General features: G+C 49.9%; 51 protein-coding genes and 1 tRNA gene (2 of these 52 cut by a window edge). 20 read left to right on the top strand and 32 right to left on the bottom strand.

The features are described from left to right. The 8 genes from ABD880_RS01690 to ABD880_RS01725 all read right to left on the bottom strand — a co-directional run. Window positions 1–958 carry the 5' portion of a glycosyltransferase family 2 protein gene (locus ABD880_RS01690; protein WP_345161677.1) on the bottom strand. 470 nt of this gene lie to the left of the window's left edge, so 958 of the gene's 1,428 nt are visible here — the first part of the coding sequence; the start codon lies at window positions 956–958; the stop codon falls past the left edge of the window. A gap of 1 nt (window position 959) precedes the next feature. Continuing rightward, window positions 960–2,429 (bottom strand): HEAT repeat domain-containing protein, encoded by a 1,470-nt coding sequence (locus ABD880_RS01695; protein WP_345161679.1) that lies wholly within the window; start codon window positions 2,427–2,429, stop codon window positions 960–962. Window positions 2,430–2,520: 91 nt separating this feature from the next. Then, on the bottom strand, window positions 2,521–2,892 hold the full coding sequence (locus ABD880_RS01700; protein WP_345161681.1) for a response regulator transcription factor: 372 nt from the start codon (window positions 2,890–2,892) through the stop codon (window positions 2,521–2,523). Continuing rightward, on the bottom strand, window positions 2,870–5,245 hold the full coding sequence (locus ABD880_RS01705) for a hybrid sensor histidine kinase/response regulator (RefSeq protein ID WP_345161683.1): 2,376 nt from the start codon (window positions 5,243–5,245) through the stop codon (window positions 2,870–2,872). Before ABD880_RS01705 ends, ABD880_RS01700 begins: the two co-directional genes overlap by 23 nt. A gap of 14 nt (window positions 5,246–5,259) precedes the next feature. Continuing rightward, window positions 5,260–5,688, bottom strand: coding sequence for a response regulator (locus ABD880_RS01710; protein ID WP_345161685.1), 429 nt, complete (start codon window positions 5,686–5,688; stop codon window positions 5,260–5,262). A 59-nt stretch (window positions 5,689–5,747) separates the two neighbouring features. Continuing rightward, window positions 5,748–6,161, bottom strand: a complete 414-nt coding sequence (locus tag ABD880_RS01715) for a response regulator (protein WP_345161687.1) — start codon at window positions 6,159–6,161, stop codon at window positions 5,748–5,750. Between the two features lie 32 nt (window positions 6,162–6,193). Then, the gene (locus ABD880_RS01720) at window positions 6,194–6,910 is read right to left on the bottom strand and encodes a sensor histidine kinase (protein WP_345161689.1); all 717 of its coding nucleotides are present in this window, start codon (window positions 6,908–6,910) and stop codon (window positions 6,194–6,196) included. Then, on the bottom strand, window positions 6,907–8,481 hold the full coding sequence (locus tag ABD880_RS01725; RefSeq protein ID WP_345161691.1) for a CHASE3 domain-containing protein: 1,575 nt from the start codon (window positions 8,479–8,481) through the stop codon (window positions 6,907–6,909). Before ABD880_RS01725 ends, ABD880_RS01720 begins: the two co-directional genes overlap by 4 nt. A gap of 492 nt (window positions 8,482–8,973) precedes the next feature. On the opposite strand from ABD880_RS01725, the gene ABD880_RS01730 reads away from it, so the two are divergent. Both ABD880_RS01730 and ABD880_RS01735 read left to right on the top strand, forming a co-directional pair. After that, window positions 8,974–9,699 (top strand): class I SAM-dependent methyltransferase, encoded by a 726-nt coding sequence (locus ABD880_RS01730; RefSeq protein ID WP_345161693.1) that lies wholly within the window; start codon window positions 8,974–8,976, stop codon window positions 9,697–9,699. A 101-nt stretch (window positions 9,700–9,800) separates the two neighbouring features. Continuing rightward, the gene (locus ABD880_RS01735; RefSeq protein WP_345161695.1) at window positions 9,801–11,630 is read left to right on the top strand and encodes a PAS domain-containing sensor histidine kinase; all 1,830 of its coding nucleotides are present in this window, start codon (window positions 9,801–9,803) and stop codon (window positions 11,628–11,630) included. A 4-nt stretch (window positions 11,631–11,634) separates the two neighbouring features. On the opposite strand, the gene ABD880_RS19095 is transcribed toward ABD880_RS01735, so the two are convergent. Further along, window positions 11,635–11,973, bottom strand: a complete 339-nt coding sequence (locus ABD880_RS19095) for an STAS domain-containing protein (protein ID WP_425575818.1) — start codon at window positions 11,971–11,973, stop codon at window positions 11,635–11,637. Window positions 11,974–12,336: 363 nt separating this feature from the next. Here ABD880_RS19095 and ABD880_RS01740 point away from each other — a divergent pair, with 363 nt between their 5' ends. Further along, window positions 12,337–13,011, top strand: a complete 675-nt coding sequence (locus ABD880_RS01740) for a response regulator (protein ID WP_345161697.1) — start codon at window positions 12,337–12,339, stop codon at window positions 13,009–13,011. Here ABD880_RS01740 and ABD880_RS01745 read toward each other — a convergent pair. The 3 genes from ABD880_RS01745 to ABD880_RS01755 all read right to left on the bottom strand — a co-directional run bounded on the left by ABD880_RS01745 (window position 13,008) and on the right by ABD880_RS01755 (window position 16,478). Beyond that, a complete protein-coding gene (locus ABD880_RS01745) occupies window positions 13,008–13,448 on the bottom strand; it encodes a hypothetical protein (RefSeq protein ID WP_345161699.1) in 441 nt (146 codons plus the stop codon). The two genes, ABD880_RS01740 and ABD880_RS01745, sit on opposite strands and share 4 nt — an antisense overlap. A gap of 109 nt (window positions 13,449–13,557) precedes the next feature. Then, on the bottom strand, window positions 13,558–14,541 hold the full coding sequence (locus tag ABD880_RS01750; RefSeq protein ID WP_345161701.1) for a pyruvate dehydrogenase complex E1 component subunit beta: 984 nt from the start codon (window positions 14,539–14,541) through the stop codon (window positions 13,558–13,560). A 146-nt stretch (window positions 14,542–14,687) separates the two neighbouring features. Next, a complete protein-coding gene (locus ABD880_RS01755; RefSeq protein ID WP_345161703.1) occupies window positions 14,688–16,478 on the bottom strand; it encodes a tetratricopeptide repeat protein in 1,791 nt (596 codons plus the stop codon). A gap of 132 nt (window positions 16,479–16,610) precedes the next feature. Here ABD880_RS01755 and ABD880_RS01760 point away from each other — a divergent pair, with 132 nt between their 5' ends. Then, complete coding sequence (locus ABD880_RS01760; RefSeq protein ID WP_345161705.1) at window positions 16,611–16,829, top strand: PspC domain-containing protein; 219 nt, start codon at window positions 16,611–16,613, stop codon at window positions 16,827–16,829. On the opposite strand, the gene ABD880_RS01765 is transcribed toward ABD880_RS01760, so the two are convergent. From ABD880_RS01765 to hisS, 5 genes are all read right to left on the bottom strand, one after another. Then, window positions 16,794–17,849 carry a glycosyltransferase family 2 protein gene (locus ABD880_RS01765; protein ID WP_345161707.1) on the bottom strand — a complete coding sequence of 352 codons (1,056 nt, stop codon included), beginning with the start codon at window positions 17,847–17,849 and terminating at the stop codon, window positions 16,794–16,796. The two genes, ABD880_RS01760 and ABD880_RS01765, sit on opposite strands and share 36 nt — an antisense overlap. Further along, window positions 17,839–18,174, bottom strand: coding sequence for a YbaB/EbfC family nucleoid-associated protein (locus tag ABD880_RS01770; protein WP_066510468.1), 336 nt, complete (start codon window positions 18,172–18,174; stop codon window positions 17,839–17,841). The genes ABD880_RS01765 and ABD880_RS01770 overlap by 11 nt, the downstream gene beginning before the upstream one ends. A 187-nt stretch (window positions 18,175–18,361) precedes the next feature. Further along, complete coding sequence (locus ABD880_RS01775) at window positions 18,362–19,996, bottom strand: T9SS type B sorting domain-containing protein (RefSeq protein ID WP_345161711.1); 1,635 nt, start codon at window positions 19,994–19,996, stop codon at window positions 18,362–18,364. Beyond that, window positions 19,993–21,498 carry a histidine ammonia-lyase gene (gene hutH, locus ABD880_RS01780; RefSeq protein WP_345161713.1) on the bottom strand — a complete coding sequence of 502 codons (1,506 nt, stop codon included), beginning with the start codon at window positions 21,496–21,498 and terminating at the stop codon, window positions 19,993–19,995. The genes ABD880_RS01775 and hutH overlap by 4 nt, the downstream gene beginning before the upstream one ends. Then, window positions 21,498–22,880 (bottom strand): histidine--tRNA ligase, encoded by a 1,383-nt coding sequence (hisS, locus tag ABD880_RS01785; RefSeq protein ID WP_345161715.1) that lies wholly within the window; start codon window positions 22,878–22,880, stop codon window positions 21,498–21,500. Before hisS ends, hutH begins: the two co-directional genes overlap by 1 nt. Before the next feature lie 208 nt (window positions 22,881–23,088). Between hisS and ABD880_RS01790 the strand changes: the two genes are divergently transcribed. Continuing rightward, window positions 23,089–23,865 (top strand): glycosyltransferase family 2 protein, encoded by a 777-nt coding sequence (locus ABD880_RS01790; protein ID WP_345161717.1) that lies wholly within the window; start codon window positions 23,089–23,091, stop codon window positions 23,863–23,865. A gap of 93 nt (window positions 23,866–23,958) precedes the next feature. Here the strand turns inward: ABD880_RS01790 and ABD880_RS01795 are convergent, their stop codons facing one another. From ABD880_RS01795 to ABD880_RS01845, 11 genes are all read right to left on the bottom strand, one after another. Continuing rightward, the gene (locus ABD880_RS01795; protein ID WP_066510479.1) at window positions 23,959–25,512 is read right to left on the bottom strand and encodes a bifunctional GNAT family N-acetyltransferase/carbon-nitrogen hydrolase family protein; all 1,554 of its coding nucleotides are present in this window, start codon (window positions 25,510–25,512) and stop codon (window positions 23,959–23,961) included. 164 nt (window positions 25,513–25,676) lie between these two features. Continuing rightward, a complete protein-coding gene (locus ABD880_RS01800; RefSeq protein WP_345161720.1) occupies window positions 25,677–26,330 on the bottom strand; it encodes a 3-oxoacid CoA-transferase subunit B in 654 nt (217 codons plus the stop codon). Between the two features lie 29 nt (window positions 26,331–26,359). Beyond that, window positions 26,360–26,716: a four helix bundle protein gene (locus tag ABD880_RS01805; RefSeq protein WP_345161722.1), complete on the bottom strand. Its 357-nt coding sequence runs from the start codon at window positions 26,714–26,716 to the stop codon at window positions 26,360–26,362. Between the two features lie 60 nt (window positions 26,717–26,776). Further along, a complete protein-coding gene (locus ABD880_RS01810) occupies window positions 26,777–27,469 on the bottom strand; it encodes a CoA transferase subunit A (RefSeq protein ID WP_345161724.1) in 693 nt (230 codons plus the stop codon). 95 nt (window positions 27,470–27,564) lie between these two features. Then, window positions 27,565–27,969 carry a YrzE family protein gene (locus tag ABD880_RS01815; RefSeq protein ID WP_345161726.1) on the bottom strand — a complete coding sequence of 135 codons (405 nt, stop codon included), beginning with the start codon at window positions 27,967–27,969 and terminating at the stop codon, window positions 27,565–27,567. 96 nt (window positions 27,970–28,065) lie between these two features. Then, window positions 28,066–28,995 carry a bifunctional riboflavin kinase/FAD synthetase gene (locus ABD880_RS01820; RefSeq protein ID WP_345161728.1) on the bottom strand — a complete coding sequence of 310 codons (930 nt, stop codon included), beginning with the start codon at window positions 28,993–28,995 and terminating at the stop codon, window positions 28,066–28,068. Further along, entirely contained in the window at window positions 28,992–29,684 is a 693-nt protein-coding gene (gene truB / locus ABD880_RS01825; RefSeq protein ID WP_345161730.1) for a tRNA pseudouridine(55) synthase TruB, read from the bottom strand. Before truB ends, ABD880_RS01820 begins: the two co-directional genes overlap by 4 nt. Beyond that, window positions 29,684–30,526: an undecaprenyl-diphosphate phosphatase gene (locus tag ABD880_RS01830; RefSeq protein WP_345161732.1), complete on the bottom strand. Its 843-nt coding sequence runs from the start codon at window positions 30,524–30,526 to the stop codon at window positions 29,684–29,686. Before ABD880_RS01830 ends, truB begins: the two co-directional genes overlap by 1 nt. After that, complete coding sequence (locus ABD880_RS01835; RefSeq protein ID WP_345161734.1) at window positions 30,527–30,754, bottom strand: DUF3098 domain-containing protein; 228 nt, start codon at window positions 30,752–30,754, stop codon at window positions 30,527–30,529. Window positions 30,755–30,767: 13 nt separating this feature from the next. After that, window positions 30,768–31,667, bottom strand: a complete 900-nt coding sequence (locus ABD880_RS01840; protein WP_345161736.1) for a cell division protein FtsX — start codon at window positions 31,665–31,667, stop codon at window positions 30,768–30,770. Between the two features lie 94 nt (window positions 31,668–31,761). After that, window positions 31,762–36,405, bottom strand: a complete 4,644-nt coding sequence (locus tag ABD880_RS01845) for a translocation/assembly module TamB domain-containing protein (RefSeq protein ID WP_345161738.1) — start codon at window positions 36,403–36,405, stop codon at window positions 31,762–31,764. A 6-nt stretch (window positions 36,406–36,411) separates the two neighbouring features. Here ABD880_RS01845 and tsaD point away from each other — a divergent pair, with 6 nt between their 5' ends. The 4 genes from tsaD to ABD880_RS01865 all read left to right on the top strand — a co-directional run bounded on the left by tsaD (window position 36,412) and on the right by ABD880_RS01865 (window position 41,328). Beyond that, window positions 36,412–37,422: a tRNA (adenosine(37)-N6)-threonylcarbamoyltransferase complex transferase subunit TsaD gene (gene tsaD, locus ABD880_RS01850; protein WP_345161740.1), complete on the top strand. Its 1,011-nt coding sequence runs from the start codon at window positions 36,412–36,414 to the stop codon at window positions 37,420–37,422. Between the two features lie 266 nt (window positions 37,423–37,688). Beyond that, window positions 37,689–39,095, top strand: a complete 1,407-nt coding sequence (locus tag ABD880_RS01855; protein ID WP_345161742.1) for a M14 family metallopeptidase — start codon at window positions 37,689–37,691, stop codon at window positions 39,093–39,095. A gap of 183 nt (window positions 39,096–39,278) precedes the next feature. Then, the gene (locus ABD880_RS01860; RefSeq protein WP_345161744.1) at window positions 39,279–40,511 is read left to right on the top strand and encodes a nucleoside recognition domain-containing protein; all 1,233 of its coding nucleotides are present in this window, start codon (window positions 39,279–39,281) and stop codon (window positions 40,509–40,511) included. A 112-nt stretch (window positions 40,512–40,623) separates the two neighbouring features. Then, a complete protein-coding gene (locus tag ABD880_RS01865) occupies window positions 40,624–41,328 on the top strand; it encodes a TlpA family protein disulfide reductase (protein ID WP_345161746.1) in 705 nt (234 codons plus the stop codon). Between the two features lie 75 nt (window positions 41,329–41,403). Here the strand turns inward: ABD880_RS01865 and ABD880_RS01870 are convergent, their stop codons facing one another. The 3 genes from ABD880_RS01870 to ABD880_RS01880 are packed head-to-tail and all read right to left on the bottom strand — an operon-like array spanning window position 41,404 to window position 46,408. Next, entirely contained in the window at window positions 41,404–41,883 is a 480-nt protein-coding gene (locus ABD880_RS01870; RefSeq protein ID WP_345161748.1) for a hypothetical protein, read from the bottom strand. A 21-nt stretch (window positions 41,884–41,904) separates the two neighbouring features. Beyond that, a complete protein-coding gene (locus ABD880_RS01875) occupies window positions 41,905–43,320 on the bottom strand; it encodes a SusD/RagB family nutrient-binding outer membrane lipoprotein (protein ID WP_345161750.1) in 1,416 nt (471 codons plus the stop codon). A gap of 49 nt (window positions 43,321–43,369) precedes the next feature. Continuing rightward, complete coding sequence (locus tag ABD880_RS01880; RefSeq protein WP_345161752.1) at window positions 43,370–46,408, bottom strand: SusC/RagA family TonB-linked outer membrane protein; 3,039 nt, start codon at window positions 46,406–46,408, stop codon at window positions 43,370–43,372. Between the two features lie 317 nt (window positions 46,409–46,725). Here ABD880_RS01880 and ABD880_RS01885 point away from each other — a divergent pair, with 317 nt between their 5' ends. The 11 genes from ABD880_RS01885 to cphA all read left to right on the top strand — a co-directional run bounded on the left by ABD880_RS01885 (window position 46,726) and on the right by cphA (window position 57,510). Further along, complete coding sequence (locus ABD880_RS01885) at window positions 46,726–47,727, top strand: MBL fold metallo-hydrolase (RefSeq protein ID WP_345161754.1); 1,002 nt, start codon at window positions 46,726–46,728, stop codon at window positions 47,725–47,727. Between the two features lie 171 nt (window positions 47,728–47,898). Further along, window positions 47,899–48,132 carry a hypothetical protein gene (locus tag ABD880_RS01890; RefSeq protein WP_345161756.1) on the top strand — a complete coding sequence of 78 codons (234 nt, stop codon included), beginning with the start codon at window positions 47,899–47,901 and terminating at the stop codon, window positions 48,130–48,132. A gap of 141 nt (window positions 48,133–48,273) precedes the next feature. Continuing rightward, complete coding sequence (locus tag ABD880_RS01895; RefSeq protein WP_345161758.1) at window positions 48,274–48,669, top strand: thioesterase family protein; 396 nt, start codon at window positions 48,274–48,276, stop codon at window positions 48,667–48,669. Then, window positions 48,670–49,143 (top strand): SsrA-binding protein SmpB, encoded by a 474-nt coding sequence (gene smpB / locus ABD880_RS01900; protein ID WP_345161760.1) that lies wholly within the window; start codon window positions 48,670–48,672, stop codon window positions 49,141–49,143. It begins immediately after the preceding gene. Window positions 49,144–49,269: 126 nt separating this feature from the next. After that, complete coding sequence (locus ABD880_RS01905; RefSeq protein WP_345161762.1) at window positions 49,270–50,046, top strand: C40 family peptidase; 777 nt, start codon at window positions 49,270–49,272, stop codon at window positions 50,044–50,046. Between the two features lie 261 nt (window positions 50,047–50,307). Next, window positions 50,308–50,817 carry an HNH endonuclease gene (locus ABD880_RS01910; RefSeq protein ID WP_345161764.1) on the top strand — a complete coding sequence of 170 codons (510 nt, stop codon included), beginning with the start codon at window positions 50,308–50,310 and terminating at the stop codon, window positions 50,815–50,817. An 84-nt stretch (window positions 50,818–50,901) separates the two neighbouring features. Beyond that, window positions 50,902–51,210: a hypothetical protein gene (locus ABD880_RS01915; protein WP_345161766.1), complete on the top strand. Its 309-nt coding sequence runs from the start codon at window positions 50,902–50,904 to the stop codon at window positions 51,208–51,210. 293 nt (window positions 51,211–51,503) lie between these two features. Beyond that, entirely contained in the window at window positions 51,504–53,402 is a 1,899-nt protein-coding gene (gene rpsA, locus ABD880_RS01920) for a 30S ribosomal protein S1 (protein ID WP_345161768.1), read from the top strand. Between the two features lie 131 nt (window positions 53,403–53,533). Then, window positions 53,534–53,604: transfer RNA gene (locus tag ABD880_RS01925), tRNA-Cys, on the top strand. Window positions 53,605–53,970: 366 nt separating this feature from the next. After that, window positions 53,971–54,843, top strand: a complete 873-nt coding sequence (locus tag ABD880_RS01930; RefSeq protein ID WP_345161770.1) for a cyanophycinase — start codon at window positions 53,971–53,973, stop codon at window positions 54,841–54,843. A 36-nt stretch (window positions 54,844–54,879) separates the two neighbouring features. Then, window positions 54,880–57,510: a cyanophycin synthetase gene (gene cphA / locus ABD880_RS01935; protein ID WP_345161772.1), complete on the top strand. Its 2,631-nt coding sequence runs from the start codon at window positions 54,880–54,882 to the stop codon at window positions 57,508–57,510. Between the two features lie 156 nt (window positions 57,511–57,666). Here the strand turns inward: cphA and ABD880_RS01940 are convergent, their stop codons facing one another. Beyond that, window positions 57,667–57,671 carry the end of a hypothetical protein gene (locus ABD880_RS01940; RefSeq protein WP_345161774.1) on the bottom strand. The gene runs 937 nt beyond the window's last position, so only the last 5 of its 942 coding nucleotides appear in the window; the start codon falls outside the window, past its right edge; it ends in the stop codon at window positions 57,667–57,669.

Below are 57,671 nucleotides of genomic sequence, written 5' to 3' on the forward strand. Positions count from 1 at the left end.
GGATCTTAAGCGAGGCCGGCGCCTCGGTCCAGCACAAAGGGTCAGGGATGAAGTGCACGTGGTATTTCAGCTTTCGCTCCTTCATGTAGCGGCGCATGCGCACTATGAGTTCCATGTCCTCGCCTACGGTGTTGTGGTTATAGCCACCGGCGGCAATGACCACTTCTTTGTCAAACAGCCCGAAGGCCCCAGAAATGAGCAACAGCCCATCTATGCGGCTCCAGCCCATGCGGCCCAGCAAAAAGGCTCTTGTGTATTCCAATACCTGAATTCTGGCCAAGAAACTTTCGGGGGCGTGTACTTTTACTAAACGGCCATCCTCAATCTCACAGCTGTTGGCTATTCTGATGACGCCGCCGGTGGCAATGGTAGGATGCTCCGTTTCAATGAAAGGCTTGACCATCTTAAGAATGGAGTTTTGGTCTAGCACGCAGTCCACGTCAATGCAGGTAATGAGCCTTTGGGCAGATACGTTGATGCCTACGTTGAGCGCGTCGGCTTTGCCGCCGTTCACCTTGTCTACCACCACCAGTTTGCTGTACGCGTTGTTAGTGGACTTGTAAACGCCTCTAATAGGCTTAGTGGCCAGGCGTTCATGCACGGCAAACTCCACCTTCTCCAGTTCATAGACGTCAATCATCTTTTGCAATGTGTCATCTTTGCTGCCGTCGTTGACAATGATGACCTCAAAGTTGGAATAGTGCAGAGACAGGAGGGAGCGCACGTTGTCTACAATGGTCAGGCCTTCATTGTAGGCCGGGGCAATCAGGCTCACAGACGGGGCCAGCGGTGACGTTAAAATGGCGCGGTATTCTGCAAAACTGTTCTTGCGCTTGTAATACACCATCTCCAGGCCAGAAACGGCTGCCAGAAAAAGGTAAGACCCCGCCAGGGTGATGGCATACACCAAGATGCCGTAGCTGAAGAAGTCAGAAAGGAGCTCTATCAAGAAATGCATGCTAGTTTCTGTGATCCAGGGCGTGTCTGATGATCTGCTGCAGCTGGGCGTCCATCACCTTGGCTTGCATCATTTGAAAAGCCTCTAGTTGTTGAGCATCATGCAGGGCTTTGGCGGCTACCACTCTTAGGGCATGGTCACCTGAGAGAAGCTGCTCTGTAAAGAACTCAACGGGTGCGCCGCCCAAACTGGCTATTGCCCGCAAGATGGCTACTTGGTTAACTTTGTTAGCCGCCGGAAAATACGCCATCAAGGCCGGTACCGCATGCGCGGCATCTAGCTGCTGTATGGTTTCAATGGTGGTAAGCCTTACGCGTTCCTCTGGGTGCTTAAGCAACTGCTCCACGGCTGGCAAGGCGTCCACCTGGTTGTAAATGCCAATCATTTTTAAGCTGAACTCCACCACTTGAACATTAGAAGATCCCAGATATTCACTGAAGTCTGGAATGTCTTCGCGGTCAAGTTTGGAAAGGGCGTGCTGCAGGTTCAACTGCTGCCATTGCGTGAAGGACCGGTGCAAATGCGGCAGAAAGGCCATACCCCTGCGTTTGTCCAGCTTCACCAGCGCAATGTGTGACTCCATTCGGACCAAGTCATTGGGATGGTTGATGAGCTTTTTAATATAGGGCGCCGCCTCATAGACCAGCATCTGCGCCAATTCACAAATGCCCTGGGCCTTTAGGTTCCACTGTGAGCTTTTCAATAGCGCAAACGAGTCTTTCTCAAGATTAAGGTACAGGAAGAGCAAGCGTAGGTTCTCGGCAAACTGCCCGGTGAAGTTTTTGTTCAGATCCAGAATCTCAGCAATGAGAATTTTTCGTTTAAAGGTGCTCTTGAGGTAGTTCTTTTTAAAGTGCTGGACTATTTTATCTTGGTCCCAATCTACGGTTGGCTTGGCATCCTCAAAGAACAGGACGTGCATCAAGAGTAGTTCAAAGCGTTTCTTTAATTTCTCTGTTCTGGCCTGCACTCCCAGTTTGTAAAACCGGCTGGATAAAACGGCCACCAGCATGGCTACCGTCAGCGCTGAGAAAACGGCTATAAAAAGGAGAAGGATTTTATGCCGTACCTGTACTTCTTCCCATTCTTGATAAGGCGTGAGCGGGTTTAAGCGGTTGAGCCCTTCCGTGATTTTATGTTTTCTTTCTGCCAGGGTAGGGTATTGGAAACGTGGCTTCTCAAGTGCCTTAGCTTCTGTTGCACCGTTTAGTCCAGATTCTAAGGAGGTAGTGCTAAGCTCAATAATTTGTGGGGTTGGCTGCGGAAAGACCACCCCCGGCACTGGTGATATAACAGCAGGCGTCATTGCCTCAGGCAGTAGAATCTCATTAGATTCCGGTACTACCTTAAAGGATGGCAGAGGTAAGGAGCTGGACTGTGAAGAAGGCGCAGGCTGGCCATTCACTGCCTGGATGACCAGCAGGAGGCAAGGCAGCAAACAAGCTTTCTTTAACAGTAACGTTTTAATCATTAGAAGAATAAAGGGGGATGTTAATGAAACATGGCATTCAATCGTTTTTGGCTTATTTACTGAGAAATAGCCTAAAAACGGTGGGGCTGATCTATGATTTAGTTCTGAGTAGAATCTTCTTTACCCTGACAGATAGTTCATTGGGGCTAAATGGTTTCGTGATAAAATCATCTGCACCCAGTTCAAAGGCTTCTAAGACCGTTTTCTCTAAGCCCACCGCAGACAAAATGATAATGGCAGTGGGCCGGTTTAAAATGTTCTTAGAATAATTGATAATCTCCAAGCCAGACGCGAAGGGTAACATGATATCCGTTAGGATAAGGTCTAACTGGTTAGACTCAATGGTAGTCATAGCCTCTTTGCCGTTAGAGGCAACCAGCACTTGGTGCCCATCTTTTTTCAGCCTGAACTCTAATGCTTTGAGCATCATTTGCTCATCTTCAATCACCAATATTTTTGCCATCTTTCATGCTTAGTTTCAGGCGTTGCGCTTCTACCTGCAACTGCTTGATTACACTATGGACCATTTGAGAAAAGGCTTGGATCAGGTCTTGCAAGCCCTGGGTGTCTACCCGGTGTAAGGACGCATATTCTATCTGCCCGTTAAGTTCTTGCAGTTGGTCTATCCCAATCAAAGCCAAGGAAGACTTCATTTTATGAGAAAGTGCGCTCACCGTCTTCCAGTCTGAGCGGGCACCGGCTTCTTGCATTTCTGCCAGTTGTGCCGGCGTCTGCTCTAAAAAGATGTGGATGATCTCAAGCATGAAACCCAGGTTGCCCTCGGCAAACTGATTCAAATAGGAGAGATCCAGGCCATCGCGCTCCGTCTCCATCGCAAGGTTTTTATGAGGCTCTGCTGGAATAGATGCGTCAGGGATTGGATTTGTCTTATGGCTTAAATAGGAGGCCATCTCTTTTAGCAGTATCTGCGCCTTAAAGGGTTTAGACACAAATGAATTTGCGCCGGCCATGATGCATTTGGTGGCTTCGCCTTGGGTGGCGTGAGCGGTGAGGGCAATGATGGGAATGGTGCTTTTAGCGCCCATCTCCTGCCTGATGTGTTGCATGGCCTCATAACCGTCCATTTCAGGCATCTGCATGTCCATGAGCACCAAGTCAAAGTCATGGGCTGTCAGCAAGTCCAAAGCTTCTCTGCCATTATTGGCCACTTGATAGGACATGTGGCGGTCTTCTAAAAGCCGCTTGACAAGCAATTGGTTAATGGGGTTGTCTTCGGCCAATAGTACGCGTGCTCCAGCCAGTTTCTCTAAATGGTTGTCTGCCTCTGGAAGAAGAGTTCCGTTTGAGGGGAGCGCCGCATCTGTTTTCAGGAAGGGGATGACTACCTTGAATGTGCTCCCTTGGCCCATCACGCTTTCTACGGCAATCTTTCCGCCTTGTACCTCTACCAATTCTTTGGCAATGGACAGTCCCAGGCCGGTGCCGCCAAACCGGCGCGTGGTATCATTACTGCCTTGCGTGAACTTGTCAAAGATGGTAGTAAGCTTTTCTTCTTGTATGCCAATGCCCGTGTCTGAGACGGTGAATTCAATAAATACCCGTTCGGCTTCCTGGGCCATCACCTCTATGCTAAGTTTGACACTACCGTTTTCAGTGAATTTTAAGGCGTTGCCAATGAGGTTGTTTAAGATTTGGCTTAACCGTACCGGGTCTCCCTGCACAATGTCTGGAATGTCACTGTCCAAGAAAAACTTGAGGGAGTTGTTTCTCTCCTTGGCTTTGATTTCTAGGATGGCCAGCAATTGCTTAATTAAGGGTCTCAAGTCAAAAGGAATGGACTCAAGAGTGATCTTGCCAGCCTCAATTTTAGAAAAATCCAGGAGGTCATTGATGATGACCATGAGGTTGTTGGCAGACGTGTTGATGGCCTGCAGGAATTCGCGCTGCCTGTCATCCAGCCGGGTATTCCAGAGTAGTTCGGTTAATCCAAGAATCCCGTTCATGGGCGTTCTAATCTCATGGCTCATGTTGGCCAGAAACTGTTCTTTGACGCGGGCTACTCCCAAGGCGGCATCCTTGGCGTTTTTTAATTCCTGCTCAATGGCAATGCGCTCCGTGATGTCATAACAAACGCCTATGACTCCCACCACCTGGTCCTGGTCTCTCATGGGCAGAAACAGGCAGTCAAACCAAACTTGCTGCATCTGGATGGTGCACTTGCAAGAGTGGCCACCTAAGGCCCGGCGCATGCAGGCCATGACGCTGGAGAATTCTTTGAACACTTCAAAGGCAGAAGCACCTACCAGTTCATCTTGTTGAAGGCCAATCAAGGAAAGCCCGTTGCCGCGGCACATGGAGTACGTGCCCGCCGTGTCTATGGCCCAAAGGATGATGGGGGCTCCAGAAATAACGGTTTCTAGCTGTTCCTGGGTGTGCCTTAGTTCTTGTTCGGTTCTTAGGCGGTCTTGTTCAATGCGGTGCAGCCTAATGGCGCTTCTGATGCTCTGGGAGATCCCCTCTGGGGTTAGCAGCGTTTTGGGCAGGTAGTCTGAGGCTCCGGTCTTCATGGCCTCTACGGCTATGCGTTCGTCGCCTTGTGAGGTCACAATCTGCACCGGGGTGGTAATGCCTCTTTCGCGAATGATCTGCAATAGCTCCAAGCCGTTCATGTCGGGCAACATGAAGTCAATGAAGATAAAATCAAACTGCTTTTGAGCCAGGGCTTGCAAGGCCTCTGCGCCTTTGGCGGCGTTATGTACCTCTGCGTCTACGTTGGCCGTACGCAAAGACCGCTTGATGATCATGCGGTCTACTTCATCATCATCTACAACTAATAGTCTGACTTGAGGCTCCATGGAGGCAAATACAATTAATTGGGCAGTTCTATCAGCTCCCAGAAGGAGTTGAGGGTAGCCACCGTCTCAGTGAACGACCCATACTGTAAGGGCTTGACAATGTATCCGGCCACATTGAGGTTATAAGCGTTCAGGACGTCCTTTTCATCTTGCGATGAGGTCATGACAAACACACTGCACGCCCGCAAAGACGCATCTTCCCTGATGGCTTTTAATACCTCCAGACCGCTCTTGCCGGGCAGGTTTAAATCTAGGATAATAATCTGCGGAACTGGAGATGGCGCGTCCAGAGAAGTGCCCATCAACATGTCCAGAGCAATGTCTCCGTTGCTAGCCACGTATATCTTGTTCTCCATACCAAGGCACTTGAACGCTCTTCGTATGTTTTCTACATCCAGTGGGTCATCTTCTACCAACAGAATGGCCGAGTTCTTACTATTCAAAATGCTGTGGTTAAAAGGCTTGGAGTTCTAAATAAGGGGCCAGTTTAAGTGAGCGGGCCTTACGGGCGCTCGCAAAGTTTCCAGTACCGGTCAAGGGTGGCCACCGCCGAGATGAACTTCTCAAAGGACAACGGCTTTAAGATATACCCCGCCACGTTCAAGTTGTAGGCGTTAATCTTGTCACTGTCCTCATTGGAGGTGGTCATCACAAAGACGCTTATTCTGTTGAGTTCAGGGTCCTGCCGCAGTTCCTGCAAGAATTCAATGCCATTCATCTTGGGCATGTTAATGTCCAGGATGATGATGGGCGGCATGGGAATGGAGCCAGAGCGTAGCAGGTCCAGGGCCTCAATGCCGTTGTGTGCTATGTGCAAGGGATTGTTGATGTTGTTCTTTTTGAAGGCGCGTTGCACATTCATGATATCTACCTCATCATCCTCCACCAATAATATATTCACTACTTTCTCTTCCATGATGTCTTACGTTACTAGGTATATCTAATGCTTTATACAATATGCTTGGGCCAGGTAAACTGAAACGTGGTGCCTTTGCCTGCGTTGGACTGAGCCTCAATGGTTCCTCCCACAAATTGCACTATTTTTCTGACAATGGTAAGGCCAGCGCCCAGGTTCTCTTCCTCGTCCTTGGGTTGTACGGTGTAAAATAGATTGAACACTTTATGCTTGGCGTCCTCGCTAATGCCAATGCCGTTGTCGGTTACCTTAAACGTGTAATAAGCGCCTTGGTCTGTGGCCGTGAGGTGGACTTCTGGCACTTCTGCGTCATTAAACGTAACGGCGTTCTGTAATAGCTTGGCCAGCACGGTCTCAAATTTCTTACCATACGTGGTAAGCGATGGCATATCCTCTAGGGTGAGCCGTAAACCATGGCTTTGCATGAACGGGGCGGCAACTTCTCGTGCTACGGCCCCTGTGTCAACGGGGCGTATGTCCAGTTCCATTCTGTTTACCCGTGAGAAGGAGAGGACGGCGTTGATCATCCTTTCCATACGCTCTGCGCGGTTCTGGAGAAGCTTGATGTTATGGGCTATGTCTGGGTCAATGTTTTGGTCAAGGTCTTCGCTAATCCAGCCAGACAGGTTGCAGATGGCGCGCAGGGGAGCCTTTAGGTCATGAGAGACTATGTAGGCAAACTCTTCATACTCCTGCTTTAAGCGGGCAAGCTGTTCTTGGCAAGAGGATTGTTCTAGCTCTTGGTTCATAATGCTTCTTGGTAATGCGCTTCCTCTTCTTCTTCTAAAGCCGCAAAGGCTTTTTCTTTAGGCCAGGTAAACTTAAAGATAGAGCCGTTTCCCTTCACAGATTCAATCCAAATCTCGCCGTCTTTTTCTTCAATGATTTTCTTGACGATGGCCAGCCCCACGCCAGTGCTTTCTTTTACGTCACGCGCCTCCATGGTCTGGAAAATGCCAAACACCTTCTTATGGTACTCCTGCGGGATGCCCGGCCCGTCATCCTCTATCTCAAACTGGTAAAAGTCTGACAGTTCCAGACACCGTACCTGTATGGTACCCTCTGTTTTATGGTGGTATTTAAAGGCATTACTCAGCAGGTTGGCGAGAACCTGGTAGAACAGCGTGCGCTCAGTGAATAGGTTGGGCAGGGGAGTGGTGGCCTTGATGGTAAATCCTGCAGGCGGTGACAGGTTTTCTACAGTCTCTTTTAACAGTTCTTCCACAGAGAAATGCGTGCTAGGAAGCTCTTTTCTGCCTACGCGGCTGTAGTCCAGAATACCGTTGATAAGGTTTTCCATGCGGTGTACGCGTCCACGCATCATGGATAGGTTTTGAAGAATGTCGGGGTCCTTCTCCGTGAGGTCCTCAGAGATCCACTCGGCTAAGTTGTTGATGGCGCGCAGCGGAGCCTTCAGGTCATGGGAGACCACGTAAGCAAACTGATCCAGCTCTTTGTTTACCTTGGTAAGGTGGGCAAAACTGTCTTGCAGCTTGGCGGCCATTTTATTCAAAGACCTGGTAAGACTACTAATCTCATCCTTGCGGTCATCCACCAAAGCCACTTTGTAGTTTCCGTTGGCAATGCTGTTGGCCAGGGCAGTCATTTTGACAAACCTGCGGCTGATGCTTTTGCCTATCATGAAAGAGATGAGCACGCCGGCTATGATGGCAATTAAGGTCAAGCCAATGGCAATGTAATTGGTCCTGGCAAAAGAGCCATTCAACTCTGCCACGCGCATCTGCTTGGCTACCTCTTCCTCCTGCTCAATGGTGGAGAATTTTTGGCGGATGCCGTCTATGATTTTCTTGCCCACCGCGCGTTGTGCCGTGGCATTGAAAAGAGAGTCATACCTGGCTTTGGCGGCAGGGCTGTTTTTAGCTTCGCCCCGGGCTATCCTGAGTGGTTCTGTAAACGTGGTAATCCAAACGCTTGCCTCTTTGCTGATGGTATGCACCAACTGGTTCTGGGTAGGATATGCCTTGGTGAGCGTGTCTAAAGTAGCCAATGAGACAAAAAAATCCTTTTGCCCTCTGGTATACGGTTCCAAAAAGCCTTCCTCACCGGTCAATAAATAGCCCCTAAAACCAGTCTCCATGTCTATTAGCTGCTTTTGGGCGCTTTCAGACTGCTTAATGATGTTAGAAGAATACAATACCTCATTGATGTCTGCGCGTACCTGCCTGGTCTGCTGCACATATCCCAGCGTCACTATGCAGAACATGAGCAGAATAAACCCTATGCCTAAATGGATGGTGGTGATAAGTTTCATGCGTGATATGCCAGAGCGCAGGAGTTGAGAGATGGTAGTAGTTTTCAATTAGCTATATTTCAATCCTGTACAACAGACGTATACCTTTTATCATTCACTGGCTCAGGGAAAATAAATCAATCAAAGTGCAGCCCCTGGCTATAGTTGCCGTATTGAAAGACCTAGTTTCTGGTTTGGCCGCCGGTTTCTTTGCTAGCCCTGGTGGAAAGAGCAAGAAAAAACGGCCGTGTGCAAAAACTATATTCTCATTACCTTGTTAGGCCATCTCCACATCCCCTGAAATATAAAAATCTAGCTTCTACCAGAAGATAAAAAGCAGATTTCGATGAATGGGCCATTTTGCCGGTTCAATTCGCTAACTTTTTTGAAATATAAGCCAAAGGTAAAAAAACAGTTTTATTCGTTTTTGACTTGTTTTCTAGAAAATAGGCCAAAAACGCTTTGCCAATCTTGGTTAAAAAGGGAAGCAAGTATTTGCTTGGCAGGATTATAACATGGCGCAGATACAGTGTACTTTTGCGTATCACACAACTCTAGCTTATGACTTCTCCTTTTTCTTCTGTTATAGACCCTTTGGGCAGTGCCATTGCAGATTTCTGGCATGGTGCTAAAAGGGCCCAGGTGAAGGTTTTCTCTGACCAGGCAGACCCAGACGTCATGCCCATCAATTATTTGTTCAGGTCAGAAGAAGAAATGCCCGAAAGAGAGCAGGAGGCCTTGTCCCTGTGCAGGGGAAAGGTATTAGACGTAGGGGCAGGGGCAGGCTCTCATGCTTTGGTGCTGCAGCAGAAGGGTTTGTCTGTGACGGCTCTCGAGATTTCTGAAAAAGCCTGTGACGTGATGAAAGCCCGTGGGGTAGAAAACGTGATGTGCGGTGATTTTTACACCCTTGACCCGAAGCCTTTTGACACGCTGCTGTTGCTCATGAACGGCATAGGGTTGGCGGGAACTCTGGACCGTTTGCCTCAATTTTTGCAAACCTGTAAAAACTGGTTGGCCCCGGGTGGGCAGGTTCTGCTGGAGTCTTCAGATATTTTGTACCTCTATGAAGAAGAAGACGGTTCTGTTCTTGTAAATTTAAACGGAAGCTACTACGGTGAACTCACCTATGTCATGCAGTACAAAAAAGAGCAGACGGAACCCTTTCCCTGGTTGTTTGTAGACGTTGGTGTCTTGCAGCAGTACGCAGAAGAGGCCGGCTTTGAGGTAGAACTGATACGTGAGGAAGAGGACAGTCATTATCTGGCCCGGTTGAGTTTGAAGTAAGCGTTTTTGGGGTATTTTCATAAAAACAGGCCAAAAACGCTTACCTATTGGTGCCCCATGGTATTACCCTTTTAGAATCCCAAAATTCTTAAAGAGATAGCATGACAGTGCCAGCCACTATACCCATTCCGGTCAGTTTCTTAGACAACGTACCTACCCCAACTGTCTTGGTGGAGCAGACGGGCCAACTGGTGTACAGCAACATGGCGGCCCAGAAGGAATTTGGCTGGCCCGCAAAACAGAAAACCGGCGAAACGGTGTTTGCTCTTTTACCAGGAGGTCATGGTCAGCAACTGCAAGAGGCAATTCTTCACGTAAGCCCACAGGGAAAAAGCGAAGTGCAACTGACCGGCATCTCTTCTAAGGGGACGTCTACTTGTACAGTTTCCATTATTGCGCATCCGGTAGATAGCCCGTATTATTATCTTCTTTCCTTTCTAGACAACCAGCATTCAAAGAAGAACTCAAAACGAAAATCAGCCCAAGCCGCCCCTGAATCCTATACCCAAGAGGAGGCGTTGCTTCACCACTCGGCGTTTGTGCGGCACAGCATTGACGGGTTGTTTGCGTTTGACCAGGAGATGCGGTACACCCTCTGGAACCCGTACATGGAAGACCTGACCGGCAAACCCAGAGACCAGGTAGTGGGCAGAAGAGTAACCGAGGTGTTTCCCTATTTTGAGACTACCACAGAGTATGCATTTTTTCAAGAGGCCCTTAAAGGCGAATACTTTCAAGTAAAGCGCCGACCGGCGCATCATGCAGAGCGGTTTCATGACGGGTATCTGTTTCCCTTGCAAGACGGCCGGCAAGAAACGGTGGGTGCCATGTGCATTCTGCATGAAGTGACGCAGCAAGTATTGGCTGAAGAAGAGGCGCAAAGAAAAGACCAGTTGCTGCAGGAGGCGCAGACGCTGGCGCAAACTATCCTGAGCAACAGTCCGGTGTCTATTTTCACGTTTGTGGGGCATGACCTTCTCATCACCTCCTGGAACCCCTCCATGGAAAACCTGTCTGGCATAGCGGCGCAAGACATTATAGGCAAATCTGCCTTTGACTTTTACCCAGACTATCGTTCCTCTCCCATTGTCGCTCAACTGGCCAGGGTCTTGCAGGGAGAAACCTTGCAAATGATGAACCACGTGAGCAAAGACGGGAAGCGGGTCCTTAATATTTATGTTAGGCCCCTTCTTTCCAACCAAGGTGCCGTTACGGGCGGCGTAGGGCACATCCAGAACGTGACGGAGCAATTCCAGCTGGAGAGAAAGAATGCGCTAGCCGCTCAAGAAAAGCAACTGGCCGTTCTACAGGCCGTGCTGCAAACCCAGGAAGAAGAGAAAAAACGCATGGCCGAAACCCTGCACAACAACCTGGGGCAATTGCTCTATGGCACCGGCATGCAACTAAAACAGTACCTGGCCTCCCAGAAACTTACTAAAAAGCATCAGCAGTTTTTGGAGCAGATAGAAGGTATGGTGACAGAGGCCATCAAAGACACCAAGCGGATAGCGTTTGAGCTAATGCCCTCCCTGCTTCAGGATTTTGGTTTGGCCGTGGCTCTGGAAGAACTTGCCCTTAAAATTGCGCCGGCAACCGTCCAAGTGAGGGTGTCTGTAGAGGTGGGGGACAAACGCCTTTCTTCCAAACTAGAAATCTGCCTGTACCGGATTGTTCAAGAACTGCTTAACAACGCCATTAAACATGCTCAGGCTAAGCAGGTGGCCATTCACTTACAAAGAAACGGCAAGATGCTGGAGGTATTGGTAGAGGATGACGGCCTAGGCTATGTGCACGCGTCACGCCCTAAGAAAAGCGGCACAGGTTTGGTCACAATTCAAAACAGGGTGAACGCCCAGCGGGGTACCTGGTCCGTCATTTCTCAGCCGGGCAAAGGAACCAAGAATCACATCCTGCTTCCCTTAAAAAAGTAGGGACTTAGTCTAAATTTGAGGGGTCTGTCGTTTCCCGGACAAGTAGCTGCATATACCGGTCAAGGCCCAGCATCTGCAAAACGTAAAAAATATCTGGGCAAAGGTCTGCCAGCGTGAGCGAAATCTTTCTATCCTCAAAATATGGGAGATAGGCCATCAGCATACCTATTCCTTTACTGGAGAAGGTAGAGAGTTGTGCGCATTGAAAGACAATGTGCCTTTTGCCACAAATGCTGGCTTTCTCTAATGCCTCTTCAAAGAGAGGGGTGGTTTTGGCAACCAGAAATCCTTGCAAGGTGACTGTCAAAAAATCCTGCTCTTCGTTGTACAAAATCACCAGCATAATGCAAAATTACCTAAGCCCCCGCCTACAAGAGGCCTAGAAGGGGCATAGCCGTATGGTTTCCTTTATTTAGTTTTTCAAAAGCTAATATAGGGGGCTCATGGAAATCAATTGATTGATAGAATACTTAATTTTAGATAGGTATAAATACGTAGCCATCCTTTGATGCCTTTTTGATGCCATGTAACATGGTGATTCTTAAGTATCTATAAGGAAGCCAACGGGGAGGAGGGATTTAGAAACTTTATCTTAAAAATATACAATTTGCGGATGGTAGAGATTATCTATAATATAGGGCTGTTTAGATATAAAAGCCGTTGTTGCCCCCTACAATGTCGGTTGTTCATTTGTATATAATATTTAATGAAAACCAAGTACAAAGTAATTCTCACCGATGATCATACCATTATACGGGACGGCATAAAAGCACTCTTGCAGGATGATCTGGACATACAAGTGATAGGGGAGGCGTCCAGCGGGGAAGAACTGCTGTTCTTGTTGCCCTCTACCCCCGCAGACGTGGTAGTGCTGGACATTAAAATGCCGGGCATGGATGGCTTTGAGACAGCCACTCAGGTAAAGTCCCTGATGCCCACCACCCAAGTATTAGCCCTGACCATGATGGACCATGAGCATTACATCATGCAGATGCTCAAGGCCGGTGCCAACGGGTATCTTTTAAAGAGCGTAGGCAAACGCGAACTGGCGCATGCCATCAAGACCGTAGCCAACGGCGGTGCCTACATAAGCACAGAAATTGCCTTAAACTTACTGCACAAGTACTGTAGCCTGGAGGCGCCCAAGTCACAGGAACAACAGTCCCAAGACTCAGGGGCAGACTTGTCAAAGCGCGAGCTAGAAGTCCTGAATTTAATTGCAGACGGTCTTACCAATAGTGAGATTGCAGAGAAACTATTCACCAGCAAACGCACCATAGAAACCCACCGTCAGAACCTGCTGGAGAAAACCCAGACCAAAAACACAGCCTCTTTGATTACTTATGCCTTCAGTAAGGGAATTTTAAAGCCAATGGTTTAACGGGCTATCACTTCCACGGTATCTGCTACCACCTCAGTATCACTTTTCCAAAACCTGAAGACGTGCTTGCCCACCGTGGTAGGCTTGAAGTTAATGGTGTATATGCTCCGGCGGGCTTGGGCCGTGCACACAACGTCCTGTCCTTCTTCTGGGTACGCTGCGTATATTTTGATGGTGGTGATGGTGGTGTTAGGCTTATTAGGTTCCGGCACCGTGCTAGAATCTCTCATGGCAAACCTACCACAACCATTGCTTGGCTGGTAATACACCTTTAAAAACAAGGTAGTGTCTACTTTAACTTTGCCCGCCGGAAAATTTGCAGTGCTGTCAGCAGGCACCGGTTTTATAACCTCCACCAAGTCGGCGGTTTCTGTGCAGGCACTGGTGGCGGCTGCTAACCCAAGTATGGCGCTAAACACCAAGAGATTTCTTTTCATAGGTTTCGTTTTTGGCGTCTTTTGACAAAATCAGGCAAAAAACGCCTGAAAGCACAAGAGCCGCCCATCATAAAACGGCCGGCTCTTGTGCACTAGTATACGGGTTTGCCTACGCTTTGGCGTACGTCACCGATTTTACGGCCTCAATTACGCGCTGTACGTTTGGCAGAGATGCTTCAATCAAAGTAGGCGCATACGGCAACGGAACGTCGCGGCAGGTAACGCGTTTTACTGGAGCGTCTAAGTAGTCAAAGGCGTTGTGCTGGATGTTGAAGGCAATCTCTGAAGAGATAGACGCCAACGGCCAAGCCTCTTCTACTACTACCAGGCGGTTGGTGCGCTTCACAGATTCAATGATGCACTTGTAGTCAATAGGACGAACCGAACGCAAATCAATCACCTCAGCCTCTACACCGTCTTTGGCTAGTTCTTCAGCGGCTCCCAGGGCAATCTTCATCATCTTCCCGAAGGAAACAATGGTCACGTCCTTGCCTTTGCGCTTTACATCGGCTACGCCAATCGGGATAAGGTATTCTTCTTCCGGAACTTCGCCTTTGTCACCGTACATCTGCTCAGACTCCATGAAGATCACTGGGTCATTGTCACGGATGGCGGTCTTTAAAAGGCCTTTGGCGTCATAGGGGTTAGAAGGAACCACCACTTTCAAGCCTGGGGTGTTGGCGTACCAGTTCTCAAAGTTCTGAGAGTGCTGGCTGGACAACATACCTGCGCTACCGGTAGGGCCTCTAAACACCATTGGGCAAGAGTACTGACCACCCGACATGGACATCATCTTAGCAGCAGAGTTGATCACCTGGTCAATGGCTACCAAGGAGAAGTTGAAGGTCATGAACTCTACAATCGGACGTAGTCCGTTCATAGAAGCGCCCACGCCAATACCGGCAAAGCCCAGCTCGGCAATAGGCGTGTCAATCACGCGCTCCGGCCCGAACTCGTCCAGCATGCCTTGGCTTACTTTATAGGCACCGTTGTATTGGGCTACTTCCTCGCCCATCAGGAACACCTTTGGGTCGCGGCGCATTTCCTCTGACATTGCTTCACGCAATGCTTCTCTGAATTGTATAGTACGCATGTTAAGTGGTTTCTACGTCAGTATAGGTTGTAAAATTAAGACTTGCCGCCTAAATAAAAAAACGAGGGGGCAGGTTAGGGCCGTCAAATCTCAGGTTCTTCCGTTTTTGGCCTGTTTTCTAGGAAATAAGCCAAAAACGACGCTTTTTATTTTTGGAATGCCGCGTTGAAAGCCGGCGTTTTGTGGTAGTCCATGAACTCCAGGTCCTCAATGGCTTTGCCCGCCAAGTCTGCATCTGCCTGAATGGCTTTCTTGAGGTGCTCTGTGAGCTGAGGCTCATTCTTGGTTCTGGCTCCCATCACGGCCAACAAATAGTGCGTGGTAGCATCATTGGGCTGTTGGTCCAGGACTTTTTGGGCCAGCTTGGCGGCGTCTTCATAATTCTCCTTCAGGAAGTAGAGCAGGGCGCGGTTGTATTGCGCGGCGTAGCCATCTCCGGCGTAGGCCAGACTGCCGGCGGCATCGTCATATTGTCCCACCTCTAGTTCAAGGGCGGCCTTGTCTGTAAAAACCTGTTGCAAGACGGGCAACGGGCCGCCCAGCTTCACGCTGTAATTGTAGCTGTGCAGGGCTTCCAAGTGGTCTCCGTGCTGGTGGTGGGCAATGGCCAGGTTGTAAAACAGCTGGGCCGTGGGCTGACGGTGCGCGGCGTACCTGAAATTGAGGATGGCGTTCTCCAGCAGCGTTTGCTTTACTTTTGGTTTCAGTTCTTTCTGCGCCTGCTCCAGGTAAATCATGCCCAGGTTGTTCAAGGCGCGCCATTGCATGTGGGTGGCCACGGCCACCTCGTACATCTTTTTCTTTTCGGCTAGCAGCGGGGTGAGGGAGGCGGCGTACTGCATCTCCTCAGGGGTGAGGGCGTCAGTGCCTAGTTTGTTCTCTACAATTTTGCGGGCCGTCAGGTAAATCTCGTAGTCTTTACGTGGATTGGGAATGTAGTCCACGGCCACCTCGGCGTAGCGCAACACCGGGTACACGTACATTTCCAGGTATTCAAACGAGGGGAGTTTTTGAAGCATGGCCTCCTTTTCCTTGAAAGAGCCTTCGCCGTTCACTATCTCTAGAATCTCATTGACCTGGTCCTTAGGTAAAGCAGATGTCTGTACCCGTCCTAAAAAGGAGTCCCAGTGCTGTTGCAGGGAACGCACGTTGAACTTGACGGTTTTGGTGTCATTTACATATGACTCGGTCTCAAACTTTTGCTTGATATACCGCTCCAGGGCCACCGCCCGGCGGGCCGCCAGGTTGCGCGCCGAAGCCTCTTCGGCGTCTGGGGAGTGGGCGCCCAAAATGTCTACCCGCTTGGTTTTCTTGTTAGACAGAATGAAATCATCCAGTAGCTGCAAATTGTTACCGAAGCCGTGTTTGAGCGTAGCCAATCCCTGGTCAAAATAGATGGTGAATTTTAAGGGCTCAGTGCTTTCGTTCTTATACTCGCCGGGTATGTACTCGGCGCCAAATGCGTGTTTGACCAAACTAGGCGTGGTTCTGATGCCGGGTGCCAACGCAACTGGTTTGGTGTAGCGAATCCTGCCTTTGGGATTGGTGAGCACGCCTTGCGCCATCAGCTGACCGCGGGCCTTGGAAGGAGTGAATGGGAAACTGAACGACCGTTGCAAATACGCCTTGCCAGCCTCAAAATTATACTCGCCAAAGTCATAGGGGAGGGAGCCTACATGGTCTTGGGTGCCTTTGTCCGTCTTGTAATAGATGCGTATGCCGTAGCGGTAGTCTTTCTTGAGCAGGCTTTGAGGCACCTCAGCTCTTACTTCTACCGGCACCTCCTGGCCCCGCGTCATCAAGACCTTAGGTTCTACGGTGAGGGTTTGTTGCCGCTCCAGCTTTTTCACTAGTCTAGGAAAGGTACAGGCGTTGGCCAGACACAATAAGAGGAACACCAGAACAGTTGATAGGGAGCGGGTAACGGACTTGGGCATATCTAAAGTTAAGGAAAATCGTATAACACGGCTTACAGCGTTAGGTAAAGGTACTCTATTGCGCCTTTTGCCGTGGATTTATTGACGTTTGGCTGTAAAATTATTTATATTAGGCACCCTAATTCTCTTACCATGAAACAAGTGCAGTATTTCTTAGAAAGCCAAGCCTTTGGAGTGTGTACGAAACTCGGGGAGAAGCTGGGCTTTGCCACCAGTAGCATACGGCTTTCCTTTATCTATCTTTCCTTCCTAACGTTCGGGTCACCGGTGATCGTCTATTTGATCATGGCCTTCTGGCTGAACGTGCGCAAGACGCTACGCCGGGAGCGTAGCACCGTCTGGGACGTCTAGCGCGTTAAACGTCTTTTTGCCCTTAACAAAATATTGCCACACCACGCTTTTGCGGTACCAACCAGTCAATTGCGTGGTTTCTTTTTTAAGGGGGTAGGCCGCGCGTTTTTCTTTCCAATAGATGTTCTTCTGTGCGAAGAACTCTTGGTGCGCATCCCAGATGGCTTGCACTTGCTTAAACTGACCCTTCAATAAAAACTGCACTGCCGCCACGCCGTCCAAAATCAACCTGGTTAGCAAGACCCGGTTTACTTCTTTTTCTGACAGGTTTTTATACAACAGCGCCACGCCGTTTCTAAAATTGAGAAAGGTCTTTCTAGGATTGGCTTTGGGTAGGGTGCCGCCGCCCACGTGGTACACATGGCTTTCGCCTTGGTAGTAAATCTGGTAGCCCAGGTTCTGCAGACGCCAGCACAGGTCAATTTCTTCCATGTGCGCGAAGAAGGCTTTCTCTAACCCTTGGGCCTCATGGTAGGCACTGGCCCGCACCATCATGCAAGCGCCCGTGGCCCAAAAGACAGGACGGGTATCATCATACTGGCCCAGGTCTTCCTCCACGGTGTCAAACAACCTACCACGGCAGAAGGGATAGCCATACGCGTCTAAAAAACCACCGGCCGCACCGGCGTACTCAAAGTGCATGCGTTGGTAATAGGATCTTATTTTGGGCTGGCAGGCGGCAATCTTGGGGTTGGACTCTAGTAAAGCCACCAAAGGCGTCAACCAGTTGGGCGTCACTTCCACGTCTGAGTTGAGGAGGACGTAATACGTGGCCTTTACCTGTTGCAAGGCTTGGTTGTAGCCCTCGCAGAACCCGAAGTTCTCTGGCAGCACAATCTGCCTGACCTGCGGAAAATTAGCTGTGACATATTGCACAGAGTCATCTGAGGAGTCATTGTCCGCGACGATGACCTCAGCGTCTGGGCTGTGCTCCAAAACGTTGGGTAAAAACTGTTCTAACCAGCGGCGGCCGTTCCAATTTAGAATGACCACCGCCACGGTAGGTTTCTTATAATCCAAAGCCGCTCAAGTCTAAGCCAGGGATATTAGGGAGCATCCCCGAAGTGTGTTTTTTCAATTCCTCTTGTGCCTTTTCGCCGGCGTCTGCCAGGGCCTTGTTCACGGCGGCCACCACCAGGTCAGACAACATTTCGCGGTCTTCTGGCTTCATGAGAGTCTCGTCTATCTCAATCTTCAAGATGCGCTTTTCGCCGCTGGCCGTGGCCTTTACCAAGCCGCCGCCCGCCTCTGCTGAGACCGTGATGTGCTTCAGGTTTTCCTGGGCCTCTTTCATCTTGGCCTGCATTTCCTTCACCTTGCCCATCATTCCCATCATATCAAACATAGCTTCTCCTTTCTATTTAGTGGATAGGTAGAGGATCTCCACCTTAGATTTTTATTAACGCGAAACAGCTTTCCAGGGATTTTCCTGCGCTGCCTCTACTGCCAAAAGTACAGCCAAAGCCAAAGATTTCAAACGTAAAGTGAAATTCCGTTTTTGACCTGATTTCCGGGAAATAGCCCAAAAACGACTAACGCACCAAAGTCACCGGTCCGCTTTTGCTGAGCCGCTGACCGTTCACGTCTACGGCCTCAAACCGGTACAAGTAGGTGCCGGCCGGGGCTGGTTTACCTTGGTAGGTGCCGTCCCAGCCCTGCCTGAAATCCTTGCTCTCAAACACCACCTGGCCCCAGCGGTTGAGCACCTGCAACTCAAACTTGCTTGCAAATTTGCCTATGGCCTTGAACGTGTCGTTGAGGCCGTCCTGGTTTGGCGTAAACGCATTTGGGAAGTAGAACTGAAAGGCCTGTTCTACGCTGGCCGTGTTAGAGTAACTTTGGTAAGTTGCGTTTCTGGCCTTGGATAAAATACGGTAAGTAAGGCGCTGGAAACGGTCCTGGAGTTGCACATCTACATAGCCTTGACCGGTGACTGGCGTGCTCCAGTAAACTGAGCCTTGCTCATCCAGCAGTTCTAAGGTCTGGCTTTCAACGCCCTCCGGAAAACCTTCATACGCCGACCAACTCAATTTTACCTGACCATTCTGTTGCCGCTCGGCGGTAAGGATGGCCGGGCATGCGGTGTTACTTCTGGCAGAGGTGAGGCTACAAGAGTCTGCGTAGGTGGTTTGATAGCAGGGCCTGGCGGTTAAGGTTGGCAAAGTGGCGTCTACCGCATTTTTGGCTTGTTTTTCAGAAAGTAGACCAAAAACACCGTTGTTCAGGTTTCGGTAAATGCTTTGCTCCTTAAACGTTTCCTGGGCAGGGATAAAGGATTCTACCTGTACCTGGTTCTGCAGATTGAAGCTCACCAGCAGGAAAGGCGCCGCCGGTGGGGTGGTACCGGTTGTCACGATTTGCACGGGCAGGGAGATGCTTTGGCTTCCATTATTCAGCAAGGCCACCAATTGGTAAGTATAGGTTCTTCCGCAGGCCACCTGGGCGTCTGTGAAAGTAGTTTGAGTGCCTAGAAGATTTTGATAGAGTTGCCCCCCGCGCAGTAACTGGTAGTTAACCACGCTGCCAGGGCTAGGATTGGCCGTCCAGGTGATTATATTTTGGCGGTCTCCGGCAGTGACTTGCAATCCTTGCGCACAGACCATGTTGGAGATAATGTCCTCCTGCCCGGTGCACACATTAATCACACGCACCCTAAAACATCCAGAGACAGATAGTAGAGTAATTGAATGCGAGCTTTGGCCTACCGGCACCCGCGCCAGCGTGGTGACCGGAGAGAACGTGCCATTAGCGGCGGCGGCTTGTTCCACCACCAAGTCATTTATGGCGCTCGCTTGAATCTGTAGTTGAATCCCGTTGGATTGGAGCACCAATTTCTGAATGACCGGCGGGGAGGAGGGAACGGCGGCTTTTACTTCAAACGTTCGTTCACAGAGCGTGCTGCTAACGTTCTTGAGCTGGGTGACGGTATAAGTGCCGGGCGCAGTAAAGGTAAACGACGTTTGCTGGGCATTGAAGTCCAGGCCGTTGCTCTTGTCAAAATCGTAGTACTCGGTGCCGCCCGTGGTATTGTCTTTAAACGTAATGCGCTGGCCTACGCAAAAAGTCTCTACTACCTGGTTCTGTTCATTGTAGGCTAAAAAGCATTGGGCTTGGGCATTGAACGCCCAGCCACAGAAAAAGAACAGAATCAGGAGAAGGTTTCTCACGCTATAATTTCTTGAAACGGAAACTGCCGAATAAACTGCACACTCAGCTGAATATCATCATGCAACACGCGGTCTTTCTCCAGCACAGGCACCTGCGTCCTGTAGGCTTCTAAGACGCGTTCCAAGGCGGGAGAGGTGCGCGCCGGTCGTCTGAACTCCATGGCCTGCGCCGCCGTCATCAATTCAATGGCCAGCACACGCTCCACATTTTCCAGCACTTTGTACGCTTTGGTGGCGGCGTTGGCGCCCATGCTCACGTGGTCTTCTTGTCCGTTGCTGGAGACGATGGAATCCACGCTGGCCGGGGAGCACAATTGCTTTGTCTGACTAACGATGGACGCCGCCGTGTATTGCGGAATCATCAACCCCGAGTTAAGCCCCGGGTTAGAAACCAGAAAATGCGGCAATCCGCGCTGACCAGAAATCAATTGGTACGTGCGGCGTTCTGAAATGCTTCCCCACTCTGCCAGGGCAATGCTGAAGAAGTCCAGCGCCAAGGCCAAAGGCTGCCCATGGAAATTGCCGCCAGACAAGATTAAATCATCCTCCGGGAAGATGTTCGGGTTGTCCGTCACCGAGTTCATCTCGGTGGTAATGACCTGCTCCACGTAGGCCAAAGCGTCTAAACTGGCCCCGTGCACCTGCGGCACGCACCTAAAGGAGTAGGGATCCTGGACGTGCTGTTTGGGCTGCTGTTGCAACTCGCTTCCGGCCAAGAGGTGGAGAATAGTAGCCGCTGACTGGCGTTGCCCACTGTGCGGACGCACCTGATGGATGTGCGGCTGGAACGGGTCTGCTTTTCCGTCGAAGGCTTCCAGAGACAGCGCGGCTAAAACGTCGGCGGCGGCGGCAATCTGACGGGCACGTAGGCACAATAAAACACCATAGGCATTCATGAACTGGGTACCGTTCAATAGCGCCAAGCCTTCCTTGGCCTGCAACTGAATTGGGTCCCAGCTGAAGATGTCCAGAATTTCATGGCCCTTCAGTTTAAAGTCCTGAAAACGCACTTCGCCCAAACCTAACAAAGGCAGACACAAATGCGCCAAGGGAGCCAAATCACCACTGGCGCCTAGAGAACCTTGTTGGTAGACGACGGGGAAAATTTCTCTATTGTAAAAGGAAATCAACCTGTTCACGGTAGCTAGTTGCACGCCGCTGTGCCCGTAGGACAAAGACTGTACCTTGAGCAGGAGCATGATTTTCACCACTTCGGCGGGTACCTCGTCCCCGGTGCCGCAGGCGTGGGACATCATGAGGTTACGCTGCAGTTCTTCCAGGCTGTCGTGGCCAATGATGGTGTTGCACAAAGACCCGAAGCCCGTGTTAATGCCGTACACCGGCGCCTGCGACCGCTCCAGCCGCTGTTGCAAGTACTCAAAACAGTGCGTGATGCGTTGCTCCGCATCCTGTGACAGGGCCAAGGACATGTTGCCGCGCAAAACCTGGCTTATTTGTGCTAAGGAAAACGGGGCCGCCGAAATCAGGTGTTGCTCAGGCATTAGGCAGAAAAGTAGGTTTGTAGATGGTCAATAATCTCAGTGAGGCTTAAGCGGTGCTGTTCGCCGGTACGCATGTTGCGCAGGTTGAGCAGGCTGGTTTCCATTTCCTCAGAACCAATCAACAACACAAACGGAATCTGCTTCTGGTCAGCGTACGTCATCTGCTTTTTGAGCTTGGTAGAATCTGGGTAGAGCTCCGTAGAAATGCCCATGGTTCTAAGTGCCTGCAAGACCGGCAGGGAATAGCGCATAGAGGCCTCGTCAAAATTGGCTATGAGCACCTGCGTGATGGTCTGACTACCTTCGGGGAAGAGGTTTAATTCTTCTAGCACATCAAAAATACGGTCCACGCCAAACGAAAAGCCCACGCCCGACACGCCCGGCAACCCGAACATGCCCGTGAGGTTGTCATACCGGCCACCACCACTTATGGAGCCCATCTGCACGTTGTTAACCTTCACCTCAAAAATACAACCGGTGTAGTAAGATAGGCCGCGGGCCAGGGTCACATCCAACTGTAATTTGGCCTGTTTTACTTCTAGGCTTTCCAGATAACTTAACATGCTTCTGATGTCCTGCAAGCCGCGTTTCCCTTCGTCAGAGTTCTGCAAAAGCGTATCCAACTGCGGAAGCAAATCAGCTACATCGCCGCTCAAACCTAAGACAGGTTGCAGGTTGGTAATGGCCTCTTGCGTGAAGCCTTTTTGCAACAACTCCTGGTTCACGGCGTCCTGGCCAATCTTGTCCAATTTGTCAATGGCCACGCACAGATCCGCTTCGCGGCCGTTGGCGCCAATGGCTTCGGCTATACCGGCCAATAAGCCGCGGTGGTTGAATTTGATGGTGAAATCATCCAAGCCCAGGGTGCTCAACACCTCGTCCATCATGAGGATGATTTCGGTCTCGCAGAGCAGGGAATTAGTGCCTACCACGTCGGCGTCGCACTGGTAGAATTCGCGGTAACGGCCCCGCTGCGGACGGTCGGCGCGCCAAACAGGTTGGATCTGGTAACGCTTGAACGGGAAGGCCACCTCGTTGCGGTTCATGACCACGTAGCGCGCAAACGGCACGGTGAGGTCATAGCGAAGGGCTTTCTCTGATATTTTTGGGGTGAGCGGCTTGGAGCCATTCTCCAGGTCCTGCGCCGTAATCTTGCTGGCATAGTCACCGGAGTTGAGGATCTTGAAAATAAGCTGGTCGCCTTCATCGCCGTACTTGCCGGTTAAGACAGACAGGTTTTCCATGGCCGGCGTCTCTAGCGGCAGAAACCCGAATTTCTCAAACGTGCGCTTGATGACGGAGAAGATATAATTACGTTTCACCACCGTGGCCGGACCGAAATCACGGGTGCCTTTGGGGATGGATGGTTTGTCTTTGCTCATGGGTAAAATGGGTAAGTCCGCGAAGATAGCAAAAACCAATGAGTTGGCAGGAAGGGCAGGAGAGAAGCTAATAGGAAATCGTTTTTGACCTATTTTCCGGAAAACAAGCCACAAACGAAGCTGCTTTTAAAAAAGGCCAAAGGGTAGCTTTACCTGTGAGTGAGCCGGATTTAGTACCTTCACGTTCCAAAATTGAATTTGAATCGCCATGACGTCTGTTTCGCTTTCTTGCTACATTCTTACCCACAACAGCCAGGAGTATCTGGAGCAAGTGATTGCTCCGCTGCAGTACGTAGTGGATGATCTGGTTTTCATAGACTCTGGCAGTACCGACAGAACCAAAGCCATAGCCGAGCAGTATGGTGCTCGGTTTGTATACCGGCCGCTGGACAACTTCAAGAACCAGCGCAACTTTGGCTTGGAACAATGCCAGCACACATGGGTCTTAAGTCTAGATTCTGACGAGGTGCCTGACCAAAGTTTAGTGGATGCTCTGCGAATATTTAAAGAGACGGCAGGCACTACTAATATTCAAGCGTTAAAAATTCAGCGTAAATGGGTGGTGATGGGGCAGGAGGTGCAGACGTTTTATCCTATCAAGAGCCCAGACTTCCCGCTAAGGTTGTTCAGGAAAGACGTGGTCAACTTCAATGACCGCAGCAACATGGTGCATGAAACCCCCAGCGGGCATGAGCGTGAAGCTACCTTAGACGGATTCGTGCTTCATTACACGTTCAACAAAGTAGAAGACCTCTACAGGAAGCTGAACCTCTACACGTCCATTGCCGCGCAAGACATGGCCGCGAGGGGCAAGAAAGCTACTTGGGAAAAGATACTGTTCAGTCCGTTTGCCGCCTGGGTGAAATGGTACCTCATCAAACAAGGATTCAGGGATGGAGCCGTGGGCTGGGTCTTAGGCCAGTACGCATATGATTACACCTTGCAGAAATACTTGAAATTGAGGTTCGATCTAAAGCAGAAGTAAATCCGTTTTTGGCCTGTTTTCTGGTAAATAGGGCAAAAACGGAATTCCCATTAAACAGCAGAGGCGCCTACTTAGGCGCCTCTGCTGTTTATATTAAATCTCGGTGAGATCGTCTTCCTTTTGGTGGAGCCAGCTTAGGTTGTACAAGTCCTTCCGGCGGTCTCTCAAGTTACGCACGCTGCCGGTGGTGTTCAGATCTTTGAGTAGGTCCAAGTCTAGGTCGGCGATCAAGGTCATCTCGGTGTTAGGCGTAGCTTCTGCAATGATGGCATCGTGCGGAAAGGCAACGTCTGAAGGAGAGAATACCGCTGATTGTGAGTACTGGATGTCCATGTTCTCCACGCGGGGCAAGTTGCCCACGCTACCCGTAATGGCCACGTAGCACTCGTTCTCAATGGCGCGGGCCTGGGCGCAATGACGCACGCGCAGATACGCGTTCTTCGTATCTGTCTGGTACGGCACAAACAAGATTTTCATCTCCTGGTCAGACAGCATACGCGCCAGTTCTGGGAATTCCACGTCATAGCAAATCAATATGCCAATCTTCCCGAAGTCGGTGTCAAAGACGTTGAGCTTGTTGCCGCCGCGCATCCCCCAATAGTGGGCTTCGTCTGGAGTCACGTGCAGTTTGTACTGCTTGTCATAAGTACCATCTCGGCGACATAAGTAGCTTACATTGTGCAACTTGTTGTCAATATACTCAGGCATGCTGCCCGCAATGATGTTGATGTTATAAGACAAGGCCAAGTGAATCAGCTTCTCCCGGATCCCGTCTGTATAGTCCGCTAGTTTTCTAATGGCCGCTGATGGGGATTTCTCATCCGTCAAGGCCATCAAAGGCGCGTTGAAGAACTCAGGGAACATGACCATGTCTGCCTTGTACGAGCTCACCGTGTCCACGAAGAACTCCAACTGTTGCTCAAAGTCTTCCAAGGAGGTCATCTGGCGCATCTGCCACTGAATCACGCCAATACGTACCACCTTTTTGGTACCACCCACTAGCTTTTCCTTCTCCTCATAGTAGACGTTGATCCACTCCAACAGAGACGCGTAGGCCTTGGACTCCTTGTCCTGCGGCATATAGCCTTTGATGATTTTCCTAACGTGGAATCCGTTACTCAGCTGGAAGGTCAGGATAGGGTCATAGATTTCCTTGTTGCGGACCTGTTCAATGTACTTGCCCGGCGTCATCTTATCTGAATGCTCCTTATAGCCCGGTATACGGCCACCCAGGATAATACCGCGCAGGTTCAGGTTTTCGCAAAGTTCCTTGCGGGCATCATATAAACGACGGCCTAAGCGCAAGTTGCGGTATTCTGGATGTACAAACACATCCACCCCATACAGCGTGTCACCGTTAGGATCATGGGTGTCAAACTTACCGCCACCGGTAATCTGCTCATAGCTGTGTTTGTCACCAAACTCAGAATATTGGACAATGAGGCCCAATGCGGCAGCCACCACACGGCCTTTGTCTTCAATACACAACTGGCCATCTGGGAAGCGCTTTAACAGCGAGGAGAATTCTTTCTGGGTCCAGGAGCCGCCCAGGTTGGTGTAGACCAGCTCCATGATTTGTTTTACCTCCTTGTAATCGGCGGTGGTAAGCGGACGAAGTATTAATTTATGTTCGGTATTTTCACTCATAGTAAAGAAAGGTAATTAGCACAAAGTTACTGCTTTGCGTTGGGCGTTTCAAAGGTAACGCAATTTGCGCAGTTTCTGTTTTTGGCTTCTATTCTGGAAAACAGGCCAAAAACGACGAAGGCCCTTGTTGAGAAGAGCCTTCGCCTGAGAGGTAACGTTGATTTTTACACTTTAATTTCGGGGATGTCGCCTTCTACGATCAGCGTGCCCTCAGTAGCCGCCTGAATCTGTTCTACCGTCACGCCCGGTGCCCTTTCCAGTAACCGGAAGCCTTCTGGCGTCACGTCAATCACCGCTAAATCCGTTACAATTTTCTTTACGCAGGCCAAGCCGGTGATGGGCAGCGAGCATTTCTTCAGAAGCTTGGACTGGCCGTCCCGGGAGGTATGTTGCATGGCCACGATGATGTTCTTGGCCGAGGCTACCAAATCCATGGCACCGCCCATGCCCTTCACCATCTTGCCCGGAATCTTCCAGTTGGCTATGTCGCCGCGCTCAGAGACTTCCATGGCCCCCAATATGGTCAGCTGCACGTGCTCGCCTCTAATCATGGCAAAACTCTCTGCAGAGCTGAACAGCGCCGAGCCCGGCAAGGTGGTCACCGTCTGCTTGCCCGCGTTGATCATGTCTGGATCTACTTCATTCTCCGTCGGGAAAGGTCCCATGCCCAGCAAGCCGTTCTCAGACTGCAGGACCACGTTCATTCCCTCTGGGATATAATTAGCCACCAACGTGGGGATTCCTATACCCAAATTCACATAGAAGCCGTCTTCTACTTCCTGCGCTATTCTTTTTGCTATTCCGTGTTTATCTAGCATAATGTGCTAATTAAGAATGTGCTGATGTGTTAATTGTTTTTTGTGGAGGAAATAATTTTGGAAAGCAGTTTCTGCAGTTCTAATAATTTCTCCAACTTATCCTCAATATCAGGATAATGTTCACTGTGTTTGCAAAGCAAAAGCCAATACTCAGTTTCGTTGGCTTCTTTAGCTGCAATTTTGAGCTTATGAATAAAGTCAGCCCTGCTTTCTGCATGCTGAGCTTCCCAAACATTTGCACCTATAGAAGTCCCACTTTTCAAAAGTTGATTTGCCACTACATACTTGCGTAATTGTTCTAATGTCTCTGAGTAGACAACAATGGACAAAGCAAAATCAAAAGACTTCGCTACTATAGCGTTTCCTTTCCCTATTTCACGTTCCATTATTAATTCATTAACTCATCCGCTAGAAATAGCACATGAGCACATTAGACAATTAGCACATTACCGAGTAGTGCGTTGCTCAATGCGTTTCTCGTAGTCTTTGCCTTGGAAAATGCGTTGCACGTAGATGCCGGGCGTATGAATCATGTTCGGGTCCAGTTCGCCCACGGGTACCAGTTCCTCTACCTCGGCAATGGTGATTTTGCCGGCGGTGGCCATCATGGGATTGAAGTTGCGGGCCGTGCCTTTGTAGATGAGGTTGCCGGCGGTGTCGCCTTTCCAGGCTTTCACAATGGCGAAGTCAGCCTTCAGCCATTCTTCCATCAGGTACATTTTGCCGTGGAATTCGCGGCTTTCTTTGCCTTCACCTACTTCGGTGCCATACCCGGCAGGGGTGAAGAACGCGGGGATACCGGCTCCTCCGGCTCTAATGCGCTCGGCCAATGTGCCTTGCGGAATCAACTCCACTTCCAGCTCGCCAGACAATAGCTGCCGTTCAAATTCGGCATTCTCACCCACGTAGCTGGAAATCATTTTCTTGACTTGGCGTTTCTGCAATAATAGACCAATTCCGAAGTCATCCACACCGGCATTGTTAGAGATGCAGGTAAGGTCCTTCACGCCTTTTTTCAATAACTCTTGGATGGAGTTCTCTGGAATGCCGCACAAGCCAAAACCACCCAACATGAGAGTGGCTCCGTCTGGAATGTCCTGGCAAGCGGCCGCGGCGTCTTGTACTACTTTATTAATCATAAAAAGAAATATAGTATGAAGATGAGCAATCGTGTTTTAAAATAGGAATGTCGTTTTTGGCTTGGTTTCTGGAAAATAAGCCAAAAACGACATGCTTACGGCATGTCTCTGGAGCCCATGGCCCCGCCGAAGAAGGACATCAAAGGGTAGATAATCACCGCTGAGATGATAAACCAAATAGGATGAGGCAATAGATAGAAATTGGCGATACCAGCTAAGAGTAGTAGAATTCCTACTACAATAGCGTGGACCATTTTCTTGTTGGGTGCTAACCTTGCAGCCACCATGCCACCCAAGAAAGAGCCTAAGGCATAGGCCATTAAAACGAGCACAAGCGAACCCATAGGGGCATTGGCCATGTAGGCGCCCATGGCTTCGGGGTCTTGCAGGTTGACTTCAGAAGGAAGTGGGTAGACTTGTTGCGCGACCAGTTCTACCAAGAAAATAGTGATGAATCCCACAACTAATCCCGTAAGAACGGCAAGAATGCTTTTAACCATAGCCAAGAAGTTTAATGACAGTGAATCAGCAATGAGGGCTGCCTGCGCTTCTTCCTTATCGTGTAAGCCCGAGGTGAAGTTACGGATTTGCCAGATTTATCCTAACAGGTGTAAGGCAGATTCCTGGTCTTGGTGCAGTTGTTGGGTGAGCATTTCTAATCCGTCAAACTTCAATTCCGGCCGAATGTAGGCGATGAACAGAAGCGTGATTTCTTGGCCGTACAAGTCTGCGTTAAAATCAAAGAGATGGACTTCAATGGTCTGCTTGCCGCTGTCATCCACGGTAGGGTTCACGCCAATGTTGAGCATGCCCTTGTACTGGCCTTGCGGCGTGTTCACCAGAACGGCGTACACACCCTGCGCGGGAATGAGCTTAAGCGTATCTTTAACCTGCAGGTTGGCGGTTGGGTAGCCAATGGTGCGGCCCAGTTGCTTGCCTTTGACTACGGTGCCAGTGACGGTATAAGGCCGGCCCAAGTATTTGTGGGCGGTTTCTACATCGCCTTTCTCCAGGGCGGTTCTAATTTTGCTGGAGCTAACGCCCACTTCGTCAATGTCCTGTCGCGGAATCTCCTCCACGGCGAAGCCATAGCGACTGGCATTCTGCTGGAGGTAGTCAAAATTGCCTTCGCGGTTTCTGCCAAAGTGGTGGTCATACCCAATCACCAGTTTCTTGGTGTGCAGGGTGTTGAGCAGAATCTGCTGAATGTATTCTTCTGAGGATAGCTGGGCAAACTCTTTGGTGAAAGGTAGGATCAAGATGTAATCCACGCCGTAATTCTCCAGCGCCTCAATGCGCTCCTCAATGGTAGAGAGTAACCTAAGCGAGGTATCATTTGGGTTGAGGACGGTGCGCGGATGCGGCCAGTAGGTGAGCACCACGCTCTGGCCGTTGTGCTGGCGGGCAGTCTCTGTCAGGCGCGACAAGATTCTCTGATGACCCACGTGCACCCCGTCAAAGGTACCCGACGTCACCACCGCCTGCGGCAGCTCTGGAAAATCTTTTAGCTCCCTAATGACAATCATGCCGGCCCCAGTTGCTTTTCACGGAGTTCCTGTAATTGGTCTAAAGACATGGCATCTTCTACGCGGTATTCTCCAATACGGGTACGCACCAGTTCAGACAGATACGCACCGCAACCCAGCTTTAAACCAAAGTCACGGGCCAGGCTCCTGATGTAGGTTCCCTTGGAGCAAACCACCCTAAAAGACACCTGGTTGCCCTCAATGGCGGTTAAGTCAAAGGCTTTAATGGTGATGCGCTTGGATTTAATCTCAGCTTCGCCCCCACGACGGGCAATGTTATAGGCCCGCTCGCCGTTCACCTTCACCGCCGAATAAATAGGCGGCGTCTGGTCAATCTCTCCTAAGAAAGACGCGGCCGCTTCTTGAAGCATTTCTTCGGTGAGATGGTCTGTAGGAGAGGTGCTATCCACTTCGGTCTCTAGGTCAAAAGAAGGCGTGGTATGGCCTATGATGAATTTACCGGTGTACTCTTTTTCCTGTGCCTGAATCTCTTCAATGCGCTTAGTGAATTTACCGGTGCACATGATCAGCAAGCCCGTCGCCAAAGGGTCTAAGGTACCCGCGTGGCCAATCTTTTTAATCTTAAGCGCGAACTTGGTTTTCTTGACCAGGTCAAAAGACGTCCAGGTCAAAGGCTTGTTAAAGAGCAGGATGGCTCCCGCCTCAAAATCATAGGGTGCTTCTTGCATTATACCAACTGTATGTCAATGCCCATGGCTAAGAGCAACAAAATGATCAAACCAACTACAATACGGTAATAGCCAAACAGCTTAAAACCGTATTTGGTCAAGAAGCCTACAAAAAACTTGATAGCCGCCATGGCTACCACAAACGCTACCACGTTTCCTACTAACAAGACTTGCCAGTCGTGGGTATTGATGGCAGCTAAACCAGCTTGAAACTTAGGAACGTTTAATGATACGATGTCAGAAATTTCCAGCTTCAGGAAGTCTGTTAGAACAGAGTACGTGGCTGCCGCCAGCATGGTAGGTACCGCCATAAAGAAGGAGAACTCGGCGGCGGTCTTGCGGGTCATGTTTTGCGTCAAACCGCCAATGATGCTGGCCGCCGACCTAGACACGCCAGGAATCATGGCAATGCACTGGAAGAAACCAATGATGAAGGCATTCTTGTAGCTAGGCGTAGTCACAGGATTCTCTACGTCTTTGAACCATTTGTCCACAAACACCAAGATAATACCCCCTAAGACCAAACTGATAGCCACTACCTCTACGCGCTCCAGCATGGCGTCTACTACATCTTTCAAGGCGAAGCCAATCAAGAGAGCAGGCACTACCGCTACCATCAGTTTTTTGTAAAAATCAAAGGAATTGATCCAGCGCTTCCAGTACAACACCACCACAGAAAGGATGGCACCAAACTGAATGGTGACGGTGAACATCTTGGTAAACTCAAAGGCACTAATGCCCATAAGGCTGGAGGCGATGACCATGTGCCCGGTAGAAGACACCGGTAAAAACTCAGTTAATCCCTCAATAATGGCCAGGATGATAGCTTGCCAAATATCCATCTAGACGTCTTTGCGTGGTTTAGCCAGGATAGCATAAAACTGGAACAGGAAACCCGCTACCAACACAATAGGGCCCAGGGTTAAACCCAGAAAACCGTAACCATACGGCTCCGTGTCTAGTGACATCAAAATGAAGCCAACGGCCATTATCACCAAGCCAATAATCATCAGCATGAAGTTGCGGCGCCCAAAGGCCGAAGAAGGGGACGTGTTGTTATTGTTTTCCATGAGGAAGAATATTTTAATAAAGATCGTCTAGGGAAGAGCGCAGGTATTTACGCACCGCGCGGTAAGAGCTAAAGAAGCCAATCACACTGCCCAGCACCAACAAGGTAGCCATGAGAATGAGAATCTGCTCATCGTTTCTCAGCAGGTAAAGCTCAGCAATCTGGCTGTAGGCGTACTGCAACAAACCCATTAACAGAGCAGAGGCAATTAAGCCACTAATCAAGCCCTGAATGGTGGCTCGGTTCAGATAAGGTCTTTGGATGAAGAAGGAGGTAGCGCCCACTAACTGCATGCTTCTGATCAAAAAACGCTGCGAGAAAAGCGCCAGTTTGATGGTGTTGTTGATTAAGATCATCACCACGAGCACCAGAATGGCCGCAAAAGAAAGCAAGATGATGCTCACCTTCTGCAGGTTCTCATTGATGGAATTGATCAGGCTCTCTACATACCCCACCTCATACACGCCTACGGTGTTCTGCAGGTCTTCCTGTATTTTCTTGAGTTGGGCAGAGGTGGCGTATTCTGGATTGATGCGCAGGATAAAGGCATCTCTTAAAGGATTCTCGCCCAAAAAGGTCAGGAAATCTTCGCCACTTTCATCAATGAACTCACGGGCGCCTTCCTCTTTGGAAAGGAAGGTTACCTGGGGCTTGCCGTTGTCCAGGGCAATGAATTCTTTTCTACTAAGGGTGTTTTTGAGTTTTTCTATCTCCAGCGGGGTAAGGTCACGCTCCAGGTACACCTGCACCTCCATGTTCTCCTTCACCAGGTTGAAAATCTCCTTAGCATGAATCAAAAGGACCCCAAACAGGCCAATGACAAACAGCGCCAGCGTGATGCTGAAGACCACCATGGCGTGCGGGTAAGCGCCCAGTTTTTTCTTTTTGGTATGTTGAAGGTGTTTTGCAGCCATAAGGGAGTATCCCGACAAAAATAGCAATTATTTCAAACTTAGCCGGAGCCCATGCCGTTTTTGACCCGTTTTCTGGAAAATAGGCCAAAAACGACTATTGCTTGACCGGCGGCGGAACAATGGGCCTTGGCGTGATATCATCATCTGTGATGACGGGCGTTTCGCGCTGCTGGGCGCGTTGGGCGCGGCGGCTCAGCCGCTTACGCCTGAACAATTCGCCAAACCGGTCAAAGTTGGCTTGGTGCAAAACGCTGACTGTTTGGCGGCTGGTGGCCGAAACGGCCTCAAAGTCGCGCGGCGTGGTTTCATAGGTAGCGCGCAGGCGCAACTGGCCGTTCTTACTCAGGTAGTATTCCAGGGACCAGTCACCGGTGGCCGTGCTTCTATTGCCGCCAGGTCTGTTGGCGTTGTTGTTATTAAAATTGCCTTCGCGGGTGATCTTAAGGCGGCCCTCCAGCAAGGTGTAGCTTAGACGCAACTGCACGTCATCCAGTACTTGGTTCTGTGACCCGCTTACCCCAATGTCTACTTCCAGGTTGGTGTCAATCTGAGACAGCCAGTAGCTTAACTGGTTTGAGAACAGTTCGCCCACAGAGGAGCCAATATCTGCCGTCCCAATCTGAAATTCATCTTTAGCCGATAAGCGCTTGAAGGCCAGCAAAGAGAACACCTGACGGTTGAGTTCCTGCTCATCATTCCTGATGTCACTCAGATACCCAGAAAGTAAAGTTTCCAGCGTGCCGGGTAGGTTATTAAATTCAAGGTTTAAGCGTACCTGGGGCGTAGTGAGAGGGCCATCCAGGTCCATTACGGCGGTAACCGGGTAGCGGACGGTCTGTTGAGCTTCCTGGCCCAAGATGGGTTGTAATGACACGCGCTGGGTGTAGGTGGCCGTGATGTCCAAGATTCCTTCCAGCGGGTCTCCGTTCCAGGTGACGGTGCCACCGGGGCGTACGTTAAATTCTTTGTTCACCAGACCCAGCATGGTAAAGTTGTAGCGTCCCTGCACAATCTCATAAGACCCAAACATGGCAAACTCGCCGCGGGTGTCAATGGTCATTTTAATGTTGCCTTTGCCTCGTCCCCTTATGATGTCACCGGTGCGTTCGTCAAAGATGAGTTCCAGGTAGGCATTCTCCGTGATGTCAAAGTCAAAGTTGAGGCGTATGCCAGACAGGTCTACTTTCTTCTGCACTAATGGTATGGCATTGGCCGTGCTGTCCGTGACGTTGCGGTTCACAAACGTGATAAAATTCTGCTTTTGTAAGGCAGCTTGATTGTCCAGAGGAATGGAGATGTTGGTGTTGTCCTCGCTTCTGGCGGTAATGTCAACCGTTAAATTGCTAGGTGCTCCAAACGCAGAGGCTGTACCCGTCGCGAAAGCCGTACCGTAATACATGGGGTTGTCTGCCTTGGTGGTGTTCAAGACCATAAACCTGGTAAAGCGCGCCTTCAGATCCAGGACCATGTTCTGGAATCCGTCATGGAAAATGCCCCCATTCAAGATGGCCGTGTTGTTGTAGATGTCTCTCAGACGAATGTTCCTGAAGGAGATGTCATCCTCACTAAAATACACTCTGTCTGCAAACGTGTAGCGGGTTTTGAGGTAGTTGAACATGAAGGAACCCTCCGAAACCAAGACAGATCCTTTAAGGATGGGCGCGTTTAGTTTGCCCATGATTCTGACCCGTCCGTCCATGGTGCCGCCCAGGTCTGACATGATGGTTTTCAGCAAGGGCTCCACCAGTTTTAGCTGTGCGTCATCCATCACCGCCAAAAGATCTAGCTGGTTGGCGGCGGCGCTGGGCGTGTAGGTACCGGTCACGTTGAGAACCTTCTGGGCGTCTCTGCTAATGCCCGCGTTCACTTCTAGCAGGTTGCGGCGGTTGTCCCAATTGGCCTGGCCGTCAATGTTGCCAATGTAGATCTTGTCCATCATGAAAGAATCTACCTGCACTACAGAAGACAAGCCCGGCTGATTGTAAATGTCCTGCAACGTGAAATCCCCGTTCAGGCGCCCGTCCAACTGGGTGGTGAGCAAGGGGTTCAGGTTCTCTAACCTAAAATTGGCAATCTTGATGTTTAACAAATCCTGCGGGTTCCTGGAAATGATCCCAAACAGGTTCACGCTCTGCGGACCATAAGACAGCGTCACGTTGTCAAACCTAATGCCGTTTCTGTTAAAGACAATAGTGTTGTTAGGAGAGATGGTCCATTCCTTGTTGAGGATGTTAATGTTAGACCGGTTAAAGACCATTTTTACGTCATTCCGCTCAAAGGCTACGTCCCCGCTGATGTTGGCTCTGTTGGTTGTGCCGGTCTGCGCAATGTTACTGGAGAAATTGATGCGTCGCTCATTCCAAACGGCCTCTACGTACAGGTTGTCTGTGTCTCCGGCGCCTTGCAGGTTCTGGCGTTCTGAGGTGACCACGGCATTGGCCAACACGTCTGGGCTGTTCCAGAGCTTAGAAGACGTGAATTCCACATCATTCTGATAAAAGGCGTTTTTGCCTACCAGCACCGTGTCCACCTGGCCCACCAAAGAAAGAATAGCGGTAGCCCCGTTCCGGAAGGAGCCTTCTACTTTAGCAAAGTCTGAGAGTGAGATGTTAGGTGCAAACGCGTGCAACACTGGATTGATGTCCCGCAGCTGTACTTTCAGATCAATGGCGTATTCTTTGGGCGGAACGGCTCTTTTCTGGCGGTAGTAGTTGGCAAGTTCTACCGGGTTGTTCCTGAAGTTGAGTTCATATTCACGGTACAGGGTCTTCAGATCCTGAAAAAGGGTGGAGTACTGGTAGTTGCCGCCGGCCGTCAGGTTCATGACCTCAGAGTCAATGTGCAACTCCCGGATGCCATCATGAAAATGCGACACAATGGCTACGGAATCCACTTTCACCTGCTTGCCGCTGTACTGTAAAATAGAATTCCTGAAGACGGCAGACCCGCTAAATTCATCCAGCTTAAGGCCGTTAAAATTCACGTCGGCGTCTGTGGTCAAGACCACGTTCTGGTTGGTAAGGCCCAGGGCGCGCAGGTCAATTCTGGCAATGTGGCTGTCCAGGTCAAAGATTTGCTGGTTGTTCTGCAAATTGATGGTTCCCGTAGCCGACACGGACAGGTTGGGGTCTTTGATGGTGAAGTCACCTTCAAACAACTGCTTGCGCAAGGCACCGTCCACTACTATGTTTTGGTAATTGTAGTTGTTGATGTTAATGGACCGGATGGTGGCATCCAGCTGCAGCCTAGCCGTTTCTAAGGTAAAGCCGCTTCCTTGCACGCGCCCGTTCATGGCCACGGTTTTAATGACGCTTCGGTCCCCAATCAAGCCGCCCACGTCAAAGCCTCCCGTCTGCAAATACCCGCGGTAAGAGGCGTTCTCTGCATCGTTCTTGTTGAACTTGAGGTTAATGTCTGTGACAAACTTGCCCAGCGCGGTGTTGAAGTTTCCGTTGGCTACAAAGTCATTGTAGAACCCGGTAAACTCGCCGGCCAGTTTGATGGTACCCGCTCTAGCGGCAATGTCATAGGGCTTTTTAGGGATGTAGCGGCGCAGGTCGCGGGCGTTGATGGAACTGGGTTGCAGATGCAGGTCCACAAACGCGTTCTTAAAGTCGGGTAAGCCGTCTGCGCTGATGTCTCCTCTAATCCGCGTGTTCTGCCCGTAGCGTATGTCTACGTTTTTGGCCTGAAACTGCTTTACGTAGCCTTTCACCTGACCAGACAGCAATACTTTCTCATCCCAGTCCTTTAGCACGGGCGCAAAGAGTCCAATGTCATCTGTGGTCACATAGGTGCTGTCAAAGTTGGCCGTCACCTTTACGCTGTCATTAAAGGACGTGAAATTCCCGAAGCGCTCGTAATCAAACCGCACGTACTTGGCCAAATGGCTACCGTTTACGCGCAGATTCAGCTTGTCCCACTCCCAGAACTTGGGGGCATAGGTCATGCGCGTATCCAGGTCTTTTAGATAGGTACCAGAGCGTCTGTCTTTAGTAGTAAGGCTGGTGACTAGGGTTTGGATGGTATCGCCTTTAAGCTGGATGTCTGAGAACGTGCCGTTGATGTTCTCCAGGTCCATGTGCTTGTAATCCAATCCGTACTCCTGGCGCGGTAAGTTGTAGTCATGGTACGTGAACAGGCCGTTCTTTAACACAATCTGGTCAATCTTGAAGTCAAAGGGCGCAGATTTTTTAGCCGTGTCTGTCTTGATGAGATTGCTCAAGGACCGGATAAAGGTGCTCATGTTCAAAGAGTCACTGCCCTTGTACTGGATGAGGTTGGCCTCTGGGTTGGTAAGCGTGAGCGAGGAGATGTACAGCCGGTTGGGTTGGGCATCCTTGAAGAGCACCAGCTTTTTCTGGCTGGGCCATAACCTGATTTCGCGGCGCTGGGGATTCAAGATGCTGAACATGCTGATGTCCGCGTCCAGGGTACCCACGTAGAAGAGCGTCTTTTTTTGGCGGTCCAACACCCGCACATCGCTTAAAATGAGCTTGTTGAAGAACTCCAGGTCTACGCTGCCCACCGTCACTTCATGGTGAATGGTTTCTGACAGGATGGAGGCGGCCTTCTGGGCTACTTTGGTTTGGACGCTCGGAAAACGCAGGGCCAGCATGAGCCCGCCCACCAATACCAACACCAAGATAAACAGGCCCAGAATTATTTTAAGAAGGGCTTTTGCTATAACTTGCGGGTAATTTTTATTCTTCTGCGTCTCTTGGTCTTGCGTTTCCAACGAAATATGAACCCTACGATATTAGCGATTGAATCGTCTTGTGATGAAACCTCGGCTTCTGTTATACGGAACGGCCAGGTGCTCTCTAACATTGTGGCCACTCAGGCAATCCATGAGCAATACGGCGGGGTAGTTCCAGAGTTGGCTTCCAGGGCACATCAACAGAACATCATCCCGGTGGTGGCCCAGGCACTGCAAAAGGCAAATATAGAAAAATCTGCTTTGGATGCGGTGGCCTTTACGCGTGGTCCTGGCCTTTTAGGCGCTTTATTGGTGGGCTGCTCGTTTGCCAAGTCGTTCGCGCTGGGCTTAAACCTGCCTTTAATTGAGGTGAATCACATGCAGGCGCACATCCTGGCCCATTTCATTGATGATCCTCAGCCTAACTTCCCTTTCCTGTGCCTGACCGTGAGCGGTGGTCACACGCAGATTGTATTGGTGCGTAGCCACCTGGACATGGAAGTTTTGGGCCAGACCACTGATGACGCCGTGGGCGAGGCCTTCGACAAGTCTGCCAAGCTTCTGGGCTTGCCTTACCCAGGCGGACCCATGCTAGACAAGCTGGCCAGCACCGGCAACCCAGACCGCTTTACGTTCCCTATTGTGAACATGGACGGCTATGACTACTCCTTTAGCGGCATTAAAACGTCCATCCTCAATTTTGTCAAGAAAAACGCGGCTGCAGACCCAGACTTTGTGCAGAACAACTTAGCTGATATTTGTGCCAGCATCCAGAAGGCTTTGATCATGACGCTTTTAAAGAAGCTGGTCTTGGCCGCCAAGGATCTGGGCGTGAAGGAGATTGCCATTGCCGGCGGCGTATCAGCAAACTCAGGCTTGCGCCAGACCTTGCAGGACTACGCCCAGCGCTATGGTTGGAATGTGTACCTGCCGGCCTTTGAGTACTGCACAGACAATGCCGCCATGATTGCCATGGCCGCGCACTATAAATACCTGGCCGGTGACTTCACGTCTCAATACGCCAGTCCAGATCCACGCCTTAAAATCTCCCTATAAATAAATCAATAGTATCGTCCCGTTTTTGGCTTGTTTTATAGAAAATAGGCCAAAAACGGGATGCGGACATGTCATAGGCAGAAGGACTTTTAAAACAGCAGAATCCTTCCTACATTCAACCTACTTAGAAGGATGCCGTTTATGTATTCCTGAAAAGGTAGGTTCTACCACCACTCATTTAGCCTGTGGTTATGCGAAAAGTCCTCATTCTCATATTTACATTCATGACTCTGATACAAGCACAATGTCAAACTTCCACTAACCATGTGCAACTTGCCAGAACGCTTTTTGAAGAATACAATGGCTACCAAGAACGCAGCATCCAAGAACGGCGCTTTCAGCATAAAGACATAGTGCCCCTTTTAGAGCAGCTCAAACAGAATTCTCTTTTTCAAGTGAAGGTAGTGGGCAAGTCTGTGGAACAGCGCGACTTGTATCTGGTCAAGGCGGGGACCGGCCCCAACAAAATCATGCTTTGGTCACAGATGCACGGTGATGAGCCCACCGCTACCATGGCCTTGCTAGACATCTTTAATTTTCTACAGGCGTCTGATGAGCTTGATCCAATAAGAAAGTCTATTCTGGAAGAGAATACCTTATATTTTTTGCCCATGCTCAACCCAGACGGGGCAGAGGTATATAAGCGCAGAAACGCCCTGGACATTGACCTGAACCGTGACGCTTTGCGGTTGCAAAGTCCTGAGGCGCGGCTGCTTAAAAGTTTAAGAGATGAGATAAAGCCCTCTTTTGGGTTTAACCTGCATGACCAGAGCCGTCTGTATACCGTGGGCGACACCGAGAAACCTGCCACCATCTCTTTTCTGGCGCCTGCCTATGATTACAAGCAGAGCATTAACCCGGTGCGGGAACGAGCCATGCGGGCCATTGTGGGTTTAAACGAAGCGGTCCAGCAGTTCATACCGGGGCAGGTGGCCAAGTACTCTGATGAGCATGAGCCACGCGCCTTCGGTGACAATATCCAGAAGTGGGGCACCAGCCTGATTTTGATTGAGTCTGGCGGCATGAAAGGCGACCCAGAAAAGCAGTACATCAGGCAATTGAACTTCGCCACCATTTTAACGGCGCTCCACATGATTGGGGATAAGAGCTATGCCAAGTTTGACCGTGCTCAGTATTTTAAAATTCCAGTAAACCAGCGCAACCTCTTTGACGTGGTGGTGCGCAATGTGCGTTACAAAGAAAACGGAAAGGATTGCATAGTAGACGTGGGCGTACTCCAAGACGAGATAGGCGCCAGCATACCGCAAAGGTTCTATCACAAAAGCACGGTAGAAGAGATTGGCGACATGAGCGTGTTTTACGGGTACCAGGAAGTTGACGGCAAGGGCCTGAACCTGGTGCCGGGCAAAGTGCTGGAGACACCCATCCAAGACCTGGCAGACCTAACCCATGAGCGGCTCATGCAACTGCTCTCTGAAGGTTACACCACTGTACGCATGGCAACCATTCCGCAGAACATAAACCCCGTAGAGCAACTGCCTTTGAACGTGGTGCACGTGAGCGGCAAAGTCTCTCACAACCTGGGCTTGGATAGAATGGCCAATTTTGTCTTGCGCCAGCAGGACGGCACCGTGCGGTACGCCATTGTCAACGGCTTTGTCTATGACCTGCAGGGCGAAAGACCCAGACGCTTCCATGGATTGGTTTTGTAAATAGCCGTTTTTGGCCTCTTTTCTGGAAAAGAGGCCAAAAACGGAAGAGGGTGAATTGTTGAGTGCTGATTATTGAGAGTTGATCTTCCACTTAACCAAACATTCACTCATTCACTCATTCATTTTATTCGTGCCGGGTTTGTATCTTACCGCCTTAATCTTTCTGTAGCTACTCCTTTTCTCATGGTTTTAAATTATCTGTGGGCGGCGTTCTTCATCATCGCCTTCTGCATTGCCCTGTTCAAGCTCATCGTTTTCCAGGATGTAGAGATTTTCCAGAAGCTGGTGACCAGCACCTTTGACAACGCCAAGACCGGCTTTGAGATCTCTCTGGGATTGACCGGGGTCATGACGCTGTGGCTAGGATTGATGAAGGTAGGGGAGCGGGGCGGCATCATTGCCATCTTCGCCAAAGCGGTAGGCCCTTTTTTTAACCGCTTGTTCCCCGAGATTCCTAAAAACCACCCAGTGTTCGGTTCTATCTTGATGAACTTCTCTGCCAATATGCTGGGCCTGGACAATGCCGCCACGCCGCTGGGCCTCAAGGCCATGAAAGAGATGCAGGAACTGAACGTAGACAAGGACACCGCCTCCAATGCGCAGATCATGTTCCTGGTACTGAATGCTTCGGGCTTGACCATCATACCCATCAGCATTATGGTGTTCAGGGCGCAGATGGGCGCGGCAGATCCCTCAGACATCTTCATCCCCATTCTATTGGCCACCTTCTTTTCAACCTTAACCGGGCTTACCATTACGGCTTTGTACCAGCGCATCAACCTGCTTGACAAGGTGATCATGGCCTATCTGGGCACTTTGATTTTGTTGATTGGCGGGTTGATTTATTACTTCTCCACCATCTCGCAGGAGCAGATTGGGGTTATCTCTTCGGTGGCCAGCAATGTGATTCTGTTTACCATCATTGTTTCGTTTATAGCTTTGGCCTTAGTGCGCAAAGTAAACGTGTACGAGGCGTTTATTGAAGGAGCGAAGGAAGGCTTCTCTGTGGCCATTACCATCATTCCCTACCTCATTGCCATCTTGGTAGCGGTGGGCGTATTCAGAGCGTCTGGGGCCTTGGATTATCTGGTGGGCGGCATTGGCTATCTGCTGGCCTTGACGGGAATGAACACTGACTTTGTGCCGGCCTTACCAGTGGCCTTCATGAAGCCTTTGAGCGGAAGCGGGGCCCGCGGCCTCATGGTAGAAGCCATGCAAACCTACGGCGCCGATTCTTTTGTGGCCCGCGTTGCCTCTACCATCCAAGGTTCTACGGAGACTACGTTCTATATTCTGGCCGTGTACTTCGGGTCTGTGGGCATCAAGAAAACCAGGTACGCGCTGGTGTGTGGCCTGCTCGCTGACTTAGCCGGGGTAATTGCGGCCATCGCGTTAGCCTATCTGTTCTTTAAATAGGCAGCTCATTTTTGGCCTATTTTCCGGAAACCAGGCCAAAAACGGAGTACAGCTTTTAAGGATATATAGATAAAACATTATATACCGTTTAGGAATAAACGGATTTATCTTCATGAAAAGAATTTTTGGATTGAGTGCCTTTCTGATGCTTTCCTTGGCGGCAGCCGGACAAAATTATTCACAGAAAAAACTTTTCTCTGACGCTGAAAAGCAGATTGTCAACTATCAAGAAAAAGTGAATAAGGCTTATGAGGATGGCAAAGGGGAATTAGGTGAAATCTACAGAGATTCAGTAAAGCTGGCTATCATAGGCTCTTATCTAGGCAACCATTCCTTTAAAACACTAGAAGGTAAAATTATAGACACCAAGGCATTAGCGAAACCTCTGTTTATTCTTGCTTCGGCTACGTATTGCGGTCCCTGTGTAGCTGAGATACCTGCCCTCAACCGGATTGCTCGTGAATACGGAGACAAAGTGACCTTTATGGTGTTGTTTGCAGATACCTTAGGTAAAGAATTATCAAGGTTGAGTAAAAGGTATACTGCGCCGGTAGCGGTGGTACCTTCCCTAAAGGAAACTGAGAATATTTATTCCATTTCCATCTCGGGCTTTCAACATATCCTTGGCTTTCCTACCAATTACTTAGTGACCAGAAGCCAGCAGATTGTGGGCTACTCTCAGGGAGCCAGCGCCCCTGGAACATATCCTACTGCAGATGGCAAGGAGTTGGTCATAACACAAGAGCAAGCTGATGCTATTAATTATAAGAAACTGAAAGCAGAGGTTGAATTGCTATTGGCTTCCCAGGAGAATTAAACCTAGTAAAGGCTACCATAAAACAGAAGCGGCTCCCATTTGGGAGCCGCTTCTGTTTTATGAAAATAAGTAAGGTTACTGCTTAATTCTAATCCAGATTGTCCTAAGCACGTTCAGGTTGTTCTGGTTCAGGACCTCGGTCTCAATTTTTACATTGGTGCCCACAGGTGCCTGCGGAACGGTATAGCTTACCACCAGCGTATCGGTGCGGTCTGTTTTAGAGAAGGCAGGTTGGTACGGGTAGGTTTTTACCTTGGTGCGGGTGCCGGCGCCTACGGTCTCGTACACGTTGATTTCCTTCACGGGTGATTCAGAGAAGAACTGTAACTCATAGCGCAGCTCGGTGCCGGCCATGTACTGCGTAGTGTTGGCGTTGTTAGCCGTAGAGATGTTGGTGTTGGTGGCCAGGTCTTTCAACTCATTGGCGCTCACGGGGGCACTGCCTACGCCGGTGGCCGTGGTGTTGTCTTTTATGAAATCTGGCTCATCATAACAGGCCGTCAAAGAGAAGCTCCCGAAGCCCAACAGACAAGCGTAAAATGCTATCTTTTTCATGTGATTTTCTTTTTAAAGTGATTATAAATCCCAGAACATTTTCTCTGCTAGGCCTTTGGTGACTTTGGCAACTTCTTCTGCGTTTCTGGCCCCTTCAGACTCTGGGTACAACACTCTCCTGATGAACTGACCGTTTAAGGCAGGGTTGTGGTTGGCTGGTAAGGCCATGCCCGGGTAAATAGCCGACGCATAATCATAGCGGCGCACGTCTACCCAAGCTTCTGGGTTTAAGTAAAGCGCAATGAGCTTCTCCTTCATGATAAGTGAAAGGGTAAGGTTCTCAGCGCCAACGGCCACCTGTGGGTTGTTAAGGTATTCGCTTTTGTTGGCTACGCCTAGTTTGTCCATGTGCGCGTTGATGCCGGCCAGGTAGGCGGCGTAGGCTTCGGGCGTGCTACCCACCGATGTTCTGGTGCCGCCGTTGGCGATAAAACGAGCCTCTGCTTCAATGAACTTCATCTCACTGAAAGTGACCATCAAAAGCGGTGAGTTGGGCTTGGCATACCAGGTGTTGGCCGTGATGTTGGTATTGCCGCCGGTGCCTAAGCCGTTTCTAAGACCCGCATAGTTGGCCGTGGACGTTCCCTTGTCCGCCAGGAAGGGCAAACGAGGGTCTACCAAGCCAGGGTAGGTGATGCCGTTCATTAGGTTGATAAGCGTAGAAGAAGGCGCCGTGATAAAATTACCAGTAGTTGTGCCAATGGCGATGTTCCGGTTCCAGGGATTCAGGTTCTTGTCATTGTAAACCACCTGCATGTCCTCCAGGTTAGAAGAGATGCCATTTGCCAAATAGGTAAGCGCGTTGTTGGCCGCAGCTACGCCGTCCTTCTCTACTAAATGAATGGCGTATCTGGCTTTCAAGGAATTAGCTGCTTTGATCCAACTTGAAATCTTTCCGCCGTAGATCAAGTCATCACCGCCCGGTCTCACCGTAGAGGTAGGCTTTTGCAACTCTACCAAGGCTTCATCCAACAACCGCTGAATGGTGGTGTAAATCTGCTCCTGACTGTCATAGGCGGGCGTCAATTCCAATGGGCCCTGAAAGGCCTGCGAGAAAGGAACGGCTCCCCAGGTGTCAGAAAGCAAACCCAGGTTTAAGGCCTGCAACACCTTGCCAATGCCCACATAGTGCGAGGAGCCCTCAGCGGCGGCTTGTTTCACCAGGACGTCTGCGTTGTTCAGACTGTTCAGGTAAAGGGTATTGAAGGCCGTGTTGGCGCGCACGTCAATGTGCTGGTCTGCCTGCTGAAAACCAGACGGATACGCCGCCAGTTGCTGGGCAAACATAGACGTGTAGATGGCCAGACTGTAATGACCCTCGGCGGTGGCCACGATGATAGGCGACAGCAACGCGTCTGAGCTCACCGCCTTGGCGCGGTTGGGATCATCGTTCACGTCCAGGTAAGAGTCGCAGCTAGCCAGTGGCAGTAATGCCACTAGACCCAGCTGTATATATTTTTTTGTTAGTTGTAGCATGTTCAAACAATTATAAGGTAACATTCAAACCAAACGTGTAGCTGCGTACTGCCGGAATACCATAGCCCGTATAGCCCAGGGCGTTGCTGCCAGAACCGTACGTAGGCGTCTCTGGGTCAAAGCCCTCAAATGGCGTCAGTAAGAATAGGTTGGTTCCTGTTAAGCTAAACCGAACGCTCTTGAAAGGAGTTCTACCCGTCAGGCTGGTTGGCAAAGTATAGGCCAATTGGGCGTTTCTCAGGCGTACCCAAGATGCGTCCTGCAACAGTACGTCTGCGGCGTCATTGAACCCACCAGAGTTGCGGTAGAAACCTTCCTCTAGAATCACTGGAATGGTGTTTGGCTCTCCGGCGGCGTTCACGCCGTTAAAGATAATTTGCTGGTAGCGGTTTTCGGTTCTGATGTCAATTCCGTTTCTAATGCGGTTACGCATGGACACGTCGTACACATCGCCGCCTTGTCTTATTTCTAGCAAAGCAGACAAACTCAAGCCTTTCCAGGTGATGGTGTTGGTGATGCCGCCCTGCCAGTCAGGTAAGGCATTACCCACTTTTACCAGCGCTGTGGCTGGGGTTAGTGTAGGGAAGCCGTTGGCGCCAATAAGCAATCTTCCTTGCGCGTCACGTTGGTAAACGCGGCCGTACAAGTCGCCGGCAGAACCGCCCACCACTAGTTTGTTCATGATGCGGTCATCCTGGAAAATAATCTCAGGCACGGCTGGCGTGATGGATTTTACTTCGCTCTCATTGGTTGACCAGTTCAGGACTACGTCCCAGTTAAAGTTGCTAGTTCTCACAGGCGTACCGGTAATCAATAACTCCACCCCTGTATTCTGGATTTCTCCGGCATTGGTGGTGTAGTTGGTAATACCTGACGTCACGCTGGTAGGCACCGGAATGATCTGGTCTTTGGAGTTGGAACGGTAGTACGTTGCGTCAATAATCAGGCGGCTTGCCAGGAAGTGCAACTCAGACCCAAACTCTATAGAGGTGGTTTTCTCTGGTCTCAGCTCTGGGTCACCCAAGGTAGTGCTTACCACAAAACCGTTTCTGTTGCCAAACGGGAAGCCGTTGGCCGCCCCAAAATAGGTGCCTACGCGGTACGGCTGGGTGTCCTTACCTACCTTCGCCCAAGAGGCACGCACCTTTCCAAAGTTAAAAATGCGGTTGTCAGACAAAGCCAAAGGTTCTGAGAACACAAAGCTGGTGCTCACGGAAGGGTAGAAGAACGAACGGTTCTTTTTAGGTAGGGTAGAGGTCCAGTCATTACGGCCGGTCACGTTCAAGAACAGGTAGTTTTTGTAGTCTACCTTAGCGTCAAAGAAAGCGCCAATGAGGCGGCGGTCACTGATGGCGTTGCTGGTGAACACGTTGGCCGTGTTAGACAGGTGATAGAACAAAGGCACGGTAAAACGCTCCCCGCGGGTGTTCAAGATGTCTGAATACTGGCCTTCTACAGAGTTACCAATCATTAAGGAGGCGTTAATGTCCTCAGTGAACGAATGCTCTGCGGTCAAGAAGGCGTTTGAGGTAATCTCACGGTAGTTTACGCGCTCCTCTACCAGGAATCCACCGGTACCAGCGGCAATGTCAAGCGTAGGAGCGCCCTGGAAGATAGGACCCGGCACCAGGCGGTTGCGGTTGTCACTGTACACGTCAGCACCTATTTTGTAGTTAAAGCGCAACCATGGCTTAAAGTCATAGTTAAAGCCCACGTTCCCAATCACGCGGTTCACGTCATCTTTCAAGGTGCTGTTTTCTGCCAGATACCGCGGGTTGTCAATGACGCCCGGTGAGTACACCTTCATGGTGCCGTCTGGGTTGAGGTAGTCGTTCACGTCAAACGTGGTGGTGTGGTAGTTGAGCGCCGACATGATGCCCTTGTCACCCGAGGCTGCTTTGTTACCACCAGACTGGCTGTAACTCACGGTACCGTTCACGGCAAACTTCTCAGAGAAATTGACGTTTCCGCCCAGTTTCACGGTAGTGCGCGCCCAGTCAGAATTAGGAACTATGCCTTCTTGGTTATAATGAGAAAGCGAGGTATGAAAGGTAGCCTTCTCATTGCCCCCAGAGATGCTCACGTTGTTGTCAAAGCGGGTCCCCGTCTGAAAGAAGTCTTTAAAGTTGTCATACACCACGTCGTCACCGGCCACGGGCGGTCCGAAGGTCTGGAAACGGTTAGGAGCCCCGGTAGAGGTAGTACGCAGACGGCCGCTCAAGCCTTCGCGGTAGCGGGTCTGTACCTCTGGGGTCTTGTTGATGTTGTCAATCCCGAAATTAGAAGACAAGGTCACGGTAGTAGCTCCGGCTCTGCCTTTTTTGGTGGTGATGATGATGGCTCCGTTGGCGGCGCGCAAACCATACAAGGCTGTAGCGGCAGCACCTTTGAGAACAGTCATGCTTTCTACGTCCTCGGGGTTGATGTCGGCGGCGCGGTTGGTGAAGGCAAACTGCTCGGCGCTGTTTACGGCATTAGAGCCGGCACTGGGCAGTTGGTTACCGGCAATGGTCTCATTGGAGATGGCAATCCCGTCAATTACAAACAAAGGTTGGTTGTTGGCACCTGGTGAAAGTGAGTTGATGCCCCTAATCTGAATTCTGGAACCAGCCCCTGGCGTACCGCCTGAGCCCAACACCTGCACCCCGGCCACGCGGCCTTGCAAAGAGTTGACCACGTTGGGGTTCTGGGTTTGCGCAATCTGAGCGGCGCCTACTTCCTGCACAGAGTACCCCAAGGTCCGTTTCTCCTGCTCCCTTCCAAAGGCGGTGACCACTACCTCTTGCAGGGCTTGCACATCGGCTTTTAAGGAAATGTTGAGAGAAGTTCTACCGTTCACGGCCACTTCTTGCGTGGTGTAGCCAATAAAGGAGATCACCAAGGTAGCGTTAGGCGAGGGAATGGAGAGCGTGTAATTGCCGTCAACGTCTGTGTTGGTGCCGTTGGTAGTGCCTTTCACTACTACACTGGCCCCTATGACGGGCGTACCGTCTGCGGCAGAGAGCACCCGTCCGCTGACTTTCTGGTCTTGGGCCGCCAAGTCTTCCATCCTGCACAGTATACAGAGGAGGATTAGCAAAAAGTAGATTTTCTTCATGCAATTTTTGGTTAAGGGGAAATAAAATTGTTGAGAAAGCTGTTAGTTTATGGCTTTAATGTAAGAATTTAGAATGCCTTTTACTAGAAACTCGCAGATAAGAAAACTAAAATTTGCCAGCTACATAGCCAGTGCGCAAGGGTAGGCTAAGAAGGGCATAAAAATGAACATGCCGGCTTAGTCTCATTTAAAGAAACACAACGCTTATGCACCCTATCACTATTTCTGTTTTTGGCCTGATTTGGTCAAAACAGACCAAAAACGCACCCATGTCCAAAAATCCCACCCCAGACCAATACCTGCTCAACCCTAGCCTGCCTGTCATTAGAGAGAACTGGTCCGGTAACGGGTTTTACAAAGGCCGCTTCTTAAATGAGTTCAGGCCCGGTGACCATTCTCTCAAGAAGGTACTCAAATGGGTAACCCAGCCTAATCCCCAGAAGCAAGAAAAAAAACAGGACACCTGGACGCCGGCCCTTCATGACCCCAAAAAATTTTTGCAAGGAAACCAGGACGGCATGATCTGGCTGGGCCATGCCACCTTCTTTATCCGGTTATCTGGCGTGACCTTTATGACAGACCCTGTCTTCTTTGGCGGACCCATGATGAAGCGAAAGACCGAACTACCCGTACACGTGAAAGACTTGCCAAAGGTAGATTACGTGCTGCTGTCCCACGGCCATTATGACCACTGTGACAAGAAGAGCCTGAAACAGTTGAGAAAACATTCTGCGTTTGAGTTGCTCTGTCCTTTCCATTTAAGCAAAGTTGTACAGAAGTGGCTGCCCCATACTAAAATACAAGAAGCAGGCTGGTACCAGCAGTTTAATTTGCCCGTCGCACCTAAGGTGTTTTTACTGTCAGCTTTTCATTGGCACAAGCGTGGCTTGCTGGATGAAGACACCTGCCTCTGGGGAAGCTTCATGCTGCAGGGGCCTTCGCATACGCTCTACTTTGGGGCAGATTCTGGGTATGAGCGGCATTTCAAGGAAGTGCAGAAACTGTTCCCAAACATTGACACCGCCATACTGGGCGTGGGTGCGTATAGTCCCAACTTTATGATGCGCGACAGCCACACCAACCCAGAGGAAGCTGTACAGGCCTTTCATGACCTGGGCGCCAGACAAATGGTGCCCATGCACTACGGCACCTTTGACCTCTCAGATGAGCCCAGCAGTGAACCGGTGAACAAGCTAAAATCCCTTGAAAAGTCTGGCGCCTTAAAAGGAGAGTTGCGCATTTTAGGCTTGGGTGAACCCTTGTTTTTTTAAATAGGTAACTACGCTCATTTTTGGCTTGTTTTCCAAGAAATAGGCCAAAAACGGAAGTAACTCTGCTGCCAGTCAAAAGGAGATTTGCCAAGGTTCTCAACTCCACTCTTTGACCCAAGCCCATTGTTTTGCGTATGAATGGTTATCCGTTTCACTTAAACCACTAGGATTATGGCGAATGAACTGAATAAGAACCGTGATGACCGCAAGGATAAATTAGGCAACCCTAGCTCAGAGACAAAAGGCGATGCCATGAAAAATAGAGTAGTACAACCAGATGCTTCTTCAGATGAACGGCACACCAAAGACATGCCGGGTGTCCCTAACCAACAAGGCGGAAGCAGAGGCGCTAGAAGCGTAGACGATGGCGGCCAGAGCACAGGTAGCTCAGCCGGAAGTCACTAAGGTTGGTAACCACCTTGCCCAAACGCCTCGTTTGCAACTTGCAGACGGGGCGTTTGCGGTTTAAATAGGTCTTGTGACCGAATTGCCAAAGTAGCATGATAAGGCCAGTGTGCGTACTTTGCAGCAAAAACCACCCGTAACATGCAAGACCTGTTCCAGCTAGGAGACCAAAAGACGTATATGAAAGCGGTAACATCGGCAGACTTTGCGCAATTTGAGGCAGGTTTAGTGCACCCGGTCTGCTCTACGTTCGCCTTGGGCCAAGCCATGGAATGGGCCAGCCGCCTGTTTGTGCTGGAGATGAAAGACGCAGACGAGGAAGGCATAGGCACCATGTTGCACATAGACCATCAAGGCCCGGCCTTTGCCGGCGAAACCTTGCAGGTGGTGGCCACTTATAAAAACCTGACCGGCAACGCACTGCTCTGTGATATTTCCGTACACGCAGGAGAACGCTTGGTGGCCACCGGCCAAACCGGCCAGAAGATTTTGAAAAAAGAGAAGTTACACCGACTTTTGACGAACAAACCCCAGTAGATGGCGAAAGGAAAAGAGAAAGACAGACTGCAGAAAACGGTGAGCATTGTCAACCGGAGGGCGAGCTATGAGTATTCCTTCATAGTGAAGTACACGGCGGGCATCATGCTCAAGGGCACTGAGATCAAATCCATCCGGGAGGGCAACGTGAACCTGACCGATGGCTACTGCACTTTTCATGGCCTGGAGCTTATTCTGCACCAGGTCACCATTGCCAAATACACAGAGGGTACGCATTACAACCATGAGCCCACCCGGGACCGCAAACTGCTCTTAAACAAGCGCGAACTCAAGCAGCTCAAGGAGAAGGCGCAGGAGCAAGGCGTCACCATCATTCCCTTGCGCCTGTTCATTAGTGAGCGCGGCTTCGCCAAGGTAGAGATTGCCCTGGCCAAGGGTAAAAAACTCTTTGACAAACGGGATGACATCAAAGAACGTGACATCAAGCGCGAAATGGCCCGCGAACGCTATTAGCGCCAAAGGCGTCAATTAAAAATTAAGAATTAGAAATTAGAAATTGCCAACGCCTCTAATTGTTCTAATCCTTACAGGGCACAGCCCCATTTCTAATTTCTAATTTTGAATTTCTAATTAACATAAGTGAACGTCGGGATTTGTAAGCTGAGTTTGGTGCCGGTGAGAAGAGAGCCAGCCGATAGGAGTGAGCAGTTAACGCAGCTTATCTTCGGGGAGTGCTATGAGGTGCTGCAGACCCAGGACAAGTGGCTACAGATTAGAACCGTGGCCGACGACTACCAAGGCTGGATAGATTACAAACAGCACACGCCCGTGTCAGATGCCTATTACCAGGAATGGGCCACCATAGAGCATCCGCGGTCCATGGACATAGTGCAGACCGTGAGTGGTGCCGATGTGGTCATTCCCATTATGGTGGGCAGTCGGCTTCCGTTCTTTGATGGCATAAACATTAGGGTAGGCGAGGAGAAGATGGTCTACAACGGCCGCGCCACCAATCCGTCTTTGCCCTACCGCGAGAACTTCCTGCAGAAAATGGCCCTGCTGTTTCTGAAAGCACCCTATGTCTGGGGCGGTAAATCGGTGTTCGGGCTGGATTGTTCTGGCTTTGTACAACAAGTGTACGGTCTTTGCGGGCATTCCCTGTTACGCGACGCCTACCAGCAGGTGGTGCACGGCCAAGAGGTTCATTTTGTGACCCAGACCCGTCCCGGCGACGTGGCTTTCTTTGACAATGAAGAAGGCCGCATTGTGCACGTGGGCATTGTGCTGGAAGACCAGCAGATCATCCATGCCTCTGGTGAGGTGCGCATAGACCAGCTAGACCACCACGGCATCTACAACCGCGAGCTTAAGCGCTACACCCACAAATTACGCATCATTAAGCGAATTCTTTCCTAAGAACAGGCCAAACGGTGTAACTCAAAATAAGTATATTCAGTTTTTAAGTATCTGGAAGTTTCTGTGTATCTTCCTGTTAGAGTTTGTTTAAACTTTGATTTTGAAAGCGAGAAATGGAAGCGGAAGGTTCTGGCGAAGCCATTTTTGAGCAGCGTAGCCAAGCTACGGTGTGAGGAAATGACGAGGCCAGGTTCTTTTGACTCCATTTAGTAGCGCAAAAGACAAGGTTAAACATGCTCTCAACTTTTAGCTGGATGTCTTATGAACGGAAAAGTCCTCTTGCTGAATCAAGATTATTCAGCCATTGCCGTGTGCAGTATTCCCAAAGCCTTCGTGCTTTTATGCCTGGAGAAGGCCGAAATGATTGCCCAGGACCAGCTAAACGGGTACCATACCGTGCGCACGTTTTATCCCTTGCCTCAGGTTATCAGGTTGCAACACTATGTGCGCGTACCCTACAAAGGCATCTCCTTAACCCGCCAGAATGTGATGCGCCGCGACCGCCATTGCTGTCAATACTGTGGCTCCACCAGAAATTTAACCTTAGACCATCTGGTGCCTCGTTCCCGGGGCGGTGAGACTTCTTGGTACAATTTGATCACGGCTTGCTCCAGGTGCAACTCTCTCAAAGGGGATAGGACACCAGAAGAAGTGTCCATGAAGCCCGCCAGCAAACCGCATAAGCCATCTCTGGTTTCCTTCCTACGCAATAGTATTCAGGAGATGGATCACGTCTGGTTGCCGTATCTGGGAGAGCGAGTGCGGGCATGAATTTTAACTGTATCTTAGGCTTTCATTACAATTCCACTTCTTATGAAAAATATAGGCCTACTTTTTTTCGCGTTTCTCTGTCTTGTGACTCTTAATTCACAAGCGCAGGGCGGTAAAATGATCTACTCAGCCCCTAAGGAGAAATCGCAAGGGGTTATTTACCAGAAACCAACGCCGTATTGTGTCATTAAAATCAAGGATAGCCTTACCGTTGTGATGCAAAGCGAAATCAGAAAGATGAATTCTGAATGGTTTGATAAGGTAGAAGTCTTCAAAGGCCAGACCGCCATAGACCTGTATGGCGAGAAGGCCAAAGATGGTGCCATTGTCATTACCATTAAAGAAGCAAACGCAGAAGAGGCACAGCTGTATTTGAATAGTAGAAAAGAATAAGGATTCAACAGATTTTGGTGGAAGCCCCGTTTTTGGCCTGTTTTCTGGAAAACAGGCCAAAAACGGGGCTCTTCTTTTAAAGCCATTCACAGAATTGGTTACTCTTTGAAAATCAAACACTCAAAAGAGAATATCGCTGAGCCTTATCTAATTCTATCTGGAAATTTTGTAACTTCGCGGCGCGTTCAAGGTGAATGCCGCAGTCTTTGAGTAAAGATTGTGTCTGTTTTAGAAACTACGCTTGGGCAAGTGGCTCATAGTTCAGGCGTTATATTCTGGGCCAATGCTTATCTATGGCAAATTTAGAAGATTTTGACTGGGGAAAATTTGATTCTCAGGGCTTCGGCGGTTCTTACTCTGCATCAGAGAGAGCCGAAATGGAGCAAATGTATGCCGACACCCTGAACACCGTTCAGGAAGAGGAAGTGATTAAAGGTACCGTTGTTGGTATCACTGATCGCGACGTAATCTTGAACATCGGCTTTAAGTCTGATGGTCTGGTTCCGGTTTCTGAATTCCGCGACATGCCGGATTTGAAAATCGGTGATGAGGTTGAGGTATTCATTGAGGATCAGGAAGACCCGAACGGTCAGTTAATCCTGTCTCGTAAGAAAGCCAAAATTGTGAAAGCGTGGGAGATGATCTACGGCGCTTTGGAGCACGACACTGTACTGGAAGGTGTAGTGAAACGCAGAACCAAAGGTGGTTTGATCACAGACCTTTACGGTGTAGAGGCCTTCTTGCCAGGTTCACAAATTGACGTGAAACCAATCCGCGACTTCGACATTTATGTTGGTCGTAAGATGGAAGTGAAAGTGGTGAAAATCAACGCCGCTTTTGATAACGTAGTGGTATCGCACAAAGTGTTGATCGAGAAAGACCTTGAGCAACAGCGTGCCGCCATCTTGAACAACCTTGAAAAAGGTCAGGTTCTAGAAGGTGTGATCAAAAACATGACCAACTTCGGTGTGTTCATCGACTTGGGTGGTGTTGACGGTCTACTACACATCACAGATATTTCATGGGGACGCATCAACCACCCACAAGAGGTGTTGGAGCTAGACCAGAAAGTAAACGTGGTAGTGTTGGATTTTGATGACGACAAGAAGCGTATTTCTCTAGGTATGAAGCAATTGACGGCTCACCCTTGGGATGCACTTCCTGGCGAAGTGGAAGTTGGCTCACGCGTGAAAGGCAGAATTGTAAACGTAGCCGATTACGGTGCGTTCTTAGAATTGATGCCAGGCGTAGAAGGCTTAATCCACGTGTCAGAGATGTCTTGGTCTCAGCACCTACGCAACCCACAAGACTTCATCAAGCAAAATGATGAAATTGAGGCAGTTGTGTTGACCTTGGACAGAGATGAGCGCAAAATGTCACTAGGCATTAAGCAATTGTCTGAAGATCCTTGGACTAAGCAAGATGTATTGACTAAATACGCAGTGGGTACTAAGCACACAGGTGTTGTTCGTAACCTAACTAACTTCGGCTTGTTCATTGAACTAGAAGAAGGCGTAGACGGTCTGGTACACGTGTCTGACCTTTCTTGGACTAAGAAAATCAAGCACCCTTCTGAGTTTGTGAAAGTGGGTGAGAACCTGGATGTAATCGTTCTTGAATTGGACGCTACTTCTAGACGTCTGGCCCTTGGTCACAAGCAACTAGAAGAGAACCCTTGGGATACGTTCGCAACTGTATTTACAGTAGGTTCTACGCACAAAGCCACTGTGTTGGAGAAATCTGACAGAGGTGCTACGCTAGAGTTGCCTTACGGTATTGAAGGTTTCGCGTTCCCTAAAGGCTTGGCCAAAGAAGACGGTTCTGCCGTTGAAGCTGGTGAGCAATTGGATTTCAAAGTAACTGAGTTCTCTAAAGAAGATCGTAAGATCATCTTGTCGCACACTGCTAGCCACACGGCTCAGCCAGAAGATGCTAAGAGAAAGAAATTTGAGAAGAAAGACGCTCCGGCCGCTGGTACAGCTAAAACTGCTGCCCCTGCTGCTCCTAAGAAAGAAGAAGTACGTGCTACTTTGGGCGACTTAGACGCACTTTCTGCCTTGAAGGATCAAATGATGTCAACTGAGAAAGAAGCTGGTGAGAAGAAATTAGCTGCTGCTGCCAAAGCACGCACTGAGAAAGCTCCAGAAGCTGACGCTCCTGAGTCTACTGAAGCAACTGAGTCTGCTGAGTAATCTCAAGTTCATATCAAATTTATAGAGAAGAGCCCCAAGCAGTTGGGGCTCTTTTTTTGTGCCTAGGGTGATTTTTTGCAGATAAAATTGGCCTCATATTAAAATGGGTGTATATTTGCATTCCCAAACACGGTAACGTGGCCGAGTGGCTAGGCAGAGCTCTGCAAAAGCTCGTACAGCGGTTCGAATCCGCTCGTTACCTCACCTGGACAAGATGACCCTTTCAGATTTAGTTCTGAGAGGGTTTTTCTTTTTCAGTCTAGTCTAGTTCATGAAACTGGGATAGAACCACTCCTTTGCTTTCCTCTACAAAATTTCTCCTCTGGTCTTTTACTGTGCGGCTCGGCCACGTGTCTTTTTAACTGATTAAAACAGGTCTCAGTACTTTCCGTATGCTGTTTTTGTGGTTACACGCAAATATTCAAAACCTCTAATCTTTTTGCTATTTTCTGCGTACCCCCTACGTCTGCAAGCGTGAGCAAAACCTGCCTCTACAAGAGTGCGTGGGCGTTTTAATCTCAAGTCAGGCAAGAAGGCATTATCTAGGCTATAAGGAGAGGGTATGACTGTGAAAACAGTAGAAAGAGAAGAGATTTTTAAGTCTTCCATTGAATATAAGACGCCCAATGGCATTTTGATTGCCATTGGCGGGGCAGAAAGCAAAGGCGCTACAGATGAGCATGCAGAAATTGCAAACCATAACTACGTCAAATTTGAGATTCTGCAACGCTTTGTGGATGAGTTAAAGGTTAAAAACCCCTTAGTGGTAGTCATTCCAACCGCCTCAGAGTCGCCGGAGGCCGTAGGCCAGGACTATGTACGCGTCTTCAGGAAACTGAAAGTGAAAAACGTCAAGGTCCTGAACATTGCCTCACGGGAGGATTCTTGCCAGGAAGAGTACCTGGCTCTTATCCAAAAAGCAACCGGTGTTATGTTCACCGGCGGCGATCAACTGCGGCTTACCTCCATCTTTGGCGGGACTGAGATCATGCGGTTGATTAAATACCGCTATTACAAAGATAAGCTGGTCATTGCCGGTACCAGCGCTGGGGCGGCTGCCATGTCTACGCAAATGATCTTTCAAGGCAAAAGTGAGGGGTTCATCAAAGGATCTGTGAGCATTACCGCCGGACTAGAATTGTTAAATGATGTGGCCATAGACACCCACTTTATTGCCAGAGGCCGTATTGTAAGAATGGTACAGATGATTGCCACCAACCCCACTTTCATTGGTATTGGCCTGGAAGAAGACACCGGCGTAGTAGTGAAGAAGGGCAACCAGCTAGAAGTGATTGGCAGCGGCCTGGTGACCATAGTAGACGGCAGAGAAAGTACCTACACCAATATTTATGAGATAGATGAGGGCGCCCCGGTGACCATGCGGGACTTACGGGTTCATTTATTGGGAAAAGGTGACACCTACACCTTAGAAATTTTCTAACACCTACACATACAAGATCCATACAGTACTAATTGAATGAAAATCGCAGAAATACGCGTCATGCGTGGACCTAATTTTTGGTCTGTTAAGCACCCGAAGATTGTAGTATTGAAGTTGGACATGGAGAACTATGATGGAGTTCTCACCACCCACCTGGATGGTTTTGCACGTAAGTTGGAGCAGATGTTCCCGGGCATGATAGAGCACCGCAGCACAGATGGCCAGGAGGGAGGCTACCTTAGAAGAGTGCATGAAGAAGGCGTGCCTTTAAGCAACGTAGTAGAGCACGTAGCCCTGGAGTTACAGACCATGGGCGGTATGAACTCGGGCTTTGGAAGAACCTACCCCGCGCCGCAGCCAGGCTTTGAATATGTAGTATTCTCCTACCAGGAAGAAAAAGCCGGGGTCTATGCCGCGCACGCCGCCCTTAGGGTGGTCAACGCCTTAGCCAAGAACGAGTCATATGACATTGGCCCAGACGTGCATGAGTTGCATGAGATACGGGAAGACGAGCACATTGGACCAAGCACCTACGCCATTGTCTCTGAAGCAGTGGCCAGAGGCATTCCTTACATCAGGCTCAACAAGAACTCACTGATCCAGCTAGGCTATGGCGTCAACCAGAAGCGCATACAGGCCACCATGACCTGTCGCACCGCTTCTTTTGCCGTAGAGATTGCCGGCGATAAAAACGCCACCAAAGACATGCTGCGCGAGGCGGGCGTACCAGTGCCAGAAGGAGACATTGTCTATGATTTAAAAGAACTCAAGGAGGCCGTTAATTACTTGGGCTATCCCATTGTCACCAAGCCCTTAGACGGTAACCATGGCAAGGGCGCAGGCATCAATCTGCGGTCTTGGGATGAAGCCGTTATTGGGTTTGAGGCCGCTCAACAATACTCAGAAGCCGTGATTGTGGAGCAGTTTATTGAGGGCTATGACTTCAGGCTGTTGGTTGTGAACCGCAAGTTTGTAGCGGCGGCCAAGCGCACGCCGGCCATGGTCACAGGTGATGGTCAGTCTACCATCCAGCAACTCATTGACCAGGTGAACAGTGACCCACGCCGCGGTGTAGGCCATGAAAAGGTGCTTACCAAAATCTCTATTGACAAAGACACGCAAGGCATTCTCCATAAGAAAGGCTATACCCTGGACACGGTCATTGCCGACGGCGAAGAACTTCAATTAAAAAGCACCGCCAACTTATCTACGGGCGGTACGGCTACAGACGTCACGGACCTTATTGACCCGTACAACGTGCTCATGGCGGAACGCATTGCCGGTACCATTGGCCTGGACATCTGCGGGATTGACGTGGTGACCTCAGACATTGCCATACCCTTGCCAGAAGCCCGCGGTGCCGTCATTGAAGTGAATGCCGCGCCGGGCTTTAGAATGCACACCTCGCCCACAGACGGTTTGCCACGTAACGTAGCCGAACCTGTGATTGACATGCTGTTTCCGGGTAATTGTCCTTCCAGAATTCCTATCATTGCCATTACGGGTACCAACGGCAAAACCACTACCACGCGTCTCATTGCCCATATGGTCAAGTCTGCTGGCTACCAGGTAGGGTTTACCACCACAGACGGCATTTACATACAAGACAAGATGCTGGAGAAAGGGGACACCACTGGTTCTAAAAGCGCCGAGTTTGTCTTGCGTGACCCTACCATCAACTTTGCCGTTTTAGAGTGCGCACGGGGCGGTATGTTGCGCTCTGGTCTGGGTTTTCAGCAGTGTGACATTGGCATTGTGACCAACGTAGCCGAAGACCACATGGGCTTGCGCGACATCTACACCCTGGAAGACATGGCCCGCGTGAAAGCCGTTGTCCCTAAGAGCGTGAGCAAAGACGGTTACTCTATCCTCAACGCAGATGATGACCACGTCTTTGACATGGCCAAGGAGGTAGAGTCTAAGGTAGCCTTCTTTAGCATGGATGAGAACAACCCTCGTATCTTAAAGCATGTGGCCCAAGGAGGCCTGGCGGCAGTCTTTGAGAACGGCTACATCTCTATCTTCAAGAATACCTACAAGATTAGGGTAGACCGCGTGGCAGACATTCCGCTGACGTTTGGCGGACGGGCAAAATTCAACATTGAGAACGTACTGGCCGCCACCTTGGCGGGCTATATTTCTCATTTTGAGATTTCAGAGATTAAGACGGCATTGCGCACCTTCATTCCTTCGGCTAGTAAGACGCCAGGCCGCATGAACCTCTTTAAATTCCCCACCTTTGAGGTGTTGGTGGACTATGCGCACAATCCAGCCGGCATGAAAGGCGTAGCCGAGTTCTTGAAAAATACGGATGCCCGCAAGCGTGTGGGCGTTATTGCCGGCGTGGGCGACAGACGGGACGAGGACATGGTGGAACTAGGCAGAATGGCCGCCGAAATGTTTGACGAGGTCATTGTGCGCCAGGACAAAGACACCCGGGACCGCAATCCTGAAGAAATCAACCGGAATGTAATAGAGGGTATTATGAAGGCAGACCCCAATAAACCCTACCGCGTGATTCCGCAGGAGATGGTGGCCATTGCCTATGCCCTGGAGCACGCAGAACGCAACTCCTTCATCACCATCTTCTCTGAAGACATCTCTGAAGCCATTAAACTGGTGGAGAACTTCAAGACCATCCAAGACAGACGCGTAATGGTAGACTAATTTATTGAGAGATTGAATGATTGAGAGTTTGAATGAATACTTTAAATAGTTACTCACTCATTTTCTCATTAACTCAATCAGTCATTTCATAAAAATAGCCCCAAACCGGACATCCGATTTGGGGCTATTTTTATGAAAACAGGCTAAAAACGCCGGCTATT

Source organism: Nibribacter koreensis, from assembly GCF_039541795.1.
GTDB classification, from domain to species: Bacteria; Bacteroidota; Bacteroidia; order Cytophagales; family Hymenobacteraceae; genus Nibribacter; species Nibribacter koreensis.

Excerpts from the sequence above, each read along its gene's own strand:
- ABD880_RS01695 (WP_345161679.1), bottom strand. The coding sequence starts at position 2,429 with ATGATTAAAACGTTACTGTTAAAGAAAGCTTGTTTGCTGCCTTGCCTC.
- ABD880_RS01700 (WP_345161681.1), bottom strand. The coding sequence starts at position 2,892 with ATGGCAAAAATATTGGTGATTGAAGATGAGCAAATGATGCTCAAAGCA.
- ABD880_RS01705 (WP_345161683.1), bottom strand. The coding sequence starts at position 5,245 with ATGGAGCCTCAAGTCAGACTATTAGTTGTAGATGATGATGAAGTAGAC.
- ABD880_RS01715 (WP_345161687.1), bottom strand. The coding sequence starts at position 6,161 with ATGGAAGAGAAAGTAGTGAATATATTATTGGTGGAGGATGATGAGGTA.
- ABD880_RS01720 (WP_345161689.1), bottom strand. The coding sequence starts at position 6,910 with ATGAACCAAGAGCTAGAACAATCCTCTTGCCAAGAACAGCTTGCCCGC.
- ABD880_RS01730 (WP_345161693.1), top strand. The coding sequence starts at position 8,974 with ATGACTTCTCCTTTTTCTTCTGTTATAGACCCTTTGGGCAGTGCCATT.
- ABD880_RS01735 (WP_345161695.1), top strand. The coding sequence starts at position 9,801 with ATGACAGTGCCAGCCACTATACCCATTCCGGTCAGTTTCTTAGACAAC.
- ABD880_RS19095 (WP_425575818.1), bottom strand. The coding sequence starts at position 11,973 with ATGCTGGTGATTTTGTACAACGAAGAGCAGGATTTTTTGACAGTCACC.
- ABD880_RS01740 (WP_345161697.1), top strand. The coding sequence starts at position 12,337 with ATGAAAACCAAGTACAAAGTAATTCTCACCGATGATCATACCATTATA.
- ABD880_RS01745 (WP_345161699.1), bottom strand. The coding sequence starts at position 13,448 with ATGAAAAGAAATCTCTTGGTGTTTAGCGCCATACTTGGGTTAGCAGCC.
- ABD880_RS01750 (WP_345161701.1), bottom strand. The coding sequence starts at position 14,541 with ATGCGTACTATACAATTCAGAGAAGCATTGCGTGAAGCAATGTCAGAG.
- ABD880_RS01755 (WP_345161703.1), bottom strand. The coding sequence starts at position 16,478 with ATGCCCAAGTCCGTTACCCGCTCCCTATCAACTGTTCTGGTGTTCCTC.
- ABD880_RS01760 (WP_345161705.1), top strand. The coding sequence starts at position 16,611 with ATGAAACAAGTGCAGTATTTCTTAGAAAGCCAAGCCTTTGGAGTGTGT.
- ABD880_RS01770 (WP_066510468.1), bottom strand. The coding sequence starts at position 18,174 with ATGTTTGATATGATGGGAATGATGGGCAAGGTGAAGGAAATGCAGGCC.
- hutH (WP_345161713.1), bottom strand. The coding sequence starts at position 21,498 with ATGCCTGAGCAACACCTGATTTCGGCGGCCCCGTTTTCCTTAGCACAA.
- hisS (WP_345161715.1), bottom strand. The coding sequence starts at position 22,880 with ATGAGCAAAGACAAACCATCCATCCCCAAAGGCACCCGTGATTTCGGT.
- ABD880_RS01790 (WP_345161717.1), top strand. The coding sequence starts at position 23,089 with ATGACGTCTGTTTCGCTTTCTTGCTACATTCTTACCCACAACAGCCAG.
- ABD880_RS01795 (WP_066510479.1), bottom strand. The coding sequence starts at position 25,512 with ATGAGTGAAAATACCGAACATAAATTAATACTTCGTCCGCTTACCACC.
- ABD880_RS01800 (WP_345161720.1), bottom strand. The coding sequence starts at position 26,330 with ATGCTAGATAAACACGGAATAGCAAAAAGAATAGCGCAGGAAGTAGAA.
- ABD880_RS01805 (WP_345161722.1), bottom strand. The coding sequence starts at position 26,716 with ATGGAACGTGAAATAGGGAAAGGAAACGCTATAGTAGCGAAGTCTTTT.
- ABD880_RS01810 (WP_345161724.1), bottom strand. The coding sequence starts at position 27,469 with ATGATTAATAAAGTAGTACAAGACGCCGCGGCCGCTTGCCAGGACATT.
- ABD880_RS01815 (WP_345161726.1), bottom strand. The coding sequence starts at position 27,969 with ATGGTTAAAAGCATTCTTGCCGTTCTTACGGGATTAGTTGTGGGATTC.
- ABD880_RS01820 (WP_345161728.1), bottom strand. The coding sequence starts at position 28,995 with ATGATTGTCATTAGGGAGCTAAAAGATTTTCCAGAGCTGCCGCAGGCG.
- truB (WP_345161730.1), bottom strand. The coding sequence starts at position 29,684 with ATGCAAGAAGCACCCTATGATTTTGAGGCGGGAGCCATCCTGCTCTTT.
- ABD880_RS01830 (WP_345161732.1), bottom strand. The coding sequence starts at position 30,526 with ATGGATATTTGGCAAGCTATCATCCTGGCCATTATTGAGGGATTAACT.
- ABD880_RS01835 (WP_345161734.1), bottom strand. The coding sequence starts at position 30,754 with ATGGAAAACAATAACAACACGTCCCCTTCTTCGGCCTTTGGGCGCCGC.
- ABD880_RS01840 (WP_345161736.1), bottom strand. The coding sequence starts at position 31,667 with ATGGCTGCAAAACACCTTCAACATACCAAAAAGAAAAAACTGGGCGCT.
- tsaD (WP_345161740.1), top strand. The coding sequence starts at position 36,412 with ATGAACCCTACGATATTAGCGATTGAATCGTCTTGTGATGAAACCTCG.
- ABD880_RS01860 (WP_345161744.1), top strand. The coding sequence starts at position 39,279 with ATGGTTTTAAATTATCTGTGGGCGGCGTTCTTCATCATCGCCTTCTGC.
- ABD880_RS01865 (WP_345161746.1), top strand. The coding sequence starts at position 40,624 with ATGAAAAGAATTTTTGGATTGAGTGCCTTTCTGATGCTTTCCTTGGCG.
- ABD880_RS01870 (WP_345161748.1), bottom strand. The coding sequence starts at position 41,883 with ATGAAAAAGATAGCATTTTACGCTTGTCTGTTGGGCTTCGGGAGCTTC.
- ABD880_RS01880 (WP_345161752.1), bottom strand. The coding sequence starts at position 46,408 with ATGGAAGACTTGGCGGCCCAAGACCAGAAAGTCAGCGGACGGGTGCTC.
- ABD880_RS01885 (WP_345161754.1), top strand. The coding sequence starts at position 46,726 with ATGTCCAAAAATCCCACCCCAGACCAATACCTGCTCAACCCTAGCCTG.
- ABD880_RS01890 (WP_345161756.1), top strand. The coding sequence starts at position 47,899 with ATGGCGAATGAACTGAATAAGAACCGTGATGACCGCAAGGATAAATTA.
- ABD880_RS01895 (WP_345161758.1), top strand. The coding sequence starts at position 48,274 with ATGCAAGACCTGTTCCAGCTAGGAGACCAAAAGACGTATATGAAAGCG.
- smpB (WP_345161760.1), top strand. The coding sequence starts at position 48,670 with ATGGCGAAAGGAAAAGAGAAAGACAGACTGCAGAAAACGGTGAGCATT.
- ABD880_RS01910 (WP_345161764.1), top strand. The coding sequence starts at position 50,308 with ATGAACGGAAAAGTCCTCTTGCTGAATCAAGATTATTCAGCCATTGCC.
- rpsA (WP_345161768.1), top strand. The coding sequence starts at position 51,504 with ATGGCAAATTTAGAAGATTTTGACTGGGGAAAATTTGATTCTCAGGGC.
- cphA (WP_345161772.1), top strand. The coding sequence starts at position 54,880 with ATGAAAATCGCAGAAATACGCGTCATGCGTGGACCTAATTTTTGGTCT.